This is a genomic window from Nitratireductor sp. ATLC21 (genome assembly GCF_057196525.1).
The window spans coordinates 56762-112349 of sequence record NZ_JBXUOU010000004.1 but is presented as its reverse complement, the minus strand read 5'-3'; the positions used below and the strand labels follow the sequence as shown (position 1 = coordinate 112349).

At 60.7% G+C, this 55588-nt stretch carries 55 protein-coding genes and 1 riboswitch (2 of these 56 cut by a window edge); of the genes, 23 read left to right on the top strand and 32 right to left on the bottom strand.

What is annotated here, in order from left to right:
* The 4 genes from repB to AC2CHD_RS18495 all read left to right on the top strand — a co-directional run.
* Window positions 1-206, top strand: the 3' end of a protein-coding gene (repB, locus tag AC2CHD_RS18510) for a plasmid partitioning protein RepB (protein ID WP_484554830.1). It extends 871 nt beyond the left edge of the window; 206 of the gene's 1077 nt are visible here — the last part of the coding sequence; its start codon lies beyond the left edge, outside the window; the stop codon is at window positions 204-206.
* A gap of 235 nt (window positions 207-441) precedes the next feature.
* On the top strand, window positions 442-1803 hold the full coding sequence (gene repC, locus AC2CHD_RS18505; protein ID WP_484554829.1) for a plasmid replication protein RepC: 1362 nt from the start codon (window positions 442-444) through the stop codon (window positions 1801-1803).
* Between the two features lie 99 nt (window positions 1804-1902).
* A complete protein-coding gene (locus tag AC2CHD_RS18500) occupies window positions 1903-2274 on the top strand; it encodes an MbcA/ParS/Xre antitoxin family protein (protein ID WP_223006480.1) in 372 nt (123 codons plus the stop codon).
* Window positions 2267-2779, top strand: coding sequence for an RES family NAD+ phosphorylase (locus tag AC2CHD_RS18495; RefSeq protein ID WP_229450735.1), 513 nt, complete (start codon window positions 2267-2269; stop codon window positions 2777-2779). The genes AC2CHD_RS18500 and AC2CHD_RS18495 overlap by 8 nt, the downstream gene beginning before the upstream one ends.
* Here the strand turns inward: AC2CHD_RS18495 and AC2CHD_RS18490 are convergent, their stop codons facing one another.
* Both AC2CHD_RS18490 and AC2CHD_RS18485 read right to left on the bottom strand, forming a co-directional pair.
* On the bottom strand, window positions 2780-2989 hold the full coding sequence (locus tag AC2CHD_RS18490) for a WGR domain-containing protein (protein ID WP_484554828.1): 210 nt from the start codon (window positions 2987-2989) through the stop codon (window positions 2780-2782).
* Between the two features lie 112 nt (window positions 2990-3101).
* Window positions 3102-4274: a tyrosine-type recombinase/integrase gene (locus tag AC2CHD_RS18485; protein ID WP_484554827.1), complete on the bottom strand. Its 1173-nt coding sequence runs from the start codon at window positions 4272-4274 to the stop codon at window positions 3102-3104.
* A 124-nt stretch (window positions 4275-4398) separates the two neighbouring features.
* Between AC2CHD_RS18485 and AC2CHD_RS18480 the strand changes: the two genes are divergently transcribed.
* The 5 genes from AC2CHD_RS18480 (at window position 4399) to AC2CHD_RS18460 (ending at window position 8674) form a co-directional block, all read left to right on the top strand.
* Window positions 4399-5340, top strand: a complete 942-nt coding sequence (locus AC2CHD_RS18480; protein WP_484554826.1) for a DUF1403 family protein — start codon at window positions 4399-4401, stop codon at window positions 5338-5340.
* A gap of 88 nt (window positions 5341-5428) precedes the next feature.
* Window positions 5429-5541: riboswitch (TPP riboswitch) on the top strand.
* Window positions 5535-6143: a YkoF family thiamine/hydroxymethylpyrimidine-binding protein gene (locus AC2CHD_RS18475; protein WP_229450731.1), complete on the top strand. Its 609-nt coding sequence runs from the start codon at window positions 5535-5537 to the stop codon at window positions 6141-6143. It overlaps the preceding riboswitch by 7 nt.
* 4 nt (window positions 6144-6147) lie before the next feature.
* Window positions 6148-6936, top strand: coding sequence for an ABC transporter permease (locus AC2CHD_RS18470; RefSeq protein WP_229450730.1), 789 nt, complete (start codon window positions 6148-6150; stop codon window positions 6934-6936).
* On the top strand, window positions 6933-7682 hold the full coding sequence (locus tag AC2CHD_RS18465) for an ABC transporter ATP-binding protein (protein WP_484554825.1): 750 nt from the start codon (window positions 6933-6935) through the stop codon (window positions 7680-7682). Before AC2CHD_RS18470 ends, AC2CHD_RS18465 begins: the two co-directional genes overlap by 4 nt.
* A 2-nt stretch (window positions 7683-7684) precedes the next feature.
* Window positions 7685-8674 (top strand): ABC transporter substrate-binding protein, encoded by a 990-nt coding sequence (locus AC2CHD_RS18460; protein WP_484554824.1) that lies wholly within the window; start codon window positions 7685-7687, stop codon window positions 8672-8674.
* Window positions 8675-8832: 158 nt separating this feature from the next.
* Here AC2CHD_RS18460 and AC2CHD_RS18455 read toward each other — a convergent pair whose 3' ends face one another.
* Window positions 8833-9987: an ABC transporter substrate-binding protein gene (locus tag AC2CHD_RS18455; protein WP_484554823.1), complete on the bottom strand. Its 1155-nt coding sequence runs from the start codon at window positions 9985-9987 to the stop codon at window positions 8833-8835.
* Window positions 9988-10178: 191 nt separating this feature from the next.
* On the opposite strand from AC2CHD_RS18455, the gene AC2CHD_RS18450 reads away from it, so the two are divergent.
* Together AC2CHD_RS18450 and AC2CHD_RS18445 are read left to right on the top strand one after the other, a co-directional pair.
* Window positions 10179-11066: a MurR/RpiR family transcriptional regulator gene (locus AC2CHD_RS18450; protein ID WP_484554822.1), complete on the top strand. Its 888-nt coding sequence runs from the start codon at window positions 10179-10181 to the stop codon at window positions 11064-11066.
* An 8-nt stretch (window positions 11067-11074) separates the two neighbouring features.
* Window positions 11075-12391: a type I glutamate--ammonia ligase gene (locus tag AC2CHD_RS18445; RefSeq protein ID WP_484554821.1), complete on the top strand. Its 1317-nt coding sequence runs from the start codon at window positions 11075-11077 to the stop codon at window positions 12389-12391.
* 67 nt (window positions 12392-12458) lie between these two features.
* Here AC2CHD_RS18445 and AC2CHD_RS18440 read toward each other — a convergent pair whose 3' ends face one another.
* The 5 genes from AC2CHD_RS18440 to AC2CHD_RS18420 are packed head-to-tail and all read right to left on the bottom strand — an operon-like array spanning window position 12459 to window position 16535.
* On the bottom strand, window positions 12459-13097 hold the full coding sequence (locus AC2CHD_RS18440) for a cysteine hydrolase family protein (protein ID WP_484554820.1): 639 nt from the start codon (window positions 13095-13097) through the stop codon (window positions 12459-12461).
* The gene (locus AC2CHD_RS18435) at window positions 13094-14149 is read right to left on the bottom strand and encodes a branched-chain amino acid ABC transporter permease (protein ID WP_484554819.1); all 1056 of its coding nucleotides are present in this window, start codon (window positions 14147-14149) and stop codon (window positions 13094-13096) included. The genes AC2CHD_RS18440 and AC2CHD_RS18435 overlap by 4 nt, the downstream gene beginning before the upstream one ends.
* 1 nt (window position 14150) lies before the next feature.
* On the bottom strand, window positions 14151-15041 hold the full coding sequence (locus AC2CHD_RS18430; protein WP_229450722.1) for a branched-chain amino acid ABC transporter permease: 891 nt from the start codon (window positions 15039-15041) through the stop codon (window positions 14151-14153).
* On the bottom strand, window positions 15038-15760 hold the full coding sequence (locus tag AC2CHD_RS18425) for an ABC transporter ATP-binding protein (RefSeq protein ID WP_229450721.1): 723 nt from the start codon (window positions 15758-15760) through the stop codon (window positions 15038-15040). Before AC2CHD_RS18425 ends, AC2CHD_RS18430 begins: the two co-directional genes overlap by 4 nt.
* On the bottom strand, window positions 15753-16535 hold the full coding sequence (locus AC2CHD_RS18420) for an ABC transporter ATP-binding protein (protein ID WP_484554958.1): 783 nt from the start codon (window positions 16533-16535) through the stop codon (window positions 15753-15755). The genes AC2CHD_RS18425 and AC2CHD_RS18420 overlap by 8 nt, the downstream gene beginning before the upstream one ends.
* A 141-nt stretch (window positions 16536-16676) precedes the next feature.
* On the opposite strand from AC2CHD_RS18420, the gene AC2CHD_RS18415 reads away from it, so the two are divergent.
* Window positions 16677-17462 (top strand): N-formylglutamate amidohydrolase, encoded by a 786-nt coding sequence (locus AC2CHD_RS18415; RefSeq protein ID WP_484554818.1) that lies wholly within the window; start codon window positions 16677-16679, stop codon window positions 17460-17462.
* 29 nt (window positions 17463-17491) lie between these two features.
* On the opposite strand, the gene AC2CHD_RS18410 is transcribed toward AC2CHD_RS18415, so the two are convergent.
* Window positions 17492-18535 carry a class I SAM-dependent methyltransferase gene (locus tag AC2CHD_RS18410; RefSeq protein WP_229450719.1) on the bottom strand — a complete coding sequence of 348 codons (1044 nt, stop codon included), beginning with the start codon at window positions 18533-18535 and terminating at the stop codon, window positions 17492-17494.
* Between the two features lie 259 nt (window positions 18536-18794).
* On the opposite strand from AC2CHD_RS18410, the gene AC2CHD_RS18405 reads away from it, so the two are divergent.
* Entirely contained in the window at window positions 18795-20774 is a 1980-nt protein-coding gene (locus AC2CHD_RS18405) for a putative bifunctional diguanylate cyclase/phosphodiesterase (RefSeq protein ID WP_484554817.1), read from the top strand.
* Window positions 20775-20890: 116 nt separating this feature from the next.
* Window positions 20891-22369 (top strand): serine hydrolase domain-containing protein, encoded by a 1479-nt coding sequence (locus AC2CHD_RS18400; protein WP_484554816.1) that lies wholly within the window; start codon window positions 20891-20893, stop codon window positions 22367-22369.
* Here AC2CHD_RS18400 and rbsK read toward each other — a convergent pair.
* The 6 genes from rbsK to AC2CHD_RS18370 all read right to left on the bottom strand — a co-directional run bounded on the left by rbsK (window position 22366) and on the right by AC2CHD_RS18370 (window position 29075).
* Window positions 22366-23310: a ribokinase gene (rbsK, locus tag AC2CHD_RS18395; RefSeq protein WP_484554815.1), complete on the bottom strand. Its 945-nt coding sequence runs from the start codon at window positions 23308-23310 to the stop codon at window positions 22366-22368. The genes AC2CHD_RS18400 and rbsK overlap by 4 nt on opposite strands.
* A gap of 3 nt (window positions 23311-23313) precedes the next feature.
* Window positions 23314-24420 (bottom strand): aldose 1-epimerase family protein, encoded by a 1107-nt coding sequence (locus tag AC2CHD_RS18390; protein ID WP_484554814.1) that lies wholly within the window; start codon window positions 24418-24420, stop codon window positions 23314-23316.
* Window positions 24417-25427 carry an ABC transporter permease gene (locus AC2CHD_RS18385; protein ID WP_484554813.1) on the bottom strand — a complete coding sequence of 337 codons (1011 nt, stop codon included), beginning with the start codon at window positions 25425-25427 and terminating at the stop codon, window positions 24417-24419. The genes AC2CHD_RS18390 and AC2CHD_RS18385 overlap by 4 nt, the downstream gene beginning before the upstream one ends.
* A gap of 13 nt (window positions 25428-25440) precedes the next feature.
* Entirely contained in the window at window positions 25441-26418 is a 978-nt protein-coding gene (locus tag AC2CHD_RS18380) for an ABC transporter permease (RefSeq protein WP_065817863.1), read from the bottom strand.
* Between the two features lie 9 nt (window positions 26419-26427).
* Window positions 26428-27924 (bottom strand): sugar ABC transporter ATP-binding protein, encoded by a 1497-nt coding sequence (locus tag AC2CHD_RS18375; RefSeq protein WP_484554812.1) that lies wholly within the window; start codon window positions 27922-27924, stop codon window positions 26428-26430.
* 104 nt (window positions 27925-28028) lie between these two features.
* A complete protein-coding gene (locus AC2CHD_RS18370) occupies window positions 28029-29075 on the bottom strand; it encodes an autoinducer 2 ABC transporter substrate-binding protein (protein WP_229450712.1) in 1047 nt (348 codons plus the stop codon).
* Window positions 29076-29227: 152 nt separating this feature from the next.
* Here AC2CHD_RS18370 and AC2CHD_RS18365 point away from each other — a divergent pair, with 152 nt between their 5' ends.
* Window positions 29228-30013, top strand: a complete 786-nt coding sequence (locus AC2CHD_RS18365) for a DeoR/GlpR family DNA-binding transcription regulator (protein WP_255664131.1) — start codon at window positions 29228-29230, stop codon at window positions 30011-30013.
* A gap of 30 nt (window positions 30014-30043) precedes the next feature.
* On the opposite strand, the gene AC2CHD_RS18360 is transcribed toward AC2CHD_RS18365, so the two are convergent.
* From AC2CHD_RS18360 to AC2CHD_RS18315, 10 genes are all read right to left on the bottom strand, one after another.
* Window positions 30044-31132, bottom strand: coding sequence for an ABC transporter ATP-binding protein (locus AC2CHD_RS18360; RefSeq protein WP_484554811.1), 1089 nt, complete (start codon window positions 31130-31132; stop codon window positions 30044-30046).
* A 2-nt stretch (window positions 31133-31134) separates the two neighbouring features.
* Window positions 31135-31920, bottom strand: coding sequence for an ABC transporter permease (locus AC2CHD_RS18355; RefSeq protein WP_223022786.1), 786 nt, complete (start codon window positions 31918-31920; stop codon window positions 31135-31137).
* Entirely contained in the window at window positions 31917-32903 is a 987-nt protein-coding gene (locus AC2CHD_RS18350; protein WP_484554810.1) for an ABC transporter permease, read from the bottom strand. The genes AC2CHD_RS18355 and AC2CHD_RS18350 overlap by 4 nt, the downstream gene beginning before the upstream one ends.
* 106 nt (window positions 32904-33009) lie before the next feature.
* Window positions 33010-34119, bottom strand: coding sequence for an ABC transporter substrate-binding protein (locus AC2CHD_RS18345; protein ID WP_484554809.1), 1110 nt, complete (start codon window positions 34117-34119; stop codon window positions 33010-33012).
* 89 nt (window positions 34120-34208) lie between these two features.
* On the bottom strand, window positions 34209-35300 hold the full coding sequence (locus tag AC2CHD_RS18340; RefSeq protein ID WP_484554957.1) for an NAD/NADP octopine/nopaline dehydrogenase family protein: 1092 nt from the start codon (window positions 35298-35300) through the stop codon (window positions 34209-34211).
* A 41-nt stretch (window positions 35301-35341) separates the two neighbouring features.
* Window positions 35342-35917, bottom strand: coding sequence for a peroxidase-related enzyme (locus AC2CHD_RS18335; RefSeq protein ID WP_322340698.1), 576 nt, complete (start codon window positions 35915-35917; stop codon window positions 35342-35344).
* Window positions 35914-36420 (bottom strand): CMD domain-containing protein, encoded by a 507-nt coding sequence (locus AC2CHD_RS18330; RefSeq protein ID WP_484554808.1) that lies wholly within the window; start codon window positions 36418-36420, stop codon window positions 35914-35916. Before AC2CHD_RS18330 ends, AC2CHD_RS18335 begins: the two co-directional genes overlap by 4 nt.
* A 7-nt stretch (window positions 36421-36427) precedes the next feature.
* Entirely contained in the window at window positions 36428-37939 is a 1512-nt protein-coding gene (locus tag AC2CHD_RS18325) for an NAD(P)-binding domain-containing protein (RefSeq protein ID WP_484554807.1), read from the bottom strand.
* Window positions 37936-38913, bottom strand: coding sequence for a LysR family transcriptional regulator (locus AC2CHD_RS18320; protein ID WP_484554806.1), 978 nt, complete (start codon window positions 38911-38913; stop codon window positions 37936-37938). The genes AC2CHD_RS18325 and AC2CHD_RS18320 overlap by 4 nt, the downstream gene beginning before the upstream one ends.
* A gap of 110 nt (window positions 38914-39023) precedes the next feature.
* Entirely contained in the window at window positions 39024-40367 is a 1344-nt protein-coding gene (locus tag AC2CHD_RS18315) for a sodium-dependent transporter (RefSeq protein ID WP_484554805.1), read from the bottom strand.
* A gap of 513 nt (window positions 40368-40880) precedes the next feature.
* On the opposite strand from AC2CHD_RS18315, the gene scpB reads away from it, so the two are divergent.
* The 7 genes from scpB to AC2CHD_RS18280 all read left to right on the top strand — a co-directional run bounded on the left by scpB (window position 40881) and on the right by AC2CHD_RS18280 (window position 47670).
* Complete coding sequence (gene scpB, locus AC2CHD_RS18310; protein WP_229450702.1) at window positions 40881-41549, top strand: SMC-Scp complex subunit ScpB; 669 nt, start codon at window positions 40881-40883, stop codon at window positions 41547-41549.
* Between the two features lie 204 nt (window positions 41550-41753).
* Window positions 41754-42818, top strand: a complete 1065-nt coding sequence (locus AC2CHD_RS18305) for an ABC transporter ATP-binding protein (RefSeq protein ID WP_229450701.1) — start codon at window positions 41754-41756, stop codon at window positions 42816-42818.
* Window positions 42819-42942: 124 nt separating this feature from the next.
* The gene (locus tag AC2CHD_RS18300; protein WP_484554804.1) at window positions 42943-44259 is read left to right on the top strand and encodes an ABC transporter substrate-binding protein; all 1317 of its coding nucleotides are present in this window, start codon (window positions 42943-42945) and stop codon (window positions 44257-44259) included.
* 74 nt (window positions 44260-44333) lie between these two features.
* Window positions 44334-45263, top strand: coding sequence for a carbohydrate ABC transporter permease (locus AC2CHD_RS18295; RefSeq protein WP_484554803.1), 930 nt, complete (start codon window positions 44334-44336; stop codon window positions 45261-45263).
* 11 nt (window positions 45264-45274) lie between these two features.
* On the top strand, window positions 45275-46177 hold the full coding sequence (locus tag AC2CHD_RS18290; protein WP_484554802.1) for a carbohydrate ABC transporter permease: 903 nt from the start codon (window positions 45275-45277) through the stop codon (window positions 46175-46177).
* 25 nt (window positions 46178-46202) lie between these two features.
* Window positions 46203-47102 carry an L-threonate dehydrogenase gene (gene ltnD / locus AC2CHD_RS18285; protein WP_484554801.1) on the top strand — a complete coding sequence of 300 codons (900 nt, stop codon included), beginning with the start codon at window positions 46203-46205 and terminating at the stop codon, window positions 47100-47102.
* Window positions 47103-47229: 127 nt separating this feature from the next.
* A complete protein-coding gene (locus tag AC2CHD_RS18280; RefSeq protein WP_484554800.1) occupies window positions 47230-47670 on the top strand; it encodes a PACE efflux transporter in 441 nt (146 codons plus the stop codon).
* A gap of 3 nt (window positions 47671-47673) precedes the next feature.
* Here the strand turns inward: AC2CHD_RS18280 and AC2CHD_RS18275 are convergent, their stop codons facing one another.
* From AC2CHD_RS18275 to AC2CHD_RS18250, 6 genes are all read right to left on the bottom strand, one after another.
* Window positions 47674-48621 carry an NAD(P)-dependent oxidoreductase gene (locus AC2CHD_RS18275; RefSeq protein ID WP_484554956.1) on the bottom strand — a complete coding sequence of 316 codons (948 nt, stop codon included), beginning with the start codon at window positions 48619-48621 and terminating at the stop codon, window positions 47674-47676.
* On the bottom strand, window positions 48618-49460 hold the full coding sequence (locus tag AC2CHD_RS18270) for a fumarylacetoacetate hydrolase family protein (RefSeq protein ID WP_484554799.1): 843 nt from the start codon (window positions 49458-49460) through the stop codon (window positions 48618-48620). The genes AC2CHD_RS18275 and AC2CHD_RS18270 overlap by 4 nt, the downstream gene beginning before the upstream one ends.
* Window positions 49461-49485: 25 nt before the next feature.
* A complete protein-coding gene (locus AC2CHD_RS18265) occupies window positions 49486-50220 on the bottom strand; it encodes an SDR family NAD(P)-dependent oxidoreductase (protein ID WP_484554798.1) in 735 nt (244 codons plus the stop codon).
* A 120-nt stretch (window positions 50221-50340) separates the two neighbouring features.
* Window positions 50341-51219, bottom strand: a complete 879-nt coding sequence (locus AC2CHD_RS18260; RefSeq protein WP_484554797.1) for a GntR family transcriptional regulator — start codon at window positions 51217-51219, stop codon at window positions 50341-50343.
* Between the two features lie 35 nt (window positions 51220-51254).
* Entirely contained in the window at window positions 51255-52250 is a 996-nt protein-coding gene (gene denD, locus AC2CHD_RS18255) for a D-erythronate dehydrogenase (RefSeq protein ID WP_484554796.1), read from the bottom strand.
* Window positions 52251-52291: 41 nt separating this feature from the next.
* Window positions 52292-54109, bottom strand: coding sequence for an IlvD/Edd family dehydratase (locus AC2CHD_RS18250; protein WP_484554795.1), 1818 nt, complete (start codon window positions 54107-54109; stop codon window positions 52292-52294).
* 277 nt (window positions 54110-54386) lie between these two features.
* Here AC2CHD_RS18250 and AC2CHD_RS18245 point away from each other — a divergent pair, with 277 nt between their 5' ends.
* Window positions 54387-55166 (top strand): hydroxypyruvate isomerase family protein, encoded by a 780-nt coding sequence (locus AC2CHD_RS18245; protein WP_484554794.1) that lies wholly within the window; start codon window positions 54387-54389, stop codon window positions 55164-55166.
* Window positions 55167-55213: 47 nt separating this feature from the next.
* On the opposite strand, the gene AC2CHD_RS18240 is transcribed toward AC2CHD_RS18245, so the two are convergent.
* Window positions 55214-55588, bottom strand: the final stretch of a protein-coding gene (locus AC2CHD_RS18240; RefSeq protein WP_484554793.1) for a putative bifunctional diguanylate cyclase/phosphodiesterase. 1020 nt of this gene lie beyond the right edge of the window; the window shows 375 of its 1395 coding nt (coding positions 1021-1395); its start codon lies off the right edge, out of view; the stop codon is at window positions 55214-55216.

Below are 55588 nucleotides of genomic sequence, written 5' to 3'. Positions count from 1 at the left end.
AGCGCGCATCAGCGCGCGGCAAGAAGACGGAAAAGGCTCGTGCGATCGAGGATGGAAAGGGGCGCACACTGGCCCGCGTCACGCTCGGTGCCAAACCCCGTTTCGATTTCGATGAAAAGGCCCTTCCGGGCTTTGCAGACTATCTGGCCGAGCACCTGCCGGAGCTGGCCGAGCGTTTCGACAAGGAGCGAGCAAAAGAGACATAGCCGATCAGCCGCCCCCGGGCGGCGAGACCATCCCGGCCAAAAAAAAAAGCCGGATCACGAGGAGCAAAGAGGACTGAGCTAGAAGAAAAACCGCAAGAAAAAAGGCCCCCAGAACGTTGCCATTCCGGAAGCCCCTTTCGATGTAGCAATCTGAAAGAATCACTTCCGTCGTGCAAAGTCAAGCATCGGAGCGTTCCGGTGAGCGTCTTTTTCTTGCCTGAAGCAAGGTGAGACAATGACGGACAGATTTGCAATCTCGCCATTCGGCGGGAAAGGGATGGCGCGTGCCCAATTCCTGGTCAACGAACAGGTGCGGCGGGCGCGAAAAGCCCTGAATGAACACGCCACAGAGGCGCAATCTCCATTGGAACACGCGGTAGACAAGTGGCAATTGCTGCGCGCCGTGACCGAGGCTCGGCTCGTGCTTGGGCTTTCGGACAGGACGATCGTCGTGCTGGAGGCGCTGGCAAGTTTCAGCACCGAACGCCAGCTCGATCCATCGGGCGATCTGGTGGTGTTTCCCTCGAATGCCGAGCTTTCCCTCCGGGCACGCGGCATGGCGCCGGCGACGCTGCGGCGGCATCTGGCGGCGCTCGTGAAGGCCGGGCTCATCCTGCGGCGCGACAGTGCCAATGGAAAGCGCTATGCGCGGCGCAGCGAGGAGGGGCAGATCGAGGAGGCCTTCGGCTTCGATCTCGCACCGCTCGTCATGCGCGCTTGTGAGATCGAGACCCATGCGGCCGAGGCACGGCGTCTGGCGCGCGCCATCCGGGCGCTCAGAAGCGAAATCACCATCCATCTGCGCGACATTGCCGCGATCGTTGAGGCGGCGGCTGAAGAGGGCAGGGGACGTTCATTCGCGCCCTATGCGGAGCGCCTGGCCGCACTTTCCGGCCGGCTTGGCCGCAACACCGACTGGGAAACGCTGAAAGCCCGCCGTGATGCCCTCCTGGCTTTGCGCAACGACGTGGAAAAAGCCTATCTGGAAGGTCTGAGCGAAGCCGATCTGGAGGCCCGTGAAGCAGGCCACATGGTTAATGAAAACATAAATATGAGCGCCAATGACACTCAAAATGAGCGCCATATTCATAATTCAAACCCAGAATCCCAATTCGAAACCTACCAGGAAAAAGTTGAAGCGGGGCCGATGCCGCCCGACCTTGAAACCAAATCGGCGGTTGAAAGCAATCACGACACCGCATCCGGCCAAAGGGGAGGACGCCGAAAGCCGGAAGCGGAGGGAAGCGGCCAGAAACCACCTGTCGGGTTCGAAACGGTGGCGTCTGCCTGCCCGCAAATGCGCGATTATGCGCCGGACGGGCTGTCAGACTGGCGCGACCTGATGAAAGCGGCCGAAACCGTTCGCTCCATGCTCGGGGTTTCACCGGATGCCTGGGCCGAAGCGCGCGCCGAAATGGGCGACATCAATGCGGCAATCACGATTGCGGCGATGCTGGAGCGTGCGGAGGTCATTCGCTCGCCCGGCGGCTATCTCCGACGGCTGACGGAGCGGGCGAATTCGGGCGCGTTTTCTGTGAAACCGATGCTGAATGCGCTGATTTCAGCCCGTCAAAAGGCGGTTTTGGAGAAAAATTAGCGTTTTGCCGCGTTTCTTGAATTCATATTTTGAGCGCATATTTCTTGCTCTGAGCTCAATTTGTGTTCATTATGGTGTCGAGATATGGAGGCTGAGGCGATGACAGCGACGGATTTTGATTTCGCGGCGGGGCATTTTGCCGACGAAAAAACACCCTTTCTATCCGCCCGCCGGGTGTCGGAACTGCTCGGCGTGACCATGGTTGAGCTCTCGCGCCTGATCGGTGTGGCGCGCAACACGCTGACGGCGAAATCCGGCCAGCGCAAGGTGGATCAGGCGCTGAGCCCGGTCGTGCGCATTCTCGCCATGGCCACGGAAATGGCCGGCAATGAGCACCGGGCGGTGATCTGGTTCAAACACCAACCGATCCCGGGCTGGGCGGGCAAGACCGCCTATGATCTGGTCGGCGAAGGCAAGGCCGACAAGGTTCTCGCCTATCTCGAAGCGGTGCGCGCCGGCGTTTATGCCTGAGGATTTGCGGACCGAAACCCTCTGGCGCGCCTATGTTCCGCGCTGGGCCCATGCACCCCTTTCAGGCGCTGGGGCGGCGCGGTTCGGTGGGCGCTGGAACCCGGTGGGTGCACAGGCGATCTATGCCGCGCGCGAACTTTCAACGGCCTGGGCGGAGTATAATCAAGGCTTTGTGCAGCATCCCGCGCTCATTGCGCAGCTCACGCTCTCCGACGCACGGCTGGCCGATTTGACGAATGCGGCAGTCATGAAGGTGCTTGGTGTTTCGCCGGATATCCATCAATGCGAGTGGCGGGCCGAAATGGATGAGGGCCGTGTGCCTGAAACACATCGTGTGCGTGAAACCCTTATGGAAAAAGGCTTTCACGGGGTCATTTACCCCTCCTACATGTCACCCGGCGGAAGCTGTGTGGCGCTGTGGCAATGGAACGGGGAGGGGAGGCCGGTTCTTTCCGTCACCGACCCCGAGCACAGGCTTCCGAAGGACGCCGCCTCTTGGCTTTAGTTACCTGTAACCGCGGCGCTCCTTGATTTTCCTGAGCCGCAAGAGTGCGGCTTCGGCCGACTTGGTGTTGTCGAACAGGTTGATCTTGAACTGCCCGCGCGTGCCGATCCGCCCCCATTGGCGGACAAGTGCTGCATCGCCGAAAAGGGTCGGCTCAACGGAAAGCGTGTAATAACGCGCCATGTTGCGGGCGGGGTCGACGCGTCTCAAGGAGCATTGATGCGGGTTGATAGACATGCCGCGACCGTTGCCCGGAACGGATGCGCAGGTCCAACGCATTTCGTGAATCGATTGCCGGCAACCGATTCACGTCACTGATCAATCATAGACCGCTCGCCTTGGTGAGATTGACGCGAAACCGGTCGCGGCGTCGCTGATAGCGGCGCGTCATTTCCGCACTCGTGTGGCCGAGTTGCTTTTGCACGAAACGCTCATCCACTTCCGCGGAGGAGGCGAGGCCGGCCCGCAGGGAATGGCCCGAAAACAACTTCTCCCGCTCCTTCTCGGGAAGGTCGGCACGCAAACCCGCATCGAATGCGGCCCGCTTGACCAGGCGGGCAATGTGCCTGTCATTGAGCCGGCTTTCTTCAACCGCGCTCTGGCCGCGAATCCTGCGGAAGAGCGGGCCGTGGGCGATGCGCCCGAGCCGCATCCACGTCTTTAGCGCTTCCACGGGGCAGGAACGGTCAGCCGAACCGCGACCGATTTCCACCTCGCGCCAGCCCGTCTTGCCGCGCAGGGTGATCAAGGCCCCCTTGTCGAAGATCTCCACCCAGCCACTGCCATCCTCGGTCTGGTCGGGGCCTGTATCGAGCCCGACGATCTCGGAACGGCGCAGACCGCCGGCAAAACCGACAAGCAGGATGGCCCTGTCCCGGAGACCGCGCAGATCGTTGGACAAGGTTTCGATCATGGTGAGGATGTCTTCTGCGAGGAGCGCTTCTTTCTGAACGGGCGGGCGGCCATGCCTGCGGCGGATGCCGGCAAAGACCTCGGTGATGTGCGGATCCTTGCGATCGAGCCTGTCTCCCCGCTGCGAGTAGCTCTGGGAGAGGCCGGAAAGCCTGCGTTCCAGTGTGGAAACAGTCGGACGCGGATTGCTGGAGGCACAGGCGGAGAGATAAAGGCCAACCACGCGCGGATCAGCGGGAAGCGGAGAATAGCCCGAGCGGCGGCACCAGGAAGCGAAGTGACGCCAGTCGGCCGCATAGGCGCGCTGCGTCGCTTCCGATCGCGCCGCCCGCGCGTAATTGCGCGCCGTCTCGACGAGGGGATCACCGGAGATTGGCGGGGAAGGGGAGGGGCTCTCCTCATCCATCGCGAGCACCAGGTCGACAATGTCGGGCAGGTCTGAATTGTCTATGGCGGCTTTGCGGGATTTTAACGCAAAAGCCTCATCTTCTGACGCGACAGATTCTGAGTCCGCTGGTGCTTCAGACGCTGCAGGCTGGTCCAAGCCTCGCCTTCGCGGATTTTGCTCGTTGTCAGAGGTCATTTTCGGCCTGTTGTCTCTGATGTCTGATAATACAATCTTATCGGACATAAAACGGGAAAGACAAGCTGTGCGGTTTTGCGCAGAATTTCTGGCATAAACTGCTCAACCGCTTTATTCTACAAAGATGGATTCGTCTTTGCCCGCCTCTCCGTCAAGCCTGATCCTGCCCAGGTGGGCAATGCCACGCAAGGCCGCTTCAGGCTTGAGTGATGCCGGGTTTGCAGCCGGCATCGCGCTCAAAACACTGGACGATCTGGTGCGCAGCGAACCGGCCTGGGCGGGCTGCTGGCGCGCGCGCCAGGCGCTGAAATGCGCCGCGGCGGCATCGAGGCTCTCGGGACGGGGTGAGGGCGAGAGTGCGCTGCGTGATGCGGTGCTTCTCACAGGGACCGGGGATGACCCGGGCCCTGCCGGCAAGATTTTCCTTGCCTACCGGCGCATGGCGACGCGTCGCTTTGCAATGTCATCGTCTACGATAGCGGAGCTTTCAGACTTGCTCGGCCTTGCGATGGGAGAGGAGGTCGAGGCTGTGTTGGACCACGCGGAAGCGGTGGTTCAGTCGGGTCGGGCCGCGCCCTTTGCTGCTGCAGAACTTGTACAAAGGATATTGACGCTACGCGCGGATGCCGAGCCGCTGGCGTGGGCGCTCGCGGATGGACTGACGGCAACGATGCTTGGCTGGTCTCGTCCCGTTCCGTTGCTCATGGCGGAACGCTATGGAGCGGCTTTCCGCGCGAGTGGCGCAACGGGGCGGATCGATCCGGGTGATCCGGGTTTCGCGACGGCCGTGTGCCTGGCGCTGGTTTCCGGCACAGAAGGTGCGCTCCGCTCGGCTGGTGAAATATCTCGTCGCGCCGGCACACTGGTTTCCGTGTTGCCGAAGCTGCGGACCAAGGGGGCGGGGATGGTCGTGCAGAAGCTGCTCGACGAAGATGCCCTTCCGGCCTCGGTGCCCGGCTGCAATCTCTCCCGCTGGGCCTCGAAACGCCTTTTCGAGCGGCTTGAGCATCTTGGAGCCGTGCGCGAACTCTCCGGCCGGTCATCATTCCGGATTTTCGGCCTGTGACCGCCTGTGGATAGCCGGATAATTTTTCACGCCCGCATCTTTTCCTGAACAATCGGCTTGCTTTCCGACACGGGATTTGGTTCGTACCTCACATCCACAGGGGTGCCGCGTATGGCCGCGGCTGAGATGAAGGTGCAAGCCTTCGGGCCCTAGAAGCTGATCTGGGTAATGCCAGCGGAGCAAGGAGGACCATCATGTTCGCAGGCGCGCAGCTTTCCCTTTATCCGATGACCGACGATTTCGTCGATGTCATCATGTCGTCGCTCTCGGCATTCGACCCCTGGCGTGATCGTCTGCGGATCGAAACCGACGATATCTCGACGCTGGTTGTCGGCCCGCCCGAAGTGCTCTTTCCGGCCCTCCGCGATTTCTATGTCGCCGCCGCCTCCACACGGCATCACGTCGTCATGCGCGCCACGCTCTCGCGCGGATGCCCCGGCGAGCCGGATGATCCGATCTGTGCGACCTCGGCGCTCGCCAACCCGTCCGAGCCTCTTGCCGACCGACAGAAGGCGGCACTTGCGGCGGTGGCCGATGCCAAGACCACGTCGGAGATCGCACGGGCCCAATTCTCGCTTTATGTGATGGGCGCCGGCGACCACATGGCCGAGATCATGGGCTGCATCGACTTCCTGAAGTCGAGCGGTGTCTTCGATCGTTCAAAGAATTTCTGTTCGCGCCTCATGGGGGACGCGGGGCCGGTTTTTGCGACGCTCGAACAGGCGTTTTGCCGCTTCGGACCGCCCGAGGGGCATGTCACGATCGACCTGACCGTGTCTGCCAACAGCCCTTCCACGGCCTGACCCTATGACGAAAGGTCTGCCCCGCTCAGCGGGTGGACGGTTGATACGCGGTCTGCCCGCACTCGGTAGTGTCGCTGCTGCCATCGTCCTTTGGGAAATCTATGTCCGGTTGTCAGGCATATCGCCGCTCGTTCTGCCGGCGCCCTCGCGCGTGGTGGAACAGATGGCAGCCAATCGGGCATTGCTGTGGGAAAACACGCTGCCGACATTGAGCGCGACGCTGACCGGCTTTGCCTTTTCCGTCAGCATCGCGTTTGCGCTCTCGGTTGCGCTCGATTTCCTGCCGAAATTGCGGCGTGCGCTGTTTCCGATTTTCGTCGTGAGCCAGACCCTGCCGCTGGTGGCCATCGCGCCGCTGGCGGTGCTGTGGTTCGGCTTCGGCCTCACGCCGAAAATCCTCCTCGTGGCACTTGTCACATTCTTCCCCATGCTGGTCGCTCTGGTGGACGGCTATGAAGCGACCGATCCCGAGATCGAAACGCTGATGCGCTCGATGGGGGCTTCGCGCTGGAAGGTGTTTCGCGCTGCGCGGTTTCCCTCCGCAATGCCCTATTTCTTCGCCGGTCTTCGAATTTCGATCACCTATGCCGTCGTGGCGGCGATTTTTTCCGAATATGTCGGCGCGCGTGCCGGGCTTGGAATTGTCATTCTCAATGCCAAGAACAGTTTTCGTCCCGATCTCATGCTGGCGGCGGTCGTGGTGAGTTCGACGCTGACGCTTGTCCTGTTCGGTGTGTCTGCCTTGTTGCAGAGGGTCTTGCTGCGCTGGCGCGAAGCGGGGCAGGGACAATGAACGCTCTGGAACTGCGCAATGTGGGTGTCAGGATTGGCGAGACAGAGGTGCTCGACGACGTGTCGCTGCGGGTCGGGCAAGGTGAGTTTGTTTCCATTCTCGGGCCGTCGGGCGCGGGAAAATCGACGCTTTTTCGCCTGCTCACAGGTGCGCTTGAACCCGATCGCGGTGAAATTCTGCTGGATGGTTCAACGCTCAAGCGCAACGCCACGACCTTTGCCTTCATGCCACAGCGCGATGCGCTGATGCCGTGGCGGCGCATCATCGACAACGTGATTCTCGGGCTCGAGGTGCAGGGTGTGTCGCGCGCCGAGGCCCGCGCACGGGCATTGCCGCTCTTTGCCGAATTCGGACTGGCGGGTTTCGAGGAGCGGTACCCGGCGGAACTGTCGGGCGGGATGCGCCAGCGGGCTGCATTGCTGCGAACGGTGATACAGGCGCGGCCCGTTCAGCTTCTGGACGAACCCTTCGGCGCGCTCGATGCGCTGACGCGCGCGCAGATGCAACGCTGGCTGGAAGATCGATGGCGGGGTGCCCGCTGGACCACGCTGCTTGTCACGCACGATGTGCGCGAAGCGGTCGCGCTTTCGGATCGCATCTATGTGCTGTCGCGTCGTCCTGCCCGTGTGATTTCAGAAGTGGTTGTCCGCGCTCCGAGACCGCGTCTTGGCACGGCCCTGCCGGCTGAAGCGCGCGCGCAGGAGGAGGAACTATTGAACACTTTGCTCAGTCAGACAGGAGAATGACCATGAAAAGCCTGATAGCCGCTGCCCTGATGCTGGGCGCAATGGCGGTGCCGACAACGGCGCAGGAGCGCCTGAGCGCCGCGCTGGACTGGACGCCCAATACCAACCATGTGGGGCTGTATGTTGCGCAGGCGAAGGGCTGGTTCAACGAAGCCGGCCTCGATGTGGAGATTCTCCCTTACACGGATACCTCGTCTGGCACGCTGGTGGCGACGGGTGTCGCTGAACTCGGCATTCTGAGCTCCGTCGGGTTCTACAGCCAGCGCGCTACGGGTGCCGACCTAACGGTGGTCATGGCGGTCATGCAGCATGAGACGGGTCGCCTGGTCTTCAATGGGGAGCGTGAGGACATTCAGCGTCCTGCCGACCTCGATGGCATGACCTATGCGGGTTTTGGTAGCGCATGGGAGCAGGCGCTCATCTCAACGATCATCCAGAACGATGGTGGCAAGGGTGAGTTCGAGACCGTCACGCTCGGCACGTCTGCCTATGAGGCGCTTGCCAATGGGACGGTGGATTTCACGCTTGAGGTGAGCACATGGGAGGGGGTGAACTCGGTGCTTCTCAACCGGCCGCAGCGCGCATTTCGGTATGCCGATTATGGCGTGCCCGATCAGCACACCACCTATCTGGGGGCAAATGGCACCTGGCTAAAGGACAATGCCCAGATCGCTGAAGCTTTTGTGCAGGCCGCACAGCGCGGCTACGCATTTGCCGCTGAAAACCCGGAGGAAGCAGCGGAGATGCTGATCGCCGAAACTGGCGGAATGCTCTCCAATCCCGAACTGGTGCGGGCCTCGATGAAGGCCATCGTGGATGGCGGCTATCTTCAGGACGAAGGCGAGCCGGTGGGGCTGATCGACGCCGACATGTTTGGCAACATCACGAAATTCATGTTCGAAGCCGGTGTAATGCGCGATCCAGATGGTAAGCGCCTTAAGGAAATGCCGGATGTCTCGACCTGGTTCAGCAATGCATTCTTGAAGCGTTAGCTCGGCTGCGTTTGGGAGAGCAGGGCGGGTAAGGCCAGTTTGCCTGCCCGATGTTGTTTGTTCAGAAGCGCTCCGAGAGGGGGCGGCAGGGGGCTGCCGCATAAAGCACCACGAAAAAGCGGGGCCGAAGCCCCGCTCTCCCGCTGCCCCTAGCTGGATCAGTTGGTCTCGGGTTCCCAGATTTCCTCGACCGAGTATTTGCCATTTTGCACGCTGATGAGCGATACCGGCTTCGGCGGCACCATGGTCTCGCGCGTGTAGCTGATCTCGCCTGTCACACCCTTGAAGCCGCGCGTCTCGGCAAGAGCGTCGCGGATCTTAGCCGGCTCTGCAGACTCGGCCCGGCGGATCGCGTCCGCGACCAGCATCAGTGCGTCATAGCCTAGCGGAGCAAATGCGTTTTCGGGGTCAATCCCGTATTCGGCCTTGTAGTCGGCGATGAACTTCTTCACCTCCTCGCGGTCATCAGCGCGATAGGTGTGGGTGGAGAAATAGACATCGTTGGCGAGCTCAGGGCCTGGCACGGTGGAGACCAGTTCGGTGTCGAAACCATCACCGGACACGATCGGCATGGTGATGCCCTGCTCGCGGATCTGCTTGACTGAGAGGCCGGCCTCCGAGGGGATCGCCGAGACGAAAACCGCATCGGGTGCGGGATCGATGGAGGCAAGACGCGCGATCTGCGCGGAGAAATCCGTATCGCCCATCATGAAGCTGTCGGTGCCGATGATTTCACCGCCGCGCTCTTCAAAGCGCTCGACGAAGAACTTGCTGAGCGCCTTGGTGAAGTCCATGGAATTGTCGGTCCAGACCGCGACCTTGCGGGCGCCGAGCTTGTCATAGGCATAGTCAGCAATGGCGTAGGACTGATCATCGTCGCCGAACGGCGCCATGAACATGTAATCGCCAACCCACTGGGGAAGCTCGGGATGTGTTGCGCCAGACGTGACGAACGGGATGCCTGCTTCCTGGAACAGCGGTGCACCGGCCATGACGAAGGTGGTGTCGGACTCGCCGATGCCGGCCACCACGCCCTCTGAAATGAGGCGCTGGGCGGCCTTCGCCGTCTCCTGCTGATCTGTCTTTCCGTCTGGCGCAATCAGCTCGATCTGCTTCCCAAGAAGACCGCCGTCCGCGTTGATCTGCTTGACGGCGAGTTGTGCGCCCTTGAGCGAGGGGCCGTCGAGTGACGACATCCCGCCGGTTACGTTGTAAAGCGCGCCGATCTTGATGGTTTCCTGCGCGTAGGCGCTGCCCATGGCGGCGCCCGTGACGGCGGCCAGGGCCACCGATGCGGCAATCAGATGTTTCATGGCAATCTCCCTGCTTCTTGTTGAATGTCACCCTCTGACGCAAGGTGCCCCGGGAAGGCTCATGCGTTGGTCATCAGCATGACTCTGCAATTGGAGAACGTCAATCGAATGATACATTTTTTCTTCCAAATGGCAATTTTGTCTGATTTGATACATTCGAGAAATACGCGATGGGAAGCGGAGCGGCAGCTATGAACGTGTTGGAGGATCTGCGGCGGGCCCTGCCCGAACTCAGCAGCCGCGAAGCGCGCGCCGCTCGGCATCTGATCGCCAACTATCCGATGGCTGGCCTCACCACCGTTGCCGAATTTGCCGAACAGAGCGGTGTCAGCACGGCAACGGTGCTGCGCCTGGTCAAGCGCCTCGGCTTCCCCGTCTATGCGGAATTTCAGGAAGCGCTGCGAAGCCATATCGAAGAGAGTCTGCAATCGCCGCTTCTGCGTTTCGGCGAACGGAAGGTGCGCGACGAGGCCACCGACAAATCCTACCTCGCACGCACCAGCGACCGTATGGCCGAGTATTTCAGCAGCCTGCCCGACCTCATTCCCGAAAGGGAATTCGATCGGGCGGCGGCGCTTCTGGCAGACCCCAAGCGCGACATTCATCTGCTTGGCGGACGATATTCCTCTCATGTGGCGCGCTATATGGGCGATCTGCTCTCAGCGATACGCGGGCGTGTTCACCCGGTCAGCGGTCAAACGCAGACCTGGCCGCAGTTCCTGCTCGACATGAGCAGGGGCAGCGTTCTGGTGGTGCTGGATGTGCGTCGCTATCAGGACGATGTGGTGCAGTTCACCCACGCCGCTTCCAGGCGCGGAGCTACAGTCATTCTCCTGACCGATGTCTGGCAATCGCCGGCAGCCCGGTCGGCCGACCTTGTTCTGACATTTCCGGTGGAATCGCCGTCGATCTTCGATGTGCTGACCGTTGGGATGGGGGTTGCCGAAGCGCTCGTGGGTGCTGCGGCCAGCAAGGCGGACACCGCCGGACGAACACGCTTCGAGACACTCGAGGACCTGCGCACCCGGCTTGCGGACGGTACGTTCGGCCAGGAACGGGCCAAATCAAAACGAAAATGAGGGGTTCGATGAAACGCGAAGAAATCATCATGCTGTGCACCGCCGATCTTGCCGGACAGGTTCGCGGCAAGGGCTTTCCGGCCTTAGATCTGGAAACGCGGCTGCGCAAGGGGATCGGGTGGACCCCCACCAACAGCATGATCACCGCGCATGGGCCGATCGCGCCGACGCCATGGGGGCCTTATGGCGATACGGTTCTCACGCCTGACCCGGCCACGCGCGTTCGTGTTGATTTCGGTCCGGATGCGGCTGCGAGCCACTTCATGATGGGCGACATCATGAATCTCGATGGCACGGCCTGGAGTGTGTGTCCGAGGGGATTTCTCAAGCGGATGCTGCGTGAGCTGGAGGCGCGACACGGGCTGCGGATCAAGGCGGCTTTTGAGCACGAATTCATGCTCGAAGGGATGGAGGAGCGCCCGAATGCGAGCTACGCGCTCGATTCCTTCCGCCGCCAGGGGCAATTTGCCGAAACCTATCTGGGCGCGCTCAGGGAAGCGGGTCTGGAGATCGACACGTTCATGCCTGAATACGGACCCATGCAATATGAAGTCACGGTCGGGCCGGCCGATGACGAACGCTCGGCCGATCATGCCGTGGCGGTGCGCGAGATCGCGCGGGCTGTCGCCCAGCATTTTGGCCACCGGGCGAGCTTCACCCCGATCCTGCGGCCGGATGCCGTGGGCAATGGCGTTCACGTTCATTTCGGATTGATCGACGCCGAGACCGGCGCGCCAGTCAACCACGATGCTTCAGCCCCGAATGCGGTGTCTGCGAAAGCGGCCAGCTTCCTGTCGGGAATCCTCGCGCTGATGCCCGCCATCACGGCGGTCACGGCGGCATCAACGATTTCCTATCTGCGCCTGACACCGGACCGCTGGAGTGCGGCCTACAACAATCTGGGCGAACGCGACCGCGAGGCCGGCCTGCGCATCTGCCCCGTGTTTCCCGGCGCGGGTGTCGACGTCGCAAAGCAGTTCCATTTCGAATTCCGTGCAGCAGATGCGGCAGCCAGCCCTTACATGGTGCTGGGCGCGCTGGTAGCCGCCGGCCTTCACGGCCTGGACGAGGCGTTGCCCGCGCCACAGGTCTGTCGCAAGCCGCCTCAGCATATGAGTGAAAGCGAGCGTCAGGCGCTGGGTGTTGTCAGACTGCCGCAATCGCTGCAGGCGGCGCTCGATCTGTTCGAAGGCGAGGCGGCGTTGCGTCCGCTTTTCGGGGAGGAGCTGGTTTCGGCTTATCTCGCACACAAGCGGTTCGAAGCGGAGCTGATGAAAGACCTCTCGCCAGAAGAACAATGCGCGAAATACCGTCAGGCCTACTGAGGCTCGAGCGTGTTGGGGAGGTGTAGAACGCCTCCCTTTTGCGCGGGGCGTTTAATACAAGCCGAACTCAGGCGAAATCGCGTTTCATTGCGGCAATCAGGCTGTCCGTGGTTTCTATGCGGCAATAGCCCTTGAACGCGCTTAGCGCCGCGGCGTGCCGCGCCTGCGTGTCGGTCGCGCAGCCATCGGAAACGCAGATCATGTGAAACCCGCGATCGGCACCGTCGCGGACCGTGTGGTCGACGCACTGGTCGGTCAGGAAGCCGGTCACGATGATCGTGTCGAGCCCGATGTTGCGGATCAGATACTCGAAGTTTGTCGAGTTGAAGAGGCTCGATGAGGTTTTCGGTATAACCATCTCGTCGCCCTGCGGCGCGACCTCATCGATCACCTTTGCATCCAACGATCCCTTGGGGATGAAGAAGTTCGACAGCTTGTAGTCGAGACTGCGGTCGCGTCCGTCTTGGGTGAAGTTTTCCATCACGGTGTAGATCACTTCTACGCCGTGGGTGCGGGAAGCATCTATGAGCCTCGCAATGTTGGGAATGACCTGACTCCGGGCAGCGTCGTAGAACTCGGGGCGCGGCTGGCGGTTTGCCTCGTCCATCACCCAGTTCTGGACATCGATGACCAGAAGTCCGACGCGCTCCGGGCGCAGCGGCTGGGCCCGCGTCTCATAGATATCCCTTTGGCGCGGTGCGCTCATTGCGTTTTCCTTCCGCTGAACAGGCGCCGCAAGAAAGCGGGTTCGCCGCTGCCGAACAACCCGCCCGGCTTGAGATAGAGCACCACAATCAGGCAGAGCGCCACGATGACCTGGCTCATGCCATAAAGACCGATGCTTTCTTCCACCGGTCGCAGCGCCTCCGAAAGAACCGTGATGGCCGTTGCGGCGACGATCGCCCCGGTGATGCTGCCCGATCCGCCGATCACGACCATCACCACGATGTTGAAGGCCAGCAGGACGGAATAGGTTTTTGGCGTCACCACGCTGATGAGATGAGCGAGCAAAGCACCCGCCATGGCGGCCATGACGGCACCGATCACAAAGGCAAGGATCTTCAATCGCGCGGCATTGATGCCGCTGCAGGAGGCAGCGAGCTCATTCTCCCGCACCGCCATCATGGCACGCCCGAGCGAGGAATATTTGATCCGCCAGGTGATTGCGACAACGATGACAAGAAAGCCCAGAGCCCACCAGATGTTCACGTGACGCGGAAGGCCGCTGAGGCCCGCGCCGCCGCGCGTGATACCATCCCAGTTGGTGGCAAGCCCCTGCACAACGATGATGAGGCCCAGTGTCGCAACCGCGAGATAATGCCCCTTGAGACGCAACACGGCCCAGCCGATGGCCAGCGCCACCAGTCCACCGACAAGGCCCGCGATCAGCAGGGCGGGAAACATGGAAAGTTCCGTCGAAGCCAGCCAGTCTGGCAGTCCCGGCAGCATCGATCCCTTGCGCCGCGCAGAGAAGGTCAGGATCGCCGCCACATAGGCTCCAATCGTCATGAACGCGGGGTGCCCGAGCGAGAACAAGCCGGTGAGACCATTCGTCAGTGTCAGGGAGACGGCGAGTGCCGCATTGATGAACAGAAGCGCAAGCAGCGTGACGAGATAGCTGTTCAGCCCCTGTTGTGCGGCCCAGACAGCCGCCGCGGCCGCGATGATGGTTACAACGGCAGCAACAAAGCCGCTGCGCGGCGTTGTCGGAGCCGATGCGGTTTCCGCCATGGATGTGGTTTGCGAAGGCGTCTGCATGTCAGGCGCGCTCCTCGGTCTGGCGAACGAACAGGCCGGAAGGTCGAATTAACAGAATCACGATCAGCAGCAGGAAGACGAATGTATCCCGATAGCCGGAGAATTCCTGCGGCAGAAGGCCGACGAACAAGACTTCGGCAAGGCCGAGAATATACCCGCCCAGCATTGCTCCCCCGATTGAACCGACACCGCCGATCACGCAGGCGACAAAAGCTTTGAGGCCAGGCACGAAGCCCAGCAGCGGATCGATCTGCCCGAATTTGCCGCCCCAGAAGAGGCCCGAAACAGCGGCAAGGGCGCTGCCAATGGCGAAGGCTGCAAGGATGGTTCGGTTTACCGCGACCCCCATCAGACGGGCTGCAGTCAGGTTCTCCGCCGTTGCGCGCATGGCGGTCCCGAGCCGCGTTCGGTAAACCACGAGGAAAAGCCCGCCGATCAGGAGGAGCGTCAGAACAATGATGGCGATGTCCGTCAGGGAAGCGTTCACGCCGCCGAATCCCACGCGCTGGCGCATGAAGGCGGGAAAGAGAAAATTCCGCGGCTGCCCGGAGAGGATCATCAGCGCGCTGTTCTGTATGGCGATTGAAACCGCCAGCGTCGCGATAAACCCTGTCACCTGACTGGCCCCGCGTATCGGGCGGAAGACGATGGTTTCAATGGTCATGCCGGCGATGGCGCCGATTGCGAGAACGAAAACGAGAATCAGCGGCCAGGGCACACCGGCGGTCACGAGAGCAAGAGTGGAGAACGCACCGATCATAACGAGATCGCCATGCGCGAAATTGATCAGCCGGACGATGCCGTAGATCATCGAAAAGCCGATGGCGACGAGAGCATAGAGACTGCCAAGCGCCAGCCCGTTGATCAATTGCTGAAACAGATACTGGTTCATGCCGTCACCCCCAGATAGGACTGGCGCACCCGATCATTGCTGGCGAGTTCTTTACCGGTTCCCGACAAGACGATGTTTCCGTTTTCCATCACATAGGCGCTGTCGGCAATCTCCAGCGCCATAGCTGCATTCTGTTCGATCAGGAGGATGGTGACGCCGGTTGATTTCAACCGTTGGATCACGTCGAAAATCGTCTCGACAACCAGTGGCGCAAGGCCGAGGGAGGGCTCGTCGAGCAACAGCATTTTCGGCTTGGCAAGGAGCGCTCTGCCGATGGCCACCATCATCTGCTCCCCGCCCGAAAGTGAACCGGCGGCGACATTGGCCCGCTCCGCCAGAATCGGAAACAGCGTGTGCACTTCCTCCATCGTTCGGCGCACCTCTGCGCGGTCACGCTGCGTGTAGGCACCCATATCGAGGTTTTCGGCGACGCTGAGCGACTGGAAAATCTGCCGTCCTTCCGGGCAGTGGATCAGACCCGCGCGCACGATCTTCTCCGATGACATCCGGGTGAGATCCAGCGTCTCATTTTCGATGTGGAGCAGAGCGCTGCCCGAACGCGGACGTAAAAGACCCGACAGCGTGAGGAGCGTGGTCGATTTGCCGGCGCCATTGGCGCCGATCAGGGCCGCAAGCTGCCCCTGCCGCACATCGAAGGACACACCTTTCAGCACATGAGTTGCGCCGCGATAGACATTGAGATCGCGCACCTCAAGCATGGGCCTTCTCCTGGCGTCTGGTGCCGAGATACGCCTCGATGACCGCCGGATCCTTCTGCACCTCCTGCGGCGAGCCCTCTGCTATGAGCTTGCCGCGGTTCAGGACTTGAATGCGGTCGCACAGCCCCATCACCAGATGCATGTCGTGCTCGACGACCAGAACGGCGATGCCGAACTCCTCATTGACCTGGCGAATAAAGGAAACGAGTTCACCCGTTTCGGAAGGGTTCAGGCCCGCAGCGGGCTCATCGAGGAGCAAAGCTGCAGGCTCGCCGGCCAGGGCGCGACCGATCTCCACCCGTCGCTGATCGCCGTAGGAAAGATCGCCGGCACGCTGCTGTGCGAATGCGCTCAGGCCGATCCTGTCGACGATGTCGCGGCTCCGCTGACGCAGCGTCTCTTCCGAACGCCAGAAAGACGGCAGCTGAAACATCGTCGCAAGCGTGCTTGCAGAATGCCGCATGTGGCCACCACACATCACGTTCTCGAGCACGCTCAGATCGTCGAAAAGGCGAATGTTCTGAAACGTTCGCGCGAGTCCGGCACGAGCCATCAGGTGAGGCGGTTGGGCAGTCATGTCCTTTCCAGATACGGAAATGCTGCCGGCTGACGGTTTGAGCACACCGGTCAGAAGATTGAAGGCTGTCGTCTTGCCCGCACCATTGGGCCCGATCAACCCGACAAGATCGCCCCTGTCGAGACGCAAATCATATCCATCGACGGCCAAGAGCCCGCCAAACCGTTTCGCAAGGCCCGAGGCCTCGATAACCGGCATGTCACTCACGGCAAATTTGCTCCCCTTGTTGTTGGCTCAACGATATGGCGGCCGCGGGACCAGCGTCAACAAAAAGATACATCTTGCAATGAAACAATTGGATTTGTACGATTTCATACAAATCGCTTGGGAGGCATCTGCGTGTCTGATCTGAATGAAACCGCGCTGCATGGGGTCCTTAAGGCGCATGAGCCGCACCCCCTTGAAACATTCAACGAAGACGCGGCATCAGACTACTTCATCATCTGTGAGCATGCGGGGCGGAGGATCCCCGAAAGTCTCGGCACAATGGGGCTTTCCGAAAACGATCTCAGCCGCCATATCGCCTGGGATATCGGTGCGCTTTCGGTCGCAAGAAAGCTTTCTGATCTTCTGGATGCGCCGCTGTACACGCAACGCTATTCGCGCCTCGTCTGTGACTGCAACCGGCAACCCGATGCGGAAACCTTCGCGCCGGAAACGAGCGAAGGCACGGTGGTTCCGGCCAACAGAAATCTCTCACCCGATGAGCGCAGAATGCGGGCAGAAGAGATTTTCTGGCCGTTCCACAATGCCGTATCGCAGGCGCTGGATCGGCGGGAAGAGGAGGGGCGCAAGACAAGGCTTGTGACGATCCACTCATTCACGCCTGTCTTTCTGGGCAAGAGCCGTCCTTGGGAAATCGGCATTCTGTTTAACCGGGACAAGACGCTTTCGCCGGCAATCCTCGACTGGTTTCGCAGGAACACGGACCTGTGCGTTGGGAGCAATCAACCCTATGCCGTGAGTGACGCCACGGACTATGCTGTGCCAGTCCATGGCGAAAGGCGCGGCATACCCTGTGTCGAGATCGAGATCCGCAACGATCTCATCGGATCTGAGGAAGACGCAGCCGATTGGGCGGATCTCATTGCCAAAGGTCTGGTGGCGTCCGAGCCCCTGCTCTGACGCCTCAAACCACAGGATGAGAAAGCCGGTCAGTCGGCGTGTTTGCGAATGACGCCGTAGACGATGTTGCGGTTGCTGCCGTAAAAGACCTCGGTATCGGCATGGTTCTTGTCGATCGCGCGGTCGATTATGTCCTGCATGTCCTTGTCCGCGCGCAGGATCAACGGCCAGTCCATGAAGGTTTCCATGTAGCCATCGGTGGTGATCTCGTCGCTGAAATTGGCAAACAGGAACTCGCCGCCCGGTTTGACCAGTTCCATGGCGCGCTGCGTGAGGCGGATCGCAACAGCACGTGGCAAATAGTCATAGAGCCCTGAGGCATAGACAAGATCGAAGGTGCCGAGCTTGTAGGAGCGGCGGAGAATGCCTTTGACGGAGCCATCAATGGCTTCGACGCCGGTTCCGGCCAGATCACGATTGACCGTTCCGACGCTGATGGGGTCCTGATCGAGCCCGATCCAGCGTTTCAGTTTTTTCCCGGCCAGGGCTTTGGACAGTTCCGCTTCGCGGAGATGTCCGCAGGCTATCGCCAGCACTTCAGGGTTGTCGACACGCTCTGCGGTGGCGTCCACGGTGCGCGCAAGTATATCGCGCCTTTCGCGGCCAGCCACAGAGCTCGCTGCTTCACTTGTGTAGGCGTAGATTTCGCGGCCGAGTTCCGTGGAGGAGGCCACGATCTCGTCGGCGCTGGGATGCTTGTAGTAAATGTCGAGCAGGCTGGCATCGCCGGAATAACCGCGCGGCTTTTCAAAGGACCAGCGCGTAAAAGGATCCTGTTTGAGGAACTCGGAGACAGGGTGCTCCTGAGCCAGGGGAATAAGCTGTTGCCAAACGGCGGGTGATGCCTGGTTGCGCAGTTCGTGGAGACGGCCTGCAAGCCGGTCAACGACTTGTCCCGCCGGCGTGCCTGCTTCGAAACCCTGGCGCGCCAGATCGAGAATCAGGGCTAGCTGAGCAATCTTCTCTTTCAGCTCTGTGGAATCGGCGACATCAGACGTTGTCGCGTGCTTCTTGATGAGCCGAGATGTAATCAAACTCTGCTCGTCAAGCTTCAAATGAGAGGCTTGTGCCACGTGTTCGTCCCCTTGGCTGGTCCCGATCACTATACCCGCACCGGGTCAGATGCGAAAGAATTTAATCAATTTGGACTAAAACTTATGCGGGTCAGGATTGTCCTGATAAGCCGGCGAGCGAGACCGCAGGAAGAGAGGTCATTTACGTATTGTTAATGTAAAATGGCGTTTCCAGCGAAGGGGCGATGCCCAGAACGTCAAGTTAAGACATCCTAATCGTTTGCCGTGTAATAAAGATATGTTGCAAAGGAAGGTCACGATGCAACTATCTGCGGATATTGCACGAAAGCTTATGGAAGCGCTTTCGAGCCCTCGTTCGGGACTGGTAGATCCCAAACTGATGCGATTGCTGTTCCAGCACGACGCTGCTCAGCAGCGTCTGGTGGTTCGTTGGGGCATGTGGGCTGCTGTGCTCAGTTACATGGCATACGGCGTTTTCGACTGGATTCTCTTCCCTGACATTGCGGGGCAGCTGGTGTTTGCCCGATGTGCCATCGGAATTTCGTTTCTGGCGGTCATTGAATTTGGGATTCGTCGGGGCGCTTCACTTGCTGCCATGCATCTTGTCGCCGCCGCAGCCATAGTCATCGGAGCGGTGGGCTGGTTGCTTCTTGCGCTTGTCACGGCGCATCAGCAGGCACTTTCGCATTTTATCGTCTTCGGCATCGTGTTCGTGCTTGGGGCGAATCTGTTCTTCAATTTCCGCTTCATTTTGTCGGCCATCTCGTCGACGATCATTGCCGCTGTCTTCGTGGCGGCGACCTTGCTCGTGCTCGAGATCGATTTTACGGCCCGCATCGTGATCGCGGCACTTTTCATCAACTGCCTCGTCTTTTCTCTGTATCTTTCGTGGCGGCTGGGCGTGGAGCGGTACTGGACGTTCCTTGAGGCTCTTCAGGCCAAATCGCAGGCTCACGCCGCGACCAAAAAGGGTGACGAACTTCACAGGATCGCAAACACGGATCCGCTGACGGGGCTTCGCAACCGCCGTGCGATCACAAGCGCTTTTTCCGAACTCTACGAAGCATGCGCTGGGGAAGAGGACGAGATCGGTGTGGTGCTCATCGATGTGGACCACTTCAAGAAGTTCAACGACCGGCTCGGGCATCAGGCAGGCGACGATTGTCTCATACGAGTGGCGCAGACGCTGGAGGAGACGGCCGAGGCCAACGGCTCCATCGTGGGGCGCTATGGCGGCGAGGAATTCCTGGTGCTGAGCCGGATAGCCGGGCCGGACGAATTACGAAGCCTGGCGGAAGAATTCTGTCGTGTGGTGGAAAACCTCGAGATCCATCATCCAGACAGGGGGGACGGTGTTGAGATTGTGACGATCAGCGCCGGCGCGTCCCAGACATCGCCCAGTGGAGGCAGCGAGTTGCAGGACGTCCTGCAGGAAGCAGACCGCGCGCTCTACATCTCGAAATTCACTGGTCGCTCCCGGGTGACCATCTACGATCCGCAGATCATCGATGCGGACCATTCGGGCGAGAGTCTGGCCGGACTGCTGGCCCACGCCATCGAGAGACAGTGCATATCGGTCGTCTACCAGCCGATCATTCAACTCGGCACCGAAGAGATCATCGGCTACGAGACCCTGATGCGGCTGAAGGGCAGCAATGGTCGGCTGGTGAAGCCCGACATTTTCATACCGGTTGCAGAGCAGAACGGAGCGATTGTCGAACTGGGCGCATGGGTCTTCGAGCAAGCCTGTGCTGACGTGGCGCGCTACAAGCTTGACGGTGTTATTGCCGTGAACATCTCTGCGGTTCAGCTCAAGGCTCCCGGCTTTGCGCTCCGGGTTGCAGAGATGCTCGCGCGTCACGGGCTGGCACCGGCTCAGTTCGCGCTCGAACTCTCCGAAAGAGGCGACATTCTGGGGCAGTCGCAGGCTGCGCAGACAGTCGAGCAGCTTCGAAGCCTTGGCGTGCAGATATGGCTTGATGATTTCGGGACCGGTTACGCCGGTATCGATTGTCTGCGCCGTTTTGAACTGGATATCGTCAAGATCGATCGCAGCTTTCTGCCTGAAGGCCGGCACCCGCGGGATGTCCGGATGCTTACGGGCATGATCCAGCTTCTGCGAAGCCTCGGGCGCACGGTTCTCGTCGAAGGCGTGGAAACCGTGGAACAGAAGAAGCTGCTCGAGGACCTTGGTGTCGATTTCGCCCAAGGCTATCTGATTGGCCGGCCCCAGCCTGTGAGTGAGATCATTGGGGATCAGAAGTCCGAAGTTGCCTGAGGGGCGGCGGTCATCGCGCGCCGGCAAACCACAATCTTCATTGACATGGAAACTTGAACACGGCACCGCCCGGCAATGACCTTTGGCCGGATTGTGTCGGTGGATGGGAGCGGGGAATGGTGAAACGCGACTGGTCGGCTGCCGAAGCGGTTGCGCATGAATGGCTCGGCGCCTGGTCGAGCAACGAGCCGGGAGGGGTGGTCCTCGGAATGCAGAACGGCGCGCCGAAACTGATCGCAGCCGCCGGACATTGCGGGGCAGGGCTTGGCCCCATCGGTGCGGATACGGTGTTTCGCTGGGCTTCCATCACGAAGCACGTATTTGCCACCTGTCTTCTGGAATCGAAGACCTTCGCTCTCGAGATGCCCTTGGGCGAGGCACTTCCCGAGCTGGCCACCGCGCCTGCGGCGGTGACGGTCAGCCAGGCGCTGGCCATGCAGGGCGGGTTGCCGGATCCGCGCGAGTGCCTGACCCTGCTCGGTGTGGGAACCCATGAACGCACCGAGGCGGACGCGCTGTATCGATGGATGGCCGGGTGCGACTGGCTCAATGCGGTGCCGGGCACAGAAGTCGCCTATTCGAATGGCGGCTATCGCCTGTTGGAAGTGGCAATGGCGCGCCGGGGCTTTGTTTTCTCCGAGATGGTTGCGGCCCATGCAAAGCGGCTCGGGACCGGCATGCGGGCTTCGGAATACTGGACTGATCCGGTACCGGGTCTGGTGCCCGGGCATGTGCCCGAGGCCAATGGCTGGTCAGAGGGTTTTCAGGGCATGCATCTTTCGGCTGCCGGCTCGCTTTCCGGATCGGCCATGGACCTCGCACGCTGGCTCGGTGATCTGATGCCGCGCACGATCTTCGACCGGATTGCACGACCGCTGCCGCTCGGCTCGGGAGAGGCAACGGGCTACGGGCTTGGAATAAGCCTGGCACGAATTGGCGGTATGGCGGTGCTGGGCCATGGCGGGGCCCAGGCGGGTTATCGTGCGGGCTTTCTTTGTGACCCCGCGGATGGAACTGCGCTCGTGGCGCTCACCAACCGAGATGATGCTGACGCCACCGGGCTGGTTGCCCGTGTATGGGCGGGGCTTTGCGGGGTTGCGCCGGGCACCTTGCCGAAGCCTGCGGGCGAATGGGCTCCTCCGGGTCTCTATGTGGCTGATCAGGGTGCACTATGGGCCGAGGTGAGGCCTGGCTCGATCGTCGTCCGCGACGCGGAGGAAAAGCTGTTCGAGGGCGATGACGGCTGGTTCGTCTCCAATGCGGCTCAATCGCGCATGCGCCTGCGGTATGAGGATGGTGCACTGACCGGAGAGCTCTTTCACCGCCCAGTCAGGCTGTTGCCCGCGAAAGACGACGCGGCGATGCCCGGTCTCGACGGTGACTGGATTTGCGATGGCGCGATTCTTCAGATCGAGGGGCGGACGCTCATCTGGGGTGCGGGGCCGCGCAGAAGCGCAGCACCCATGAGCCCGCTTGGGAATGGACGATGGCTGTTTGCTGCCAATGGTCGGCGCATCTGCCTTGAGCGTCTTTCCGAGAGCCGGCTGCGGCTCTCACTTGCAAGGGCGCGCGGGATGGAATACCGGCGGCTTTAGCTGGCAACCTCCTTGCAGAACCTCTCGAACTCGGCTGCTGAAGCATAGGATTTCTGTGTGCCGCGGCGGCCGACAGAATAGGCCGCGTAGCGCGCCGCGCGATTGAGCGCCTCTTCCGTGTCTCCCGTCGCTGCGAGGAAATGCGCGAAGGAGCCGATGAAGGCATCACCCGCACCGGTCGTGTCTACCGGGGTTACGCGAACCGGCTCGATGGAAGCGAAATGGTCGGCGGTAACGAGACGCGCGCCACGCGCACCGAGCGTGACGATGATCGTGCCGATGCCTTTTGCGATGAGGCTGCGGGCAGCGGCAAGGATTTCATCTTCGGTGCCGGTCGGCATGCCTGAAAGAAGAGAAAGCTCGCTCTCATTGGGCACGAGGAATCCGAGGCTTTTGAGATCGGCGACGCTCAGCTCTTTCGTGGCCGGGGCCGGATTGAGGATGGTCGGCACGCCCCATTCGGCGGCACGGCGCACGGTGTGGTAGATGGTCTCGAGCGGAATCTCGAGCTGCATGAGGATCAGGTCCGCTTCACGCAGGGTTTCCTCGGCGGCATCGACATCGGCGGGCAGAAGGTCCGCATTCGCACCCTTGACGATCAGGATCGAGTTTTCTCCGGACTCTTCCACGAAGATGGGCGCAACGCCGGACGATTTTCCAGCCACTTTGGCGACATGGCGCGTATCGATGCCGTGGTCGGAGAAGTTGCGGATCGTGTTGTCGCCGAAAAGGTCATCGCCGACTTTCGTGACCATGCTGACGGCGGAGCCGAGTTTCGCGGCCGCAACCGCCTGGTTGGCCCCCTTGCCGCCGCAGCCGCTCTCGAAGCTGGGCGCTTCCAGCGTTTCGCCCGGCTCGGGCATCCGGTCGATATAGGTGATCAGATCAACCATGTTGGAGCCGACAACGGCGATGCGTCCGGCCTTTTCGGGTGAAGCCATGGGTCAGTCCTTGCTCATGTCGTTGACATCCGAGATCGCGGCAGGTGCTTCCTGCGCGCTCAGATAGCCGAGGGTAACGGGGAAGCGCGCGGTCTCGCCGGGCGAAAGCATGCGGACATGCCCCTTGGCCTTCTCCGCGGTGTAGCCCTCGGGCTCGCAAGTGGAAGGCAGGGCGAAGGCCGCGACCTGGGCATCGCCATCGTTCAGGATCCAGCGGACGCAGTGAGGAAAATCTGCCGGGTCGTAGCTGACGGAAAAGCCGTCGCCCTCGGGCAGTTCCATGACGAGCCGGGTGCGGCCTGTCTGATCGCAGCCGAGATCCCGTAGATAGAAAACCTGCTCCGGGCTGTAGAGCTCGGGCTCATCCAGCCTGCGCATGCGCGCCGGGTTGATGGCGAGATCTTCCAAGAGAGCCTTGAAGGCCGGCGATGGCGTCACGTGGCCGGGGATTGCTTTGCGGACGACCGTGGATTTTGGAGAGAAACCGGTTGGCTGGTGGATTTCTGCGCCGGCGATGAAGTCGAAATTGGCGTGCAGCATGTACATGAGCTCCATCGGGTGCGCCGACAGGTTCTTGACCGCCATCTCCACATGGATCAGGCCGCTTTGCGCATGCAGGCGCACACAGGGCCGAGCGACGTAATGCGGCCCGAACCCCATGACATGTTCCACATGACCACCGACTTCGGCAAAGGCACCCCGATCGTCTTCTCCGAAACGAATATGAGCGCTGTCCATGGCTGCAACCGGCATTTCACCGTGCAGCGGATGGTCATCCGCGGGGCCGGGGGTTCCGTTGCGGAGAACGCCGGCGTGGTAGGCGAAAGCACCATAGGTTTCGAGGATGGAAGAACCGCGCCGCGGGTAGGGAAAGACATTGCCCATGGTGAGACGCCGCCCATCGAACACGGCATCCCAGATCATCTGGCCGAGATAGGGCAGAACGGTCACCTGTCCGCGCGCGTTTTCAATGCGCAAGCCCTCAACGGATGAGGGGAAGCGGAAGGCCGTGATGGTGAAGGCGCCATGAGTTGCCAGAACGCGTTCGCCGCGGTCCGGAAACAGATCCGGTGAAAGATGGACAATGGTGTCGTTTTCGGAAGCGCTCATTTGCCGGACCTCAGATAGTTGATGGCGATCACCAGCACCAGGAAAGCGCCCCAGACCGCATCGATCATGAAGTTGGATGCCCGCATCATCTGCATGCCGGAAGACAGGAACATGAGTGCGACGAGTGCCAGAAGGACGCCCAGCACACGCCCCTTGCCGCCGGCCGGATTGGTGCCGCCGAGAACGGCGATCAGAACTGCCTGCAACAGATAGGACGCGCCGAAATCGGCCTTGGCCGAATTGGTGCGCCCGGACAGGAGGATGCCGGCAATGGCGGCCATGACGCCCGTCAGGGCATAGCTGTAGAGGATCATGCGTGAACTGCGGATGCCGGCGAAGACAGCGGCGCGGGCATTGGTGCCGATCAGCATCAGGTTCACGCCGAGGTGCGTGCGTCGAAGCAGGACGGCGACCACCAGGGCGACGAGGATCAACACCCAGAACGGGGCCGCAACGCCGAGCAGTTTCCCCGTGCCGATCCAGTTCCAGGTTTCGGGGTAGCCGACAATGGCCGGACCGCCGGTCAAGACGAGCGCCAGACCGGCGAACACCTGACCTGTGCCGAGTGTCGCCAGAATGGGAATGATGCGCAGGCGCGATATCAGAAGCCCGTTGACGAGCCCTGCCGCCAGGCCGACAAGAAGTGCGATCATCACCCCCATGGCGGTGTGCAGGACAAGGCCGAGACCACCCGCATCGAGCGCCTCGGCAACGACGGGGTGGCGGAAATAGACACCCGCCGTGATGGCCGCCAGATTGGCAATCGCCACGATGGAAAGGTCGATGCCGCCTGTGAGCATGGCGACCATCATCGCGATGCACAGGATGCCGAGCTCCGGCATGATGTAGGTGATGGATTCGAAATTATAGTAACGCAGGAACTTGTCGGGGTTCATCGCCGCCATCAGGACAAAGATGACCACCGTGATCACGGCGAGCTGCGCGATGGAGGCATCGCTGCCAAGCAGGCGGCGAACGAGGGATTTTTCTTCGGCTTTAGCGCTCATCTTGTGCTCCCCCTCAGGCCAGTTTCTTGCGGTCGCGCCACGCGGTGATCGCCGTCGCTGCAATGATGATCAGGCCGACGACAACGCGCTGCCAAGTGGTGTCCACCTTCATCAGGATCAGCGAATTCTTGACCATGACCAGCGTGAACACGCCGATCATGGTGCCGAGCACCGATCCGCGCCCGCCGAAGATCGAAGCGCCGCCGAGCACCACGGCTGCGATGACATCGAGCTCCAGGCCGATGAAATCGCGCGGGTTCGCCTGCCAGATCATGGAACTGTGCAGGAGGCCGGCAAAGCCCGCCAGGAGCCCTGCGGTGCAGTAGACGAAGAAGATCGTACGGCGGGTGTTGACGCCGGCGCGGCGGGCCGATTCCGGATCGCCGCCATAGGCGTAGACGGAACGGCCGGTCATCGTGTGGCGGAGGATGATGTGGATCACGAGCGCGATGGCCAGATAGACCAGGATCATCGCAGTCAGACCGACCGTCGCGCCGTTCTGGGCCGTTACGGTTGCCAGATCCTGCTTGCCGAATGCGATCAGCGCGTCGGGCATCTTGTTGATATTGACGATGGATGTTCCCAGGAGGCCGAGCACGAGGCCGCGTATGATCGAGGCGGTGCCGAGGGTGACGATCAGCGGGATCATCTTGAAGCGGTCGATGATGAAAGCGTTGAATGCGCCGAGCAGAACGCCGATCACGGAGGCGGCAATGAAGGGCAGAAGCACGCCGTCATAGTCGAGTGCGACCATGGTGCGCACCGTGATGTAGAGCGCGGCCGCGGAAATGGCGGGGAACGACACGTCGATGCCGCCCGAAATCATGATCAGCAGTACGCCGAGCGCCATGATGCCGATCACGACGTTGGCCTTGGCCAGGCTGAAGAGATTGGCGACCCCCCAGAAGGCCGGATTGACGAGGCCGATCAGAACCATCACCGCCAGCAGGACGAGGGCAATCACGGTCTCCGTGGATTGGAACCTTTTCATCTCACCGCCTTACTTCAATGCCTTGAGGCTGTCGTTGATCGCATCTTCGGTCATGTCGGCACCGGCAAATTCGGCCACGAAACGGCCGTCATGCATGACATGGATGCGGTTGCAGTTTCCGGTCAGTTCCGGCACGTCGTCCGAGATCATCAGCACGGCGACGCCCTCCTTGCGGGCAAGGTCGCGGATGATGTGGTGGATCTTGGCTTTGGAACCGACATCGACGCCCACGGTCGGGCCATTGAGAATGAGCACTTTTGCTCCCGTCAGGAGCCAGCGCCCGAGCATGACGCGTTGTGCATTGCCGCCGGAAAGATTGCCGACAGCCGTTTCCGGCGACGGAGCGGCGATCTGCATGGAGGCAAACATGTCCTCGGTCTTTTGGCGCATGGCGTCGCGGTCCAGAAAGAGGCCGCGCCGCAGGCGGTCGAGAATGCTCACCACCATGTTGCGTTCGATGGACTGGGTGAGAAAGAGACCTTCGCTCAACCGGTCTTCGGGCACATAGGCAATGCCAAGCGCAATGGCCTCCTGCACCGAATGGGGGAAGGCATCCTGTCCGGCGATGCGGAAGGATCTGGCTGTGGCGTTCTCCATGCCGAAGAGCGCCTGGGCGAGCTCGGTTCGGCCGGAGCCAATCAGCCCCGAAACACCGACGATCTCGCCCGGACGCAGCGAAAGGCTGACATTGTCGACGCTTCCCGGCACGCTCAGGCTCTCGACCTCCAGGGCCGGTGGCGTGTCTGGCGCAATGTCGGGTGCGTAGGGCTCGTCGTCGAGCTCGAGCCCGGTCATGGCATGGGTGATTGCGGGTTCGTCGAAGTCGCTCATCGCGCCTTCGGCGACCTTCTTTCCGTTTCGGAACACGGTCAGGCGTTCGGAAATTTCCAGCATCTCGCGCATTTTGTGGCTGACGAACAGAACGGCGATGCCCTGCGCCTGCAGATCGCGAACAATGGCGAAGAGCGCATCGACCTCGTGCCCGGTAAGCGCGGTGGTCGGCTCGTCCATGACGATGAGCCGGGCCTTGGCGAGAATGGCGCGGGCAATGGCGACGATCTGCTTGCCGGAGGTGGGAAGGGTTTCCACCTCGGCGTCGACATCGATCTCAACATCGAGACGGGCGAGCACCTCTCGCGCCATCCTGCGGGCGCGTGGCCAGTCCATGCGCCCACGCCCTTCAAGCAGGTAGGTGTTGAGGGCGAGGTTCTCGGCCACGGTCAGGTTCCCGAAAAGGGAAAAATCCTGATAGATCACCTGTACGCCCTTGTGTACGGCGGTGATCGGGTCCAGTCGGCTGACGGGTTTGCCGTCAAACAGGATTTCACCCTCGTCGGGCGTGTAGATGCCCGACATGACCTTGATGATGGTGGATTTTCCAGAACCGTTCTCGCCGGCGAGGCAGTGAATCTCACCGGGCCGAATGCCCATGGAGACACCGTCAAGTGCGTGAACGCCACCGAAGCGCTTGCTGATGTTTTTCAGCTCGATCAGATACTCGGACATGATTTTTCCGGCAGGCTGAATGGAAAGACCCGGCCTCGCAGATATGGGCGGCCAGATGCGGTCCTGAGCCGGCGCACACGAGGGTGCGCCGGAGGTCTTCAGGATCAGAAGTCGTATTTGTCCATGTTCTCGGCGGTGACGCCGACCCAGCCAGCTCCGTAGAGCAGGTTCGGACGATCTTCATTCGGCGTGATCAGAGATTCATAGCCGGTGAGGCCAAGATTAAGGCCTGCCTTGATCTGATCGCCTTTGCCTTCGAGCGCGGCGACGGCGAGCATGTTCATGGCATAGCCGGCAACGGCCGGATCCCAGAACTGGATGTACTGGATGTCGCCATTGGCGAGATATTCACCCGCCACGGAGGGGAGGCCCGTGCCGGCAAAGAAGACCTTGTCCTTCAGGCCGCCTTCGGCGATCAGGCGACCGGCGCCGGCCGAGGTCGGCATCGGAGCGCCGAGAATGCCGGTGATGTCCGGATAGGTGGTCATCGCCTCTTTGAGCTTGGTGTAGTCGGTGGCCGCATCGTCATAGGTTTCAAGACGATCGCCGACCATTTCCATGTCCGGGAAGTGCTCTTTCTGATAGGCGACGGCGCCGTCCACCCATTCCATCTGGCTCTTGGAGGTCAGCGAGCCGACGGTGGCGACATATTTGCCCTTGCCGCCCGTGAACTTGCCGAGTTCCTTCATCAGGTTTGCGCCATAGGCGAGGTTGTCGAAGGCCTCGAGATCGTAGTCGGTGTTTTCGAGGTTCGAGGCCTCGTGCGAGATGACGACGATACCGCGGTCGCGCGCTTTCTTGAGCACCGGCTCGACAGCTTCCACCGAAAACGGAACGACGGCGATGGCGTCGACGCCCTGCGCGATCAGGTTTTCGATGATCTGCACCTGAGCGGCGGCATCAGCCTGGCTCGGGCCAACCATCCAGACATCGTGTCCGGTATCGGCCTTGAACTGCTCGACACCGTCGCGCATGCGGTCGAACCAGGCGATGCCGTCGACCTTCACGACGGTCGCGATCGTGTATTTCTTGTCGTCTTTCGTGGCGATCAGCTCTTTGTTGAGCTTGGATGTATCCACGATCTGTTCTGCGAGCGCGGACGTGCCCAAAAGGGACAGGGCGATAGATGCTGCGGTGAGCAGAGCTTTCATTGACGTATCCTCCTCCTCGGTTCCGAGAACGCGCGGAAAACCTGCGGCTCGGGACTCATATTGAACGAATTATCTCAATACCTTGTCGGAATATTGATCAATTCACTTCAATATGATCATATCCTATCATAACCTGCAACCCTTGTAAGTGGATGACCACACTTGCACACAAGTGGCCTGGCGATGGAGTATCGCTCAAACTGAATGGCCTGGAGAATCATGTGGCGAGACCTTCCGGACGAGTGGCGCGTATCGAAGCGCTCAAGAAGCTCTGTGCCTCTGGCACGATTTTGCACATCGCCGAAGCCGCGCAGGAGCTCAACACCTCCGAGATAACGATCCGGCGCGATCTGGGGGATGGCGAGAATGGCATTTTGTGCCTGGGCGGCTACATCATGTCGGCCAATGAGAATGGCGAACGCTATTCGCTGTCTCATGCTCAGGGGACGAACACCCAGGCCAAGACGCAGGTGGCGCGCCGGGCAGCGGCTTTGGTCGAAGCGGAAGACACGATCTTCGTGGACTGCGGGTCGACGCTGCAATATCTCGCCGCGAGCCTGCCGCAGAACGCAAATGTCACGGTCGTGACGCAGGCGATGAACATCGCCGAAATGGTCTCCCGGCTGGATGGCGTGACCCTGATCCTGCTGGCCGGAATCTATCATCCCGAGAGCGGAAGCTTCAGCTCCGACACCGCGCTTGGCATGCTGCAGGAAATCAACATCACCAAGGGCTTTTTCTCCGCTGCCGGTATCCATGAAAGCGAAGGCGTGACCTGCTTTCACTTTCACGAGGTGGCCGTCAAACGCGCGGCGATGGCGCGGTCGCAGCGTAGGTTTCTGGTTTCCGATGCATCCAAATGGGGAAAGCTGCGCCCGGCAACTTTCGCCCAGCTCAATGAGTTTGAGACATGGATCGGGCAACCCGAAACCGAATGAGGGGCGCCGCTTCATCACGGCGCCACAAATTCAGTCGCGCAGAACGGTAAGCCGTTCAGGCTCCCAGCTGATCCAGAGCTGGTCATCGGCGATTTCAGCGGCCTTGCCGGCGTCCATATAGGCGCGGATGACACTGTCCTCGCGCTCGCCGACGCGGATGTCCAGCGAGGTCCGGCTGCCCTTGAAGAGCTTGCTCACCACCCTGCCTTCGACCGCGTTCTGATTGGCCGGCTTCTTGTTGTGGCAGTTCACATTCTCCAGGCGCAGCGAGGCGGTGACGTTTTCGCCAGCAGCGGGCCGGTGACCATGGCCCGAACCGCGGATGGAAAGGCCGTTCCAGTCGAGGATGACAGCGCTGTCTTCCACGCCGCGCACGGTGCCGTTGATCAGGTTCGTTTCGCCGATGAACTCGGCGACGAAACGGCTTTCGGGGCGGAAATAGAGATCTTCGGGCGTACCGTCCTGTTCCACGCGGCCCGCATTCATGACGACAATACGGTCGGACATGGTCAGCGCTTCTTCCTGGTCGTGGGTGACGAAGAAGAAGGTTTTGCCCGTACGCTTCTGAATGTCTTTCAGCTCGATCTGCACCTGGCCACGCAGCTTTGCATCGAGCGCGCCGAGTGGCTCGTCGAGAAGCAGGAGTTTGGGGTCTGGGGCAAGCGCGCGGGCAAGCGCGACGCGCTGACGCTGGCCGCCGGAAAGCTGGTCGGGCGTGCGGTCGCGGAAGCCGGAAAGCTGCAGAAAGTCGAGCAGTTCCGTCATGCGCCGCTCGATCTCTGGGCGCGATTTGCCCTTGAGTTCGAGCCCGAAGGAGACGTTCTGGCCCACGGTCATGTGCGGGAAGAGCGCATAGTCCTGAAACACCATGTTGACGTCGCGCCGGTTGGGGGGCTGGCGGGTCACATCGACGCCGTCGAGCACGATCCGGCCCTCGGTGGGGTTTTCGAATCCGCCCAGCATGCGCAGGGTCGTCGATTTGCCGCAGCCGGAGGGGCCGAGGAAGGTGACGAATTCGCCGGCCATGATTTTCATGTCCAGTTGATCCACCGCGACGACATTGCCGAAGCGTTTGGTGACGTTGTCGATATGGACGATGGTGTCCTTTTCGCCGGTCATGGTCAGGAACCTTTGTTCAGGCGCCGCATGGAACGCTCGGCCCACAGGCCAAGGATCGCGGTCATGATGAGAACGATGGTGGAAATGGCGTTGATCTCGGGCGACATGCCCGAACGCAGCTTGGCGAAGATCAGCACCGGAAGCGTCGGCTGGTAGCCGCCGAGGAAGAAGGCGCGCACGAAATCGTCAAAGGACAGGAGCATGCAGAAGATGCCGGCTCCGATCAGCGCGGGCTTCAGATAGGGCAGCGTGACGCGGAAGAAGGCGACGATGCTGTCGGCTCCCAGATCGCGCGCGGCCTCGATATGGCTTTTCGGCTGGGTCGAAAGGCGGGCCATCACCACCAGAGCCACGAAGGGCACATTGTGCACCGTGTGGCCCAGAATGATGGCGAACATGCCGGGTTCGATGTCGATCAGGCGGGCGAAGATGCGCAGCGCGATGGCCGAGATGATGCCGGGGATGACCGCCGGCAGGCAGGCGAGCGCAAAGATGATCGCCTTGCCCCGGAACTGGTTGGGGCCAAGAAACACAGCCACCCATGTGCCGATGATGAGGGACAGGATCGTGGTCGCAATGGCGATGGTCATCGAATAGCCGAAGACCGACAGGACCTCCGTGTCCTGAATGACGGTGGCGTACCAGTCGAGTGTCCAGGAACGGATCGGGAAACCGATGAACTTCGAATCCTTGAAGCCCATAGTGACCATGAGCGCCAGCGGCACGAAGAGATAGACGATGAAGGCCCAGTAGATGACCGACATCAGAATGCGTGTGTTGCGGGTCATCGCATCATCCCCTTTCCGTCACGGCCCATCAGCTTGAGGAAAAGGCCGGTTACGCCGAGCGTTGCGATCAGCATGATCGAGGAGAAGGCCGCGCCCATAGGCCACTGATCGCCGGCGACGTGGAAGAAGCCGGCAATGGTTTCCGCAAAGACGGTCGAGCGTGGTCCGCCGAGCAGCACCGGCGTTGCGTAGTAGCCTGTCGAAATCAGGAAGACGAGCGTACAGCCCGACGCGATGCCTTCCCTGGAAAGCGGCAGCGTGATGCGGCGGAAGCGTGTCCACGCACCCGCACCGAGATCGGCTGCGGCTTCGAGATAATTGTCGGGCAGCTTTTCGAGCGCCGAATAGAGCGGAAGGAGCATGTAGAGCGCGGTCAGATAGATGATGCCGACACCGAGCGAGAAGCCCGTATACATGAACGGTATAGGTCGATCGATGAGCCCGAGCGATTTGAGCGCCAGATTGACCGCGCCATTGTTGCCGAGCAGAATCATGATCGCGTAGGTGCGCACGATCTCGCCCACCCAGAACGGGATGAGCAGGAGCAGCAGGAAGAGAAGCTGGTTCTTGCGGCTCACATGCTTGGCCAGAAAATAGGCCACCGGATAGGTGATGAGCAGCGTGATCGCGGTGAAGATGAAGGAAAAGGCGAGCGTGCGGAAGAACGGGATGATGAACACCCGGTCCTGAAAGAACGCGGCCCAGTTGGCGAGCGTGAACTGCGGCTCATGGCCCACTTTCGGCGGATAGGAGTCCAGAAACCCGATCCAGAACATCTCGACGATGGGGCCGAGATTGGCAAAGAATATCCAGAAGAGCGGCAGACTCGCCAGAATCCAGAACTGGCGGCGCTGCGACTTGAACAGCGTGGTGGAAACAGACTGATAAACGCCGTTTCTCATGAGCGCGCCCCAGAATGTCATCCTGCCGTCCGGCGTCGATGGTTCCTGAAGGTCTGCCCTTTGGGTCTCTGCTTGGGCCATGAATGCGGTTGCTCGTGCTTTTCACGCATGGGCTCGGGGGCCCGTCGGCGCGTTTGGGGGACATAACGGCAGCCGGGCAAAATGCTTGCGCCCGGCTGCCAGTGCATCAAGCGGCCTTGATCTGTTCCACGGCCGGATCAACAAGCTTGTACTTCATCTCGTTGGCCTCGGCGCGGAAGAACTGCAGACCTGCGAGCTCTTCCTCGGTGAAGGACGATGCCTTTTTCTCAATGTCCGAGAGATATTGATCGGCACCCTTGTAGGTGGAGATGAAGCCTGACGACTTGGTCATCTCTGCGCCCACTTCGGGGTTGGCCAGAAGCGCATCGAGAAGCGCATAGGCATTGTCTGCATTGGGAGCATTGTTGGCAACGTTCAGCGTGTAGACGAAACCATAGGTGCCCTCCTTCGGAATGGTCATGTCGACCGGGAAGCCGTCGGTGATGAGCTTGGCGATCGGACCGTTCCAGGCGTGAGCAAGGACGATGTCCTGATTGATGAACATCTGCTGCACTTCGGCGCCTGCATCGTAATATTTGCGCACGAGCGGCTTCTTCTCGATCAGGAAGTCGCGTGCTTCCGCAACGATCTCCGCGGCCTTCTCCGGATCGTCCATATAGGCGACCATGTTGCCGTCATAGCCCTTGTAGAGCATGACGACGGACATCATGTCCTGGATGGTGTAGGCCGTCTGGCCGCTGTACTTATCCGAGAAAAGAACGTCCCAGCTCTTCACTTCGTCTTCGCTGACGACTTCGGTGTTGTAGGCGAGGATTTCGGCACCCGAAAGGATGGGCGCGCCCCATTTGTTCCCGTTGATCGTGGCCCAGTCGCTTTCCGAGTAGATCGGGTTGATGTTGCCCCAGTTCTTGAGGCGGTCCGTATCGAGCGGAGCCAGAAGATCGGAAGAGATGAACTGAAGGAAACGGTGCCCGGCGACCGTGACGATGTCGGCGGTCGGGTTCGGTGCTTCGGCGGCGAGCAGGTTGAACTGCTTGCCCTGATCGTCGACGAGGCGGATCTGGATTTCGATACCCGTGTCCTTCTCGAACTCGGCCTTGAAATCATCGGGGATGAAGTTGGCATAGGTCCACACATTGACCACGCCCGAGGCGCGCGCTGCTGTGGAGCGGAGATAGGCAGGGGCAGCCACAAGGGCGGCGCCGGCGGCGCTGCTCTTGATGAATTGCCTGCGGTTGGTGATGAATTTGGTCATCGTTCTAACCCTCTTTCGGTTGGTGTCTGTTCGTCGCGTTCTCAATCGTTTTGTCGGAGCTCTTGGCGGCCCCTGTTGCCGCCCTGTGTTTATGCGGGTTGCGTCTGCGAAGCATAGCCCTCACGGCACAGGGTCTTCAGGTCATCGAGTGTCATCGTGTCTATCGCCAGGGCGTTGAGAAGCTCGTTCTCAGCGAAGAAATCACGCCCATACATGGCGGAGAATATTTCCACGCCGGCGCGATGCAGTCTGGCGTCACACCCGGTCAGCTCACCGAGTTTCACGGTCATGAGCAGGCCATAAGGCACGTCTTCGGTGACGTAGCGGTTGTCTGCCGTGGCAGGACCGGTGCCGCCGCGGCCTTCCTCATGCATTTTCTGGTTCATGGCCGAGACGGTGTCCTGCGGCACATGGAAGGACAGATGAAAATGCTCGAATATGGTGCGCACCGAAAGGCCAAGCGCCTCTGCGATGGCCAGCCGCTCACGGTCTAGCGCTTCGAGAAGCCGCCCCACATTGGGTGTAACGTTGAAACCTTGGCTCCAGGTTTCGCCATGCTCCATGCGGGTCATATTGCACAGGGCGATGCCCATATGGTTTTGCGGGTTGAGATTGCTGAGCCCGATGGCGAGCAGTCCGTCGCGCTCCACAAAGCGATCGCCGAAAAGACGCTGGCAAAGCTCCAGTCCTTCGCTGGCCCGGCTTTCAGGAACCGTGCAGAGATCGATCTTGCTGCGCACGGTATTGACGCTGGCCTCCACCAGGCTCGGCTGGCGGCCTGTCGTGGCGGTGGTGCCCCATGCGACGATGGGGACTGTGATGCCGCGCGCGGCCAGAAGCTTTGACAGGTAGAGCGCGCCAAACGAGGCGTGCGAGGAAATGATCACCGCCTGATCGGAGCGGATATGCGGTGCGATCGCATCGAAGACGTGCTTGTGGCCGTACCCGGGCAATGCGATCAGGAGCACGTCTGCATCGGCGACGAGGGCTTCGGCCGACTGGGCGACGCCCGGGTGGAACGTGCCCTCGACGGCGCCGGTGGCGACCAGCGGTTCGCCGGCTGCCAGTCTCTTCGTGCGTTCGCCCGAGGGCGACCAGAGAACCGGGCTGTGGCCCGACTGCTCAAGAAAGGCGGCGGCACCGAAGGCGATGGCGCCGGCCCCGGCGATGCCTACACGCAGATTGTCTTTCACTTTACTCAAAACATCAGCCCCAAAAGTTTCTACTCGACCACCGGATCGCCCAGCGTGTGCATCAGCCGGTTTGCCCAGCCGAACAGCGATGCGGACAGAATGAGATCGAGAATCTCGTCGTCCTTGAGCCCGGCATCGCGCAGCGCCTGCATGTCTTCTTCGGTCGCCTCGCTCGGCGCCTTGGACAGCTTTGCAGCAAACAGGAAGATCGCCTTCTGGCGTTCATCAAGTTCCGCATCCTCTCCATCGGCGAAGATGGCCTGCATTGCCAGCTCATCCTTGGTGAGCTGGTTGTACCGGCTCGCATGGACAGCGGCGCAATAGACACAGCGATTGACCACCGAGGCGCCAACGGCGCTCAACTCACGCTCCGCACGGCCCATGCCACCGCGATTATACATGATCGCGTTGAAAAGCGGGGTGCGGACTTTCAGCGTCTCGACATCATTGGCGAGCACCAGAACATAGTCGGAGACCTTCGTGTTGGAAGGCGTGACCTTCAGAGCGTCGAGCTGTTCGGGCGTGGCCTCGTCCAGCTTGATGGGCTGAACGCGCGGGCGCCAGCCGGGGATCTTCGTGGTGAACTCGTGGATGATCGTGCTCATGCTGTCGCCTTCATCAGCTTGAGGCCAGCGATCACACGGATCTGATAGGCCAGGAATGCGTTCAGTTCGGAAAGCCGGACAATGTCGGCGTCGGAAATGCCGGCGCTCTTCAGGGCTTCGATGTCTTCCGGTGTCGTGTCGCGCGGATGCGTGGAAACGAGATCGGTGTAGGCGAGAAGGGCGGCCCGGCGGGCATTCCCTTCGCCGTCATGGGCCGGGTCGGCCATGGCTGCGACCGCTTCGTCAGCACCAGCTTCCTCGAGCAATGCCATGTAGTGCGCGGCAAGGGCCTCGTCTTTGTTGAGCCGGGCGACGCGCGCGGCGAGTGCGGCGCGTTCTCCATGGGAGAGGCCGCCCGGGTCGCTGGGCTTCAGGGCAGCATCATGCGTTGCCTGCGTCATGGCCATGATGTCCGCACGGCCTTCGAGCGCTTCGCGAACGGAGCCGTTTGCGCCGATCCCGGCCTGTGCGATGACGATGTCGTTGGGCGAAAGGTCGCTCATGCGGTGTTCAGCCTCCAGTCTGATAGGTCGGTTCGCGCGCGCCCATGGCGGCACAGTCTTCAAGCTCGGTTTCGGTCCATTCGTCGCCGAGCAGTTCGGGTTTGTCGTAGTCGAGCATCGCCTGCCAATGGGTCTCGACGTCTTCGCCGTAAAGCGTTGCGGCGATGGAATAGGCGAGCCAGCGGGCACCGTCGCTGATGCCTGGGATGTCGCCGGAAACCTTGCCGAGGCTCGCGGAAGCGCCGTAGTTGAAACAGTAGATGCTGGAGAGCCACGGGGCGGCACCGGGCGTGCGCTCGCGGAAAGAGAAGTCGGCGTTCAGGTAGGGGAAGTTGGCCAGTTCTCGGCTTTCCTCGCCTGCCGGCGGCGTGTAGCGGTCGCGCCAAAGCAGGATATCATTCGCCGCTTCACCGAGCTCGGCACGGGCCAGGGGATCGACGGTGAAACCGGTGCCGAGGATGAGATAGTCGGTGCGAACGGTCTTTCCGGCGGTGGTTTCGATGACAACCTCGTCGCCGTCGTTCCAGACGCGGGCTATGCCCTGCCCGAAATGGAAGAAGGCGTTTTCATGCCGGCTGACGCGCATGGTCGAGCCGCGCGGCGAGGGTGTCTGCGTGCTGAACGAGTACTGCATGAAACGCCAGCGCCATTCGTCCGGCAGCGCGGCATAGCCCGATGTGAAGCCGAAGGAGCCGATGCCCATCATCTTGTTGATGGTGGGCATTTCGCGGCGGCGGATGAGGTGGCGCACTTCCCTTGCGCCGGCTTCCAGCGCTTCGGCCGAATTGTCGACCGCCGAGGCGCCGACGCCGATCACGACCACGCGCTTGCCCTTGAGCGAAGGGAAAGCGATGTCTTCGGAGGAGTGGGCCCAGAGATGTTTCGGCAGGCCGGAAACGAAATCGGGAATGTTGGGGTGGCCGGTGCCGTCGCGGCCCGTTGCCATGACGAATTTGCGGGTGAGGACGGAACTTTCCTTTGCGCCCGCGCCGCGCAGCTCCAGCCGCAGGAATTCACCCTCCGGCGTGACACTGGTGACCTCCACCTCGTTCTCGACGGGGAGATCGAGAACGTTGCGGTACCAGACGAGATATTCCATCCACATGGGGCGGGGGATCTTGTCGAGCCGTTCCCAGGCGTCCGCGCCATGCTGTGCCTCGTACCATGCGCGGAAGGTGAGCGCGCCCATCCCAAAGGCCGGACCGGGCAGCGTTTTGGGCGAACGGAGGGTTTCCATGCGGGCGTAGGTCAGCCACGGACCTTCAAGCCCTTCCGGATTGCGGTCAAAGATGCGCATGTTGCGGATGCCGCCGGTGCGGAGGGCGAAGCTTGCCACCAGCCCGCACATACCACCGCCGATGACGACCACGTCATGCACCTTCTCGCCCTTATCGGTCCGCCGTTCGGGCACCCAATTGGGCGAGGGGAGATTGAGGCAGTCGAGATCGAACCGGATGCGCTTTGCCAGAGCATCCAGACTGTTCGCGGCTCCGGGGGTGGTGTGGGGCTGACTGGTCATTCTGATCCTCGGTGGGAGACCGGGCAATCCGAAACATGCCGGTCTATGGTCTGCGCACTGCGTGCAGGGTCGAGTATCTGCAGGTCGGGGATGAGACGAAGCGCTTCTGCTTCGACGGCTTCGATCATCTGGGTGACAAGCGGGCGCAGCGGGCGCGATGAGGCGGTGACAGCCCCCCAGTAAAAGGGGATGGCCACATCGATTGGCCGTATCACCACGCCTGGGAGCTGCACACCGTAAGCGCTGACGGGATCGACGATGGAAACGACGCCGGTTTTCTGTACAAGACGGAGCGCGGAATAGGAGACATTTGTGCGGAACAGCGGCCCTGGGGTGACGCCCTGTAGCTCCATGGTCTGCGAGACCTGTCGCTGGAAGCGGCCTGGGTCGAGCATGGTCACGAAGCGGCGGCCGGCAAAGGCCGAAAGCGGCACCACGTCATAGTCGGCAAGCGGATCGCCTTCGGGCAGGGCGGCAACGTCGTTGGCGCAATAAAGGCGCACGACCTCCAGACCGGGCACATCCAGCGGCATGCTGGAAAAGCCGAGCTCTGCACCGCCGGATCCCACTTCCTGTGCAACCCTGTTGGGCAGATATTGTGCGATCTGGATTTCAGGCGGCAGTTTTTCGACGGCGAATTGGGAGAGCGCTGCGGGGATGACGCCGGTCGCAATCGCGGATGTCGCCGCCACCTGCAATGTGCGACCGCGGCCTGAGGCGATCGCGCGGGCGCGCGCGGCCAGTCCGGTCAGGGAATTGAGAACGCGCCGGGCTTCCTCTTCAAAGGCAATGCCCTCATCGGACAGCATGACACGCCGGCCGGCGCGCTGGAGAAGTGAGAAGCCGAGCTTTGCTTCAAGCTCCTGGATGGTGCGGGTGACAGACGGCTGAGAACGTTCCAGCAGCACCGCCGCTTTGGTGATGCTTCCTGTTTCGGCAACAGCCAGAAAGGTCTGAAGGTCCCGCGTCTCCATCCTTTATATGCTATATGAATGATTTCAAATAATCTATCCAAAATTGACATATATCAATGCGCGCTTGAAAAGGCGGATGCAGCCGCGGGTTGTCTCCTTGCTCCTCGGCTTCAAATGAAGCCGAGGCCGGCCACCAGTATCATCAGGATAGCGACGGGCGCGATATAGCGGATAATCAGCCGCCACGCTCCCACCAGAGCTGGAGCCAGAGCCGAGCCGTCTTGGAGTTCCTCTACGCCTTTTTGCTTCATGACCCAGCCGAGGAACAGGGCAACCAGAAGCCCACCGAGGGGAAGGGTGACGTTGTTGGTAAGGTAATCCAGTGCATCGAAAAGCACTTTTCCACCGATGGTAAAACCGGACATCACGCCGAGGCTGAGAGATGCTGGCACGGCCAGCGCAAAGGTCGCTACGCCTGTGGTTATTGCCACCTTCTTTCTGTTGGCGCCGCCTTCATCCATAAAATAGGCGATGACCACCTCAAGCAGGGCCACCGCACTCGTCAGGGCGGCGATGGCCAGCAGAAAGAAGAACAGGGTCGCAAAGAGAAACCCGTAGGGCATCTGTGCGAAAATCGAGGGCAGGGTGATGAAGGTGAGCCCGGGCCCTGCCGTCGGTGCCGCTCCGAAGGCGAAGACCGCCGGGAGAATGACCAAACCGGACAACACGGCGACGAGTGCATCCAGAACCGTAACGGCAACGGCCGAGCCGGCAATGTCGTCATGGCGCTGCATGTACGAGCCATAGGTGATCATCGCGCCCATGCCGAGTGAGAGGGAGAAGAAGGCCTGCCCCAGAGCAGCCAGCAAAGTGCCCCATGTCACCTTGGAGAAATCAGGTTGCAGAAAGAAGGCAATACCTTCCCCGGCGCCGTCCAACGTAACGGAGCGTGCGACAAGGATGAGGAGGATGGCAAACAATGCCGGCATGAGAATACGCGCTGCGCGCTCGATCCCGCTGGCGACGCCGCCGAGCGCAACAAACACGGTCAGTCCGATAAAGAGGGCGGTATATAAGACCGGCTCGACCGGATCGGTGATGAAGGCATCGAACACACCACCGATATCCTCGGAGCTTGCCGTCAGGATCGATCCCGTGATCGATTTGATCATGTAGGCGAGGGTCCATCCGGCGATCACACAATAGAATGACAGGATCACAAAAGCCGTGAGAATGCTCATATAGCCGACGAGCGGCCAGGCACCGCCGGCAAGTTTCCTGAAAGCACCAGCCGGATCGAGTTGTGTCGCCCGGCCGATGATCAGCTCAGCGATCAGGACAGAAACGCCAATTGAGAAGACGATCGCGAGATAGATCAGCAAAAACGCTCCGCCGCCATTTTCTCCGGTGACATAGGGGAAGCGCCAGACATTGCCCAGGCCAACAGCCGAGCCGGCGGCAGCCAGAATGAACCCCATTCTGGAGGTCCAGTGTTCGCGAATTGGATTCATCATTTCAGGGAATTGCTATCTTGAGGAATATATTTGCCTGAAAGGGAACGACCCCTCCCATTGTAAAGTTCGGCAGGTTCAGCAATGTCGACGCATCGATCGCATCTCTCCATGAATCACTGACAAAGGGCCATTGACAGCAGGGAGGCGGCTGTACCTGCTGGCGTGTATGGTCAATCATGCAGCGGTGCCAAATCACTTTGGCCATCGGAACGCAATATTTGATGATCCGCAAATAGACTGTTCTGGGAGCTACTTTCACATTCCGCCATGGCGGTTGCTGTGTCAGCGTGAAAAGTGTCGATGAAAGACGGCCATGGATGCTCTTTCGTTGAAAGACCGATCAGGCTTCATCATGGTGGTGTCATGATTCGAATTGCGCCACAAACAGCCGGAAAACGCCGTGCCCGAACATGTGGCAGCGCGGTGTGTTCACGATGCCCGGTCTCATTGCGTGAGATGTTCGAAGTTCTTGGTCTGGTGGATTTAGACCGCCATTTTTGGGACGGTTGACCCATGGCAAACCACGGTCGGCGCAAGGATGATGCGGGCGTGGACACGCCTCTGTTCGACCGCGAGCTCGAGCACCTGCCGCCGGCGCTGCGCTGGCGGGAATGGATGGCACGCGTGGAAGCCGTCATTTTCGCCGCTCCTGAACCGGTCGCGCGCGAGACATTGCTTCGTGTGGTCGGGCGTGACTGCAATCTCGATCTGTTGATCGAGGATATCCGCGCAGAACTCGCAGACCGACCGTACGAACTGGTGCGAGTAGCGGGAGGGTGGCAGCATCGGACTCGCGCCTCACTTGCCGAGGCAATTCGTGCGGCATTCGACATCGTGCAGCGCGGAGAAAATCTGAGCGACACCGATGCGCTGGTGCTGATGGCCATCGCTTACTTTCAACCGATCACGCGCGCAGAGCTCTCCAGATTTTTTGCGCGCGAAGTCTCACGGGATGTGATCGGCAAGCTGCGTCGTGCGGACTTCATCGCTTCGGGTCCACGCAGCCCTCAGCCTGGCGCGCCGTATACCTATGTGACGACACCGGCCTTCCTTGCCCATTTCGGATTTGAAACGCTTCGGGATCTTCCTGATTTCGAAAAGCTGGAGGATGCGGGTCTTTTGACCAAGGAGCATTTGCTGGAGGACATCCCAGGCGTTGTGAGCCACCGGCCGGAGGGATAATTCCTCTTTGCACAAACCTTGGTGTTTCAGAGTTCCGGTCCTTCAAATTCCAGCGCGGCGGCCAAGGAGCCGCTTCGGTGCATACGTTGTTTGAAGTTTTCTGAATCTTTCTCCCAACTCCGATTTCCTTGTTTTGCCTGTTGCGCTTGCTGCGTAATGCAGCCACTATGCATTAATGAATACATTAAGGAGGGAGGAGCCTTAATGGCCACAGTGAAATTTCGCGATGTCCGCAAGGCGTTCGGGCAGGTGGAGGTTCTCCATGGCGTCTCAGTGGATATCGAGGAAGGACAGTTCGTCGTTCTGGTCGGGCCGTCCGGCTGTGGGAAGTCGACCTTGTTGCGTATGCTCGCAGGCCTTGAGCACATCACGTCGGGAGAGATCGTGATCGGCGACCGGGTGGTGAACGCGCTTCCGCCCAAGGAGCGCGACATTGCCATGGTGTTTCAGAACTATGCGCTCTATCCGCATATCACGGTGGCCGAGAACATGGGCTTCTCGCTCATGCTCAAGGGCGCATCCAAATCCGACATCGAGGCGAAGGTGCGCCCGGCGGCCGAGATCCTTGGTCTAACGCATCTGCTCGACCGCTATCCGCGCCAGCTATCCGGCGGCCAGCGCCAGCGTGTCGCCATGGGGCGCGCGATCGTGCGCAACCCGCAGGTGTTTCTCTTCGACGAGCCGCTCTCGAATCTGGATGCGAAGCTGCGCGTTTCCATGCGCTCGGAAATCAAGAATTTGCACCAGCGGCTGAAGACCACGACAGTCTATGTGACCCATGACCAGATCGAGGCCATGACCATGGCCGACAAGATCGTGGTCATGCATGACGGCATTGTCGAGCAGGTGGGCGAACCGCTGGAGCTCTATGACCGGCCGGCCAATCTTTTTGTCGCAGGCTTCATCGGATCGCCAGCGATGAACATGACACCGGGCATGCTGGCCGAGGGTGAGCCCGGCATGTTCGTGACCGGGCAGGGGCAACGCATTGCGGTGGCCAATGCCGGAACGGCAAAGCCCGGTCAGAAGCTCATCTGCGGAATCAGGCCCGAGGCAATCCATCTGCGTGGCGATGTCGCCCTGCGGGTGAAGGTGGTGGAGCCAACGGGCTCTGAGACGCACGTCGTCGCCGAGCTCGACGGCAATGAAATGACCTGTGTTTTCCGTGAGCGCATCAAGGCCGGACCCGGGGACGAGTTGAAGGTCTCCATCGATCCGGAGGCAATCCATCTTTTCGATGCGGAGGGAGGACAAAGGCTTTCAGCATGATCGGATTGGCGCTGCCGGGGAGGGCGGCGTCAGGACGGGGCGTTTCGGCGTCCGGCGTTAATGCGGCAGTCAACCGCTTTGCGGCATCGGGAGGATGCCAGCAAATTTGAGGAGGAGACGTGCAATGACGATCAATCGCAGAAGATTTCTATCAGGCACGGCGGGTCTTGCCGCCGGTGGCCTTTTGGCGGGAACGCTGGGAACACGGCATGCGCTGGCGCAGGCATCGGCATCGATGTTTACGCCGGAAGAAGGCGCCACGCTGCGCCTTTTGCGCTGGGTGCCTTTCGTAACAGGCGAAGAGGAGGCCTGGAACGCCAACACCGCCGCTTTCACAGAAGCGACGGGCGTGGAGGTGCGGATCGACCAGGAAAGCTGGGAGGATGTGCGTCCGAAAGCGGCGGTGGCGGCCAATGTCGGGTCTGGCCCGGACATGGTGATGAGCTGGTTCGACGACCCGTTCCAGTATCCCGACAAGCTGGTGGATGTGACGGATCTGGCGAATGCGCTCGGCGAGGAGCACGGCGGCTGGTATGAGGGTCTTGAAGGCTATGCCCGGCAGGGCGACAAGTTCATCGCCATTCCGCTCTGCGCCATCGGCAATGCCGTCTGCTATCGCGACAGCCACATGAAGGCGGCCGGGTTCAGCGAGTTCCCGCAGGACACGGATGGGTTCCTCGAACTGTGCAAGGCGTTGAAGGCCAATGGCACGCCGGCAGGTTTCCCGCACGGCAAGGCGGTGGGTGATGGCAACAACTACGCCCACTGGCTTCTGTGGAGCCATGGTGGCATGACGGTGGACGAGAACGGTGCGGTGGCGATCAACAGCCCCGAGACGAAAGCGGCCATCGAATACGCGAAGGCGCTCTACGAGACCTTCATACCCGGAACGGAAAGCTGGCTCGACATCAACAACAACCGCGCCTTCCTTGCCGGTGAGGTGTCGCTGACAGCGAACGGTGTTTCGCTTTACTATGCGGCGACCAAGGACGAGGCCCTGAAGGAAATCGCCGAGGACATCCGCACCACCAATCTGCCGATTGGCCCGGTGGGCAAATCGGTGGAGCTGCACCAGACCTCGACACTCTCGATCTTCAATCATTGCAAATATCCGCAGGCGGCAAAGGCCTATATTGCCTTCATGTATCAGGCAGACCGGATGAATGCGTGGCTGGAGGGCGCGAGTGCTTATTGCTGTCAGGCGCTCAAGGCTTTCGAGAGCAACCCGGTGTGGACCTCGAACCCGGTTCACGCGCCCTATGCCAAGGCTTCGGCTTCGCTGCGGCCCAACGGCTATGCAGGCCCGCTCGGACCGGCATCCGCAGGTGTGATGGCCGACTATGTGCTGGTCGACATGTTTGCCGAGGCGGTGACGGGACAACGCACGCCCGAAGAGGCCATTGCCAACGCGGAGCGGCGCATCGCGCGCTACTACCGCTGATGGACAGGCGGCGCCGGCCAATCGCCGGCGCTGCTTCTTCATGCAGGTCAGTATCAAGAAAGGCAGGATGACCCATGCAGGCCAGGCCCGCGCGTTCCTTTTCGATCCTGGGATGGCTTCTGGAAAGCCGCAACGGGCTCGGCTTTCTGTTCATGCTTCCGGCGGCGGTGTTTCTTCTGTGCTTTCTCACCTATCCGCTGGGGCTGGGCGTGTGGCTCGGTTTCACGGATGCGCGGATCGGACGCGAGGGCATTTTCGTCGGGCTCGAAAACTATATCTGGCTGTTCGACGATCCGGTGTTCTGGCTCTCCGTTTTCAACACGATGCTCTACACCGTGGTGGCTTCGGTGTTGAAGTTCGTGCTGGGGCTCTGGCTGGCGTTGATCCTGAACCAGCATTTGCCGTTCAAGACGTTTTTTCGCGCGATCATCCTTCTGCCCTGGGTGGTGCCGACCGTGCTTTCGGCGCTGGCTTTCTGGTGGATCTACGATTCCCAGTTTTCGATCATTTCCTATGTGCTGATGAATCTCGGTGTCATCAGCGAGCCGATCAATTTTCTTGGCGACCCGAACACGGCACGGGCTTCCGTGATCGCCGCCAACGTCTGGCGGGGCATCCCCTTTGTGGCGATTTCGCTGCTGGCCGGGCTGCAGACCATTCCGCAATCGCTCAATGAGGCGGCGGCGCTGGACGGCGCGACCTCGTGGCAGCGTTTCACAAAGATCACGCTGCCGCTGCTGACCCCGATCATCGCCGTGGTGATGACATTTTCGGTGCTCTTCACCTTCACCGACTTTCAGCTCATCTATGTGCTGACGCGCGGCGGGCCGGTCAACGCCACGCATTTGATGGCAACGCTTTCCTTCCAGCGCGCCATTCCCGGCGGGCAACTGGGGGAGGGTGCGGCGATTGCCGTGGCGATGATCCCGTTCCTGCTGGCGGCGATCCTGTTTTCCTTCTTCGGATTGCAGCGCCGCAAATGGCAGCAGGGCGGCGGCGACTGAGGAGGCAGGCGATGAGCGAGATCACCCAGACCACCAAACAGGCCGGCCTTCACGACGATTCCGAAGGCATGGAACAGTTCAACACGCTGCCGCGGCGGATCGTGACGGTCTATCTGCCGCTGGCGGTGTTCGTTTTCGTGCTGCTGTTTCCGTTTTACTGGATGGCGATCACCGCCATCAAACCGGATTACCAGCTCACGGATTACAAAAACTACAGCCCCTTCTGGGTGATCGAGCCGACGCTCGAACATGTGAAATTCCTGCTGTTCGAGACGTCCTATCCGGGCTGGTTGTGGAACACGATGCTGGTGTCCTTTGCCTCGACCTTCATCTCGCTCGCAGCGTCGGTCTTTGCCGCCTACGCGATCGAGCGGGTACGGTTCACGGGCGCGCGGGTGACGGGACTGATGATCTTTCTTGCCTATCTCGTGCCGCCATCCATCCTGTTCATTCCGCTGGCCTTCATCGTGTTCAAGGTGGGCATTTTCGATTCACGTCTTGCGCTGATCCTGACTTATCCGACCTTTCTGATCCCGTTCTGCACCTGGCTTCTGATGGGGTACTTCCGCAGCATCCCCTTCGAGCTGGAGGAAAGCGCGCTGGTGGACGGGGCGACGCGCTGGCAGATCCTGACCAAGGTGATCCTGCCGCTGGCGGTGCCCGGCCTCATATCTGCCGGCATTTTCGCGTTCACGCTGTCGTGGAACGAATTCATCTACGCGCTGACCTTCATCTCCTCGTCGGAAAACAAGACGGTACCCGTCGGTGTGCTGACGGAGCTGGTGCGCGGCGACATTTATGAATGGGGGGCGCTGATGTCGGGCGCGTTGCTTGGCTCCCTGCCGGTGGTGATCCTCTATTCTTTCTTCGTCGACTACTACGTCTCGTCCATGACGGGGGCGGTGAAGGAATAAGAATTCTCTTTTTCAGGAGCAGGTGATGCGGGTGATGGTGATCGGCCTCGGGTCGATGGGCATGGGAGCAGCACTCTCGCTTGTGCGTGCCGGGCACGAGGTTTTCGGCGTGGATCCACGCGGTGAAGCCTGTGCTGAGCTGTCCAATGCAGGGGCTAGAGAGACTGGTCCGCAAGGGTTGGATTTTGCCTCTCAGGTGGAGGCGGTTGTGATCCTGACTGTCAACGCGGAGCAGGTGGAAAGCGTGCTCTTCGGCAAGGAGGGAATTTCCGGCAAGCTGCCGGCCGGAACGCCGGTGATGATCTCTTCAACTGTCTCGGCAGACGATGCCCGGCGCTTTGGCCGGGAGCTCGAAAAGGCGGGGCACATCATGCTCGATGCACCGGTGTCAGGTGGGCCGGTCAAGGCGCGCGAGGGCGCGATGACCGTGATGGCGGCCGGGCGGGAGGAGGCGTTCGCGCAGCTTGCACCGGTTCTGGATGCGGTGGCGGAACGCGTTTTTCGCATTTCCGACCGGGTTGGCGACGGGGCAGCGGTGAAGGTTATCCACCAGCTTCTGGCCGGGGTGCATATCGCCGCAGGCGCAGAAGCCATGGCGCTGGCCGCGCGCGCCGGCATACCGCTCGACACCGTGTATGAGGTGGTGACCAATGCGGCGGGCAATTCATGGATGTTCGAAAACCGCATGCGGCATGTGGTGGACGGCGATTACACGCCGCGGTCGATGGTCGATATTTTCGTCAAGGATCTTGGATTGGTGACAGACACGGGACGCGCGCTTAAATTTCCCCTGCCGCTCGCCTCGACTGCCTACACCATGTTTGCCTCCGCCAGCACGGCAGGATACGGCCAATGGGATGACAGCGCTGTGATCAAGGTGTTTCCGGGCATCACGCTGCCGGGTGAGGGGTCCGAGAAAGAGTAGCTACGGGATTCCATCACCTCCCCTTGCGATGGGGGCCATCACACCTATATTGCCACCGAAAGCGAGGACGACCTCCCCCATTCCGGGAACCATGTCGGGACGGCCCGAGAAACAGATGGGGAGCAGAATGCGCACCGCTGCAGATCGTATTCGTCATGCCATCAGCTTTGAGCTGATCGCGCTTTTGATTGTCACACCAGCCGCTTCCTGGTTGTTCGGAAAGCCCATGTTCGAGATGGGCGTTGTCGTGGTGGTGAGCGCCACAGTCGCGACATTGTGGAATTATCTTTACAATCTGGGTTTCGATCACGCCCTGCGCCATCTGACCGGAAGCGTGCGCAAAAGCGTGATGATGCGCGTTGTTCACGCGGTTCTGTTTGAAGGTGGGCTGCTGGTGGTTCTGATGCCGTTCACGGCATTTCTTCTGGGCGTTTCGGCGCTCGACGCGCTGTTCGTCAACGCGTCTTTCGCCATTTTCTATCTGGTCTACGCTTTCGTGTTTAACTGGGTATATGACGTGATTTTTCCGATACCGGAGGCCTCCGCCACTGCCAAGCGCAGCGCCTGATTGCTATGTCTTGAGCGGTGGGGCGCTCGTCTCGCCGGTGCCCAGCCGCTTGCCCGGATTGATGGCTTCTAGCCAGAGAAGATAGGCAGCGTGATCGTGACGACCCATCTTCATCTCGTGCGCCAGCGTGTGAAATGCGTCGCGCGTTTTCTCGGTGAGCGGAAGTGAGAGGCCGGCACTGCGGGCCACTTCAAGCGCATTTTCCAGATCCTTGAGCTGCAATTCGAGCGGGCCGCCGGGTACGAAATTGCGTTCCACCATCCGTTCGCCGTGCAGTTCCAGAATGCGGGAGGTGGCAAAGCCGCCCATCAGCGCGTCGCGCAGCGCGGCGGGGTCGCAGCCGCCTTCCTGCGCCAGAAGCATTGCTTCCGACACCGCACCGATGGTCACGGCGACGATCACCTGATTGGCGAGCTTGGCGACCTGACCCGCGCCATGGACACCCACATGCGTGGCCCGGCCCATGGCGGAGAGAAGCGGCTTGGCTTGTGCAAAGTCGGGGGCTTCGCCGCCGGCCATGATGGCAAGTGTCGCCTCGATCGCGCCTTTCTCGCCGCCTGATACCGGCGCGTCGATATGACGGTGCCCCGTCTTTGAAAGCGTCTCTGCATGGTCGCGCGCGACCGCAGGCTGGATGGAGGACATGTCGATAAAAAGCGCACCGTTCGACGCGGCTTCCACAATGCCGTTTTGGCCGAAATAGATTTCGGTCACGATGGGCGAATTGTCGACCATGGTCACAATGGCATCGGCGCTGGCAACTGCCGAGCGGGGATCGTCGGCCACCGTCGCGACATCGGAAAGAGCCTCCGCCTTGGCGCGGGTTCGGTTCCAGACCGTGAGATTGAAGCCCGCCCCGGCAATGTTTCGTGCCATCGGGGCACCCATGATGCCGGTGCCGATGACGGTGACGTTCCTGATGCTCATGGCGGGCTCCGTTTTTCGATTCAGACCTGAACGACGGTCTGGCGCTGTTCGCCAAGTCCGGCGATGGAGAGCGTCATGACATCGCCGGCCTTGAGATATTGCGGCGGCTTCATGCCCATGCCCACGCCGGGCGGCGTTCCGGTGGAGATCACGTCACCGGGCATGAGTGTCATGAACTGCGAGAGATAGGAGACCACGTGCGGCACGTTGAAGATCAGCGTGTTGGTGTTGCCGGTCTGGCGACGCTGGCCATTCACATCGAGCCACATATCCAGATTGTGCGGGTCGGCCACTTCATCGCGGGTGACGAGCCAGGGGCCGAGCGGGCCGAACGTGTCGTGGCTCTTGCCCTTGGTCCACTGGCCGGAGCGCTTTGTCTGGAAATCGCGTTCGGAAACATCATTCATGATGGCGAAGCCAGCGACATGATCCATCGCGTCGGCCTCGCTGACATATTTGGTCTTCGAGCCGATGATGACGGCAAGCTCGACTTCCCAGTCGAGCGCCTTGGAGCCACGCGGCAGTTCCACATCGTCATTGGGACCGCAAAGGGCATTCAGCGCCTTGGCGAAAACGATGGGCTCTTCCGGCGGTTCGGCGCCCGTTTCGGCAGCATGGTCGGAATAGTTGAGGCCGATGCACACGATCTTCTGAAGGCCCGCGACACAGGGCCCAAGGCGGGGGGTGCCGTCGACAGCAGGAAGGGTCTGCGGATCGATCGCGCGCAGCTTGTCCAGCCCCGCCGGCGAAATGACATCGCCGGCAATATCGTCAACCACACCGGAAAGATCGCGCAGGGTGCCATCAGCGGCGAGCATGCCCGGTTTTTCCTGGCCCGCCGGACCGAAACGCAACAACTTCATGTTCTTTTCCTCTGAGTTTTTACAATCAATAGACGGCGCGGCCACCCGAGATATCGAAGACACCGCCTGTCGTGAACGAGCACTCCTCCGACGCCAGCCAGGCGATCATTGCCGCGGCTTCGGCCGGTTCGAGGAAACGCTCAAGCGGAATTTTGGAGAGCATGTAGTCGATATGCTCCTGGCTCATCTGATCGAAGATCGGCGTGCGGGCCGCTGCCGGGGTGAGGCAGTTGACGATCACGCCGGTTTTCGCGAGCTCCTTGCCGAGCGACTTGGTCAGCCCGATCAAACCGGCCTTGGATGCGGAGTAATGCGAGGCGTTCGGATTGCCTTCTTTGCCAGCTATTGACGCGATGTTGACGATGCGGCCATAGCCGCGCTCGATCATGCCCGGCACCAGTGCACGGCAGGTGAGATAGGGCGCTACGAGGTTGACCTCGACAGTGCGGCGCCACACATCCGGCTTTAATTCCCAGGTCTTGCCATTGCCGCCCGTGATACCGGCATTGTTGACGAGAATGTCGATTGCACCGGCGTCCCGCGCGGCGTCACTCACCGCATCTTCGTGCGTCAGTTCCACGACACGACCGCTTGCCTTCGCACCGAGCTTTTCTGACGCTTTTTCGAGAGTCTGGGCATTGATATCCCATAGGACCACCTCGGCGCCGCTCGCCACAAAACGCTCTGCCGTGGCAAGTCCGATGCCCTGCGCTCCGCCGGTGATAATTGCGCGCCGCCCGGTCAGGTCAATATGATTCATCGAAGCCCCTCCTCATTCTCCACCCGTCGTCTTAATTGCACAGTCGTTGCAAAAGCTCAATGTATACATTGTGGAATGGCCTGCGGCCGGCATGTCCTGGCTGCGGGATAGCTGCCTGTCTCATTCTCGTGTCGGGAACGTCGTTTTCTGGCGTAGTAGGGAAACCAATTGTTCGTCTGCGCGATCTCTGTGTTGCTGATGAAGATGGGCGGCCTCCTCCTCGTTGCCGGCTGCTATGGCGGCGAGGATGGCGCGGTGCTCGCGATCCGAAACGATGGGCAGGGGGCGCAGTTTTATGATCGCGCGACGCGCGTGATATTGCAGATCCCAGAGTTGACGCAGCATGGCCTGCAGGCGCGGGTTGCCACACAGGCCAACCAGCTCTGAATGGAATTCGTCATCGAGCTCGGACCACGCCTCGATGTCTCCCCGTTTCGAGGCGCGTTCCATCTGGGTCAGAATGTCGTCCAGGCGCTCATGGTCTGCTGTCGTGATGCCGCGCCGGGCCGTCAGTTGCGCCGCCTTGACCTCGAGTGTCGAGAAAACCTGATAGATCTGTTCGATCTCGTCGACCGACAGGGCCTTCACGGTTATGCCGTGGCGTGGGCGCACATCCACAAGCCCGTCTTCCTCAAGCCGGATGAGCGCCTCCCGCACGGGGGTGCGGCTGAGCGACAGGAGGCTGGCGACTTCCGTTTCGAGAAGCGTTGTGCCCGGCGGCAACCGGCCTTCCAGAATGCGAAACTTGAGCTCGTGATAGGCACGATCGCGCGCAGGCATTTTGGCAATGCCCTGCAGGCTGGGCCGCGGGCGTGAAGCCGCCTGCGCCTCAACGCTTCTGCTACCCGGCTTTCGCCTTCCGGCTCCCACCTTTCTGCGCTCGTTCGTGCTCAGCACCCCCTCCATTCCTGACCGGTGCATTTCACCACCATCGATGATGGTTGGCAGATATCCACTGCCATGTCCAAGTGCCTGGTGCTCGTCATGCTGGTTCTTCACAGGGAAGGACAGTGTCCGCCTGCCTGCATTGGATATCAACTGCGGGTCTTGCGCTTCTCCTCGTCGGCGATGTGGGCGCGGATGATGGCCTCAAAATCACTGTCAGCTTTGAAGCCTGCCTGCTCTGCGCGCTCGGTTCTGAAATCACGGGGCCAACCGTCAACGATGGCCGCGATCTGCGGATCATGTTCGCGCTTGATGCGGGCAACGACATCCGCGCCCGCCACACGACGCAGGGCTTCGATCATTTCCGCGATGGTGACCGAAAGGCCGGGCATGGTGAGCGAACGCCGGGCTCCAAGCTGCGCCAGGTCCATGGCCCCTGCATGCAGCAGAAAGCCGACCGCGGCATCCGGGCTCGCCACCCAGTGGCGGACATCGTCCGACACAGGCAGCACGGCATCGAGCCCGGCGAGCGGCTCGCGGATGATGCCCGAGAAGAAGCCTGATGCGGCCTTGTTCGGTTTGCCTGGTCGCACGACAATGGTGGGCAGGCGAATGCCAATCCCGTCAACGAAGCCCTTTCGGGTATAGTCGGCTAATAGAAGCTCGCCGATCGCCTTTTGTGTGCCATAGCTGGTGAGCGGGGCGCGGAAGAACTCGTCGTCAATCTTGTCGGGAAATGGTGCGCCGAAGACGGCGATGGAGGAGGTGAAAACGAGGCGGGGCCGATAGGCGCCGTTGCCATTCTCGCCCAGAAGCCGGATGGCTTCGAGAAGATGGCGCGTGCCATCCATGTTGATCCTGTAACCTTTCTCGAACGCGATCTCGGCTTCTCCGGAGACGATGGCGGCGAGATGAAAGATCACATCAGGCTTTTTCGCAGTCAGTCGCTCCACTGTCTTTGCGTCGGCGACATCGCCTGCCTCTGTCTCAACCTGAATCCCGTTGGTTGATTCGATAGGAGCCTCGACGACGTCGAATGCGTGGATGGTCTCGATGCTTTCGCTGCCAAGTTTGCCATCGGAGAGCAGCCTGTCGATCAGCCGCCGGCCGACCATACCGGCCCCTCCGATAATCAGGATACGCATGCGGGTTCCTCCTCCCTGAGGCGTGTTCTTTCGGGTTTGCTTCAGTGATTGTCGCGCGGGACTGATGGCATGGTGCCATCCTTTCCGCCCTGGGCGAGCCGCTGGTAGTTGACGGCAGGTTCCAGCACCATGCCCGCCTCGAGCTGTGCGACCATACCGCGCTGGATCTCCTGCCATGGCGTCTGGTGCGCGGGATAGGCATATCCGCCTGCTTTCTCCAGCTCGGTGCGGCGCCGGTTCAGCTCCTCATCGGAAACCAGAATGTTGGCGGTGCATTTCTTGAGATCGATGCGCACGCGGTCACCAGTCTTGAGAATCGCAAGTCCGCCATTGGCGGCAGCTTCCGGCGAGGCATTCAGAATGGAGGGCGAGCCTGACGTTCCCGACTGGCGGCCGTCGCCGATGCAGGGCAGTGAGGTGATGCCGCGCTTGATGAGGTAATCGGGCGCGCGCATGTTGACCACTTCAGCGGCTCCCGGGTAACCGATGGGACCCGCACCGCGCATGAAGAGGATGCTCTCTTCATCGATGGCGAGCGCCGGATCGTCGATCCGTGCATGATAATCCTCCGGCCCATCGAACACGATGGCGCGGCCCTCAAAGGCCATGGGATCTTCGGGATCCGAGAGATAGCGGTCCCGGAATTCGTCGGAGACAACCGACAGTTTCATGATGGCGGAATCGAACAGATTGCCTTTCAGAACCCGGAAGCCTGCATTCTCCTTGAGCGGTTTTCCGAAGGGACGGATCACCTTCTCATCGGCGATGGCGGCATCGCGGCAGTTCTCGCCAATGTTCCTGCCGTTGACCGTCAGGACATCCTCGTTGATGAGCCCGGCCGACATGAGCTGATTGACCACCGCGGGCACACCGCCGGCATGGTAATAGTCCTCGCCCAGATACTCGCCCGCAGGCTGGAGGTTCACCAGGAGAGGAACGGTTTCGCCATAGGTCTGCCAGTCGTCTATCGAAAGCTCCACACCCAGATGCCGCGCAATGGCGGTGAGGTGGATGGGGGCGTTGGTGGAGCCGCCAATAGCGGAATTGACGCGGATTGCGTTGATGAAGGCATCGCGGGTCATGACGTCGCTGGGTTTGATGTCTTCATGCACCATGTCAACGATGCGAAGGCCGGTGCGATAGGCCATTTCCTGCCGGTCGCGATAGGGCGCGGGGATGGCGGCGGAACCGGGCAACTGCATGCCGAGCGCCTCGGCCAGCGAGTTCATCGTGGTGGCCGTCCCCATCGTGTTGCAATAGCCGGTGGAGGGGGCGGATGACGCGACGAGCCGCACGAAACCTTCATAATCGATCTCGCCGGCAGCCATCATCTCGCGTGCCTTCCAGACCACGGTGCCCGAGCCCGTGCGCTCGCCCCGGAACCAGCCATTGAGCATGGGGCCGACCGAAAGCGCGATGGCCGGAATGTTGACGGTCGCAGCCGCCATGAGCAGCGCCGGCGTGGTCTTGTCGCAACCGATGGTCAGCACCACACCATCGAGTGGATAGCCGTAAAGCACTTCGACGAGGCTAAGATAGGCGAGATTGCGGTCGAGCGAGGCGGTGGGGCGTTTGCCTGTTTCCTGGATGGGGTGCACCGGAAACTCGATGGCAATACCACCGGCCTCGCGGATGCCTTCGCGCAGGCGCTTGGCCAGCTCCAGATGATGCCGGTTACAAGGCGAAAGATCCGAGCCTGTCTGGGCAATGCCGATGATCGGTTTGCCTGATTGCAGCTCTTCCTGCGACAGTCCGAAATTCAGGTAGCGCTCCAGGTAGAGCGCGGTCATATCCGGGTTGCCCGCATTGTCGAACCATGCGCGTGAGCGCAGGGTGGGGGCTTTGGGTTTGTCGGTCATGTCGTCTCCGGATACGTAAAGAACAATCACATTTTAGCTTCTGGCTCTTTAATGTATACACAAAATGTTATCCAGCTTTGTTTTTCCGTCCGGCGGGCGCTTGAAGCGATGTGAATAAATCTGGGAAAAGCGCTGAAAATCATCGCGTTGAAACATTGAGTCTGTCCCACGGTGTTGTACCGTGACCGGGATGGCAGTTGAATTGCCATTTATGGATACGTCGCGACGCTTGGGGCAAGTGTTGTCTCCCCATGTCTGGGATGGAGTGTATGTGGTGATGCGTTTTTCCGCGAATCTTGGTTTCTTGTGGCCTGAGCTTTCTCTGCCGGATGCCATTCGGCGGGCCTATGGGGCCGGGTTCGAGGCTGTGGAATTTCACTGGCCTTTCGCCGTTCCGGTGGAAGAGGTCAGGGCCGCGCTTACAGAAACAGGACTGCCGCTTCTCGGACTTAATACGCGCAAAGGCGATCAGGACGGTGATTTCGGGCTTGCAGCTCTGTCCGGCCGTAAGGAAGAAGCGCGGGCAGCCATCGATGAAGCCATTGTATATGCCACGCAGGTGAACGCCCGCGCCGTTCACGTAATGGCGGGCAGGGCGGAGGAAAACGCTGGGGCGGAGGCGGCTTTTGTTGAAAACCTTGCCTATGCCTGCAGCGCGGCCTCAGCACACCAACTCACCATTCTGATCGAGCCGATCAATCATCATGATGTTCCTGGCTACTTCCTCTCCCGTGTTGAACAGGCTGCGGATCTCATCGAACGTGTCGGAGCCGACAATCTCAAAATCATGTTCGACTGCTATCATGTCCAACGGATGCAGGAGGAACTCCTGCGGCGTTTCGTTGACCATAAGGCATTGATCGGCCATGTGCAGTTTGCTGCGGTACCGACGCGCGCGGAACCTGATGAGGGGGATGTTTCCTTCGAGCGTCTTCTGCCGGAGCTCTACGATAGCGGGTATCGAGGCTTCTTCGGCGCCGAGTACAGGCCGCGCTCTGACACAGATGAGGGGCTGGGTTGGCTTCACGCTTACGGAAAGGCAAAGCCTGCCAGCTAACCATCAGTGACGGCATGGGTCAATTTCACAGCCCCTGAACGGGGGGTTCAGGGGTGCTGCCTGGGCGAGCGGCTGCCTTGAACACGCGCGGGAGCGTGGGTTCGGGCCGGTTCGGGCTGTCGTGCCGGCGGAAGGGCTTCGTCCTCAAGAACGAACTCTTCAAGCGCGAAGGGCTTGCTGAAGTGATAGCCCTGCGCAATTCTGATCGCTGTATGCTGCTTCAGATAATCGACCTCTTCGTGGGTTTCCACGCCCTCGATGACGAGCGCCATTCCAAGCGCCCGACCAAGCGATTCGATGGCCTTCAGCACACTTTGGCTGCGGGGTCTCTGATGGACATTCTGCACGAATGAGCGATCGATCTTCAATTCGTCAGCGGTTACGGCTGCCAGCGCGGAGAGGGATGAATATCCAACGCCGAA

What these genes read in the sequence shown, in the direction of transcription:
- repC (WP_484554829.1), top strand. Translation starts at nt 442, where the DNA reads ATGACGGACAGATTTGCAATCTCGCCATTCGGCGGGAAAGGGATGGCG.
- AC2CHD_RS18500 (WP_223006480.1), top strand. Translation starts at nt 1,903, where the DNA reads ATGACAGCGACGGATTTTGATTTCGCGGCGGGGCATTTTGCCGACGAA.
- AC2CHD_RS18495 (WP_229450735.1), top strand. Translation starts at nt 2,267, where the DNA reads ATGCCTGAGGATTTGCGGACCGAAACCCTCTGGCGCGCCTATGTTCCG.
- AC2CHD_RS18485 (WP_484554827.1), bottom strand. Translation starts at nt 4,274, where the DNA reads ATGACCTCTGACAACGAGCAAAATCCGCGAAGGCGAGGCTTGGACCAG.
- AC2CHD_RS18480 (WP_484554826.1), top strand. Translation starts at nt 4,399, where the DNA reads ATGGATTCGTCTTTGCCCGCCTCTCCGTCAAGCCTGATCCTGCCCAGG.
- AC2CHD_RS18475 (WP_229450731.1), top strand. Translation starts at nt 5,535, where the DNA reads ATGTTCGCAGGCGCGCAGCTTTCCCTTTATCCGATGACCGACGATTTC.
- AC2CHD_RS18470 (WP_229450730.1), top strand. Translation starts at nt 6,148, where the DNA reads ATGACGAAAGGTCTGCCCCGCTCAGCGGGTGGACGGTTGATACGCGGT.
- AC2CHD_RS18465 (WP_484554825.1), top strand. Translation starts at nt 6,933, where the DNA reads ATGAACGCTCTGGAACTGCGCAATGTGGGTGTCAGGATTGGCGAGACA.
- AC2CHD_RS18460 (WP_484554824.1), top strand. Translation starts at nt 7,685, where the DNA reads ATGAAAAGCCTGATAGCCGCTGCCCTGATGCTGGGCGCAATGGCGGTG.
- AC2CHD_RS18455 (WP_484554823.1), bottom strand. Translation starts at nt 9,987, where the DNA reads ATGAAACATCTGATTGCCGCATCGGTGGCCCTGGCCGCCGTCACGGGC.
- AC2CHD_RS18450 (WP_484554822.1), top strand. Translation starts at nt 10,179, where the DNA reads ATGAACGTGTTGGAGGATCTGCGGCGGGCCCTGCCCGAACTCAGCAGC.
- AC2CHD_RS18445 (WP_484554821.1), top strand. Translation starts at nt 11,075, where the DNA reads ATGAAACGCGAAGAAATCATCATGCTGTGCACCGCCGATCTTGCCGGA.
- AC2CHD_RS18440 (WP_484554820.1), bottom strand. Translation starts at nt 13,097, where the DNA reads ATGAGCGCACCGCGCCAAAGGGATATCTATGAGACGCGGGCCCAGCCG.
- AC2CHD_RS18435 (WP_484554819.1), bottom strand. Translation starts at nt 14,149, where the DNA reads ATGCAGACGCCTTCGCAAACCACATCCATGGCGGAAACCGCATCGGCT.
- AC2CHD_RS18430 (WP_229450722.1), bottom strand. Translation starts at nt 15,041, where the DNA reads ATGAACCAGTATCTGTTTCAGCAATTGATCAACGGGCTGGCGCTTGGC.
- AC2CHD_RS18425 (WP_229450721.1), bottom strand. Translation starts at nt 15,760, where the DNA reads ATGCTTGAGGTGCGCGATCTCAATGTCTATCGCGGCGCAACTCATGTG.
- AC2CHD_RS18420 (WP_484554958.1), bottom strand. Translation starts at nt 16,535, where the DNA reads ATGCCGGTTATCGAGGCCTCGGGCCTTGCGAAACGGTTTGGCGGGCTC.
- AC2CHD_RS18405 (WP_484554817.1), top strand. Translation starts at nt 18,795, where the DNA reads ATGCAACTATCTGCGGATATTGCACGAAAGCTTATGGAAGCGCTTTCG.
- AC2CHD_RS18400 (WP_484554816.1), top strand. Translation starts at nt 20,891, where the DNA reads ATGGTGAAACGCGACTGGTCGGCTGCCGAAGCGGTTGCGCATGAATGG.
- rbsK (WP_484554815.1), bottom strand. Translation starts at nt 23,310, where the DNA reads ATGGCTTCACCCGAAAAGGCCGGACGCATCGCCGTTGTCGGCTCCAAC.
- AC2CHD_RS18390 (WP_484554814.1), bottom strand. Translation starts at nt 24,420, where the DNA reads ATGAGCGCTTCCGAAAACGACACCATTGTCCATCTTTCACCGGATCTG.
- AC2CHD_RS18385 (WP_484554813.1), bottom strand. Translation starts at nt 25,427, where the DNA reads ATGAGCGCTAAAGCCGAAGAAAAATCCCTCGTTCGCCGCCTGCTTGGC.
- AC2CHD_RS18380 (WP_065817863.1), bottom strand. Translation starts at nt 26,418, where the DNA reads ATGAAAAGGTTCCAATCCACGGAGACCGTGATTGCCCTCGTCCTGCTG.
- AC2CHD_RS18375 (WP_484554812.1), bottom strand. Translation starts at nt 27,924, where the DNA reads ATGTCCGAGTATCTGATCGAGCTGAAAAACATCAGCAAGCGCTTCGGT.
- AC2CHD_RS18370 (WP_229450712.1), bottom strand. Translation starts at nt 29,075, where the DNA reads ATGAAAGCTCTGCTCACCGCAGCATCTATCGCCCTGTCCCTTTTGGGC.
- AC2CHD_RS18365 (WP_255664131.1), top strand. Translation starts at nt 29,228, where the DNA reads ATGACCACACTTGCACACAAGTGGCCTGGCGATGGAGTATCGCTCAAA.
- AC2CHD_RS18360 (WP_484554811.1), bottom strand. Translation starts at nt 31,132, where the DNA reads ATGACCGGCGAAAAGGACACCATCGTCCATATCGACAACGTCACCAAA.
- AC2CHD_RS18355 (WP_223022786.1), bottom strand. Translation starts at nt 31,920, where the DNA reads ATGACCCGCAACACACGCATTCTGATGTCGGTCATCTACTGGGCCTTC.
- AC2CHD_RS18350 (WP_484554810.1), bottom strand. Translation starts at nt 32,903, where the DNA reads ATGGCCCAAGCAGAGACCCAAAGGGCAGACCTTCAGGAACCATCGACG.
- AC2CHD_RS18345 (WP_484554809.1), bottom strand. Translation starts at nt 34,119, where the DNA reads ATGACCAAATTCATCACCAACCGCAGGCAATTCATCAAGAGCAGCGCC.
- AC2CHD_RS18335 (WP_322340698.1), bottom strand. Translation starts at nt 35,917, where the DNA reads ATGAGCACGATCATCCACGAGTTCACCACGAAGATCCCCGGCTGGCGC.
- AC2CHD_RS18330 (WP_484554808.1), bottom strand. Translation starts at nt 36,420, where the DNA reads ATGAGCGACCTTTCGCCCAACGACATCGTCATCGCACAGGCCGGGATC.
- AC2CHD_RS18325 (WP_484554807.1), bottom strand. Translation starts at nt 37,939, where the DNA reads ATGACCAGTCAGCCCCACACCACCCCCGGAGCCGCGAACAGTCTGGAT.
- AC2CHD_RS18320 (WP_484554806.1), bottom strand. Translation starts at nt 38,913, where the DNA reads ATGGAGACGCGGGACCTTCAGACCTTTCTGGCTGTTGCCGAAACAGGA.
- AC2CHD_RS18315 (WP_484554805.1), bottom strand. Translation starts at nt 40,367, where the DNA reads ATGATGAATCCAATTCGCGAACACTGGACCTCCAGAATGGGGTTCATT.
- scpB (WP_229450702.1), top strand. Translation starts at nt 40,881, where the DNA reads ATGGCAAACCACGGTCGGCGCAAGGATGATGCGGGCGTGGACACGCCT.
- AC2CHD_RS18305 (WP_229450701.1), top strand. Translation starts at nt 41,754, where the DNA reads ATGGCCACAGTGAAATTTCGCGATGTCCGCAAGGCGTTCGGGCAGGTG.
- AC2CHD_RS18300 (WP_484554804.1), top strand. Translation starts at nt 42,943, where the DNA reads ATGACGATCAATCGCAGAAGATTTCTATCAGGCACGGCGGGTCTTGCC.
- AC2CHD_RS18295 (WP_484554803.1), top strand. Translation starts at nt 44,334, where the DNA reads ATGCAGGCCAGGCCCGCGCGTTCCTTTTCGATCCTGGGATGGCTTCTG.
- AC2CHD_RS18290 (WP_484554802.1), top strand. Translation starts at nt 45,275, where the DNA reads ATGAGCGAGATCACCCAGACCACCAAACAGGCCGGCCTTCACGACGAT.
- ltnD (WP_484554801.1), top strand. Translation starts at nt 46,203, where the DNA reads ATGCGGGTGATGGTGATCGGCCTCGGGTCGATGGGCATGGGAGCAGCA.
- AC2CHD_RS18280 (WP_484554800.1), top strand. Translation starts at nt 47,230, where the DNA reads ATGCGCACCGCTGCAGATCGTATTCGTCATGCCATCAGCTTTGAGCTG.
- AC2CHD_RS18270 (WP_484554799.1), bottom strand. Translation starts at nt 49,460, where the DNA reads ATGAAGTTGTTGCGTTTCGGTCCGGCGGGCCAGGAAAAACCGGGCATG.
- AC2CHD_RS18265 (WP_484554798.1), bottom strand. Translation starts at nt 50,220, where the DNA reads ATGAATCATATTGACCTGACCGGGCGGCGCGCAATTATCACCGGCGGA.
- denD (WP_484554796.1), bottom strand. Translation starts at nt 52,250, where the DNA reads ATGCGTATCCTGATTATCGGAGGGGCCGGTATGGTCGGCCGGCGGCTG.
- AC2CHD_RS18250 (WP_484554795.1), bottom strand. Translation starts at nt 54,109, where the DNA reads ATGACCGACAAACCCAAAGCCCCCACCCTGCGCTCACGCGCATGGTTC.
- AC2CHD_RS18245 (WP_484554794.1), top strand. Translation starts at nt 54,387, where the DNA reads ATGCGTTTTTCCGCGAATCTTGGTTTCTTGTGGCCTGAGCTTTCTCTG.